Source organism: Nocardia sichangensis, from assembly GCF_047200615.1.
Classification (GTDB): Bacteria; Actinomycetota; Actinomycetes; order Mycobacteriales; family Mycobacteriaceae; genus Nocardia; species Nocardia sichangensis.
In genome coordinates this window covers 1-56,392 of record NZ_JBJZOK010000024.1, presented here as the reverse complement: position 1 = coordinate 56,392, position 56,392 = coordinate 1, and the positions used below count along the sequence as shown (strand labels likewise).

The following is a 56,392-nucleotide window of genomic DNA, read 5'->3' as shown; positions in this document are numbered from 1 at the left end:
ACCGGCGAGCCGTCATGCCGCCGAAGCGGATGGATCGTCGCGAGCGGCGATCGCGCTCGTCACAGACCGCCCCAGCCCGCTGCCAGTCCTGGGCGGAATCACGGCTTGTCGCCCACGACGGCGGCACGCCGGAGATTCACCGCCCTGCACCGAAACGCCCGGGTCCGGCGATCTCCCCTCGAGTGCGACCACGGAGTTGTCGGATGTCGGTGCTGCGGGCTTGCATGTAGCGCCGGCGTTGAGCCCCTGTCGGAGCCGACGCCATCCGGTGTCTCGTGCGTCATCCAGCGCCGACGACACCGGTAACGACCGAAGGCACAACACGCAGGCCCACAACAGTTCCGATGACCTTCGATCAGCTGGGTCCGGCCCGTCGTTCGCGGCGGACCGGGTCTCGCATCGCTAGGGTCGAAACCGTGACCACCGCCTCGCAGACTCCCGTGCACCTCGACACCGTCGCCGAGGCGACCGCACGCCTGCTCGACACCATCCGCGGCCTCGACGAGCACGCCGTCACCGAGCCCTCCCTCCTGCCCGGCTGGACCCGCGGCCACGTCCTCGCGCACCTCGCCCGCAACGCCGACAGCTTGGTGAACCTCCTGCTGTGGGCGCACACCGGCGTCGAAATCCCCCAATACGCCAGCCCTTTCCTGCGCGACGCCGACATCGAGGCGGGCGCACCCCGTCCACTCGCCGAACAGCTCGCCGACAACGAGGTCGCCGCGACCCGTTTTCTCGGCCTCGCACGCTCCCTCACCGACGACGCATGGCGAGCGCAGGTCCGCACCCGCCAGGGCCGCCCCATCCCCGCAACCGAAGTCCTGTGGATGCGCCTGCAAGAGGTCGAAATTCACCACGTAGACCTGAACGCGGACTACCACCCCGCCGACTGGCCCGCCTCCTTCGTAGCCCGCATCCTCCCCCAGGCCACCGCCGACCTCACCCGCCTCACCGCCGACACCCCCCTTGCCATCACCATCCAGGCCACCGACACCGACTTCACCGCCCCCATCGGCCCCTCCCCCACCGACACCATCTCCGGCCCAGCAGCCTCCCTCGCCGCCTGGCTCCTCGGCCGCACCCCCGGCACCGACCTCACCGGCGACCTCCCCACTCTCCCCGCCTGGAAGTAACCACGAGTGGCACACCACTGCGGCATCGGCCGAGAAGACCTCTCGAGGGTGTGCCACTCGTGAGCGTTAGTACGCGGTACGTTGGGCTGGTGGGTCTGGAGAAGCTCGCGGCACTCGAACGCGCGCTCCAGAAGTCGTGGTCCGCGGATACGAGCAGCGCTCAGGACTGGACTGCACGTAACGGCGCGAAAGGTCAGTGTGCCGTCACAGCATGTGTCGTCCAAGATTATCTCGGCGGCGATCTCGTGAATACGATCGCGACCCTGCCCAGTACTTCGACGGTGTCGCACTATTTCAACGTCGTGGATGGTGAGGCAATCGACCTCACATGCGAGCAGTTTCCCGAGGGAACGACGCTTACCGAGCCGAAAGCGAAGGCAGGTCGATACGCCTCCACTCGTGCGTACTGCCTCTCATACGAGAGCACCCGCCTACGATACGAAACACTGCGCCGCCGGGTTGCCGAACATATTGGTGAAATCGGATAGCTTCGGCGACCGATATCGCGGCCGACTGGCGGCAGTAGCACTATCGCGCCATCCTGCCCAGGCGAACCGCACAGGACTATGCGGGTTGGCGGACCTCGACGTCCGCAGCGCCGTTGGACGTGAACCAACTCAGCAAGTCCGGCCCATCCAGCAGGTGCGGAGTGTCAGTACCGATGTCGACGGGCCCGATCACCAAGCCGCTGACGCCGTCGACAGCGCAGCCCGCCATCCGCGCCCTCGAAAGTCTTGTTCGTCCGAATACACAATCCCGAAGATCGGCGTCACGTAGATCCGATCCAGAGAACGAGGCTCGTTGCAGTCGTGCGCCGCGGACGTCCGCGGCGAGAAAATCGGACTGACTGAAGTCCGCTCCCTGCAAGTCGGCGTCACACAGCTTTGCGTTGCGAGCGTGGCAGCCGCGACCCTGGACCTTCCGAAGATCGGCGCCGCTGAGGTCAGCTTCCGAGAGTTGAGCCCCGATAAGCCAAGCTGTATACAGATCGGCTCCAACAAGCAGCACACGCCTCAGTGTTGATTCGCTGAGCTCTGCTCCAAGCAGGTCCAGACCGGACAGGTCCGACCCTGCGAAATCGAGTCCGTGGCCGTTGAGAAGTGATGACGTCGTCTGCTCCGCCGATGGGCTGGCGGGGAGACCCTCCAGATAGTTTGCCAGCGCTCGGTGAGCCGCCGGGTCATCGGGCCAACGACGAACGCTGTCCAACGAACGACCGCGCACAGTGGTCATTGCTACCAGAGCACCTTTCCTTGCCATTGCGGATTATTCTCCACCAACTCCTTCAGATGAGCTCTACGAGCAGGCGTCATCCCGCTTTCATCGATCATGACACCCTCACCATCCGCCAGAGAATCCTCGATCATATCGATGAATTCCTGGTCAGTCTGCGGGTTGGGGATCGGCTTTCCCGCGACTTCCGCCGGTCGGTAGTCGGGAATGACATCCGGCGAGCTTTTCACATCCCAACGTGTATTTGTATCTTTGTCTATGAACTCTCCTTGGTCCTCCCCGTTCGGACCGAGCGGAGCTCGCTCGAGCGGTCCGACCTTTCCGGCGTTCTCGTTGGCCAGCCCGACCTCGGCCTCCCGCCTCGATTGTGGGCTCACCTTTCCATTTTTCGCCGGGTCCTGTGCCAATTCCTCCACACGCTTTTGGTACTCAGCGGTTCCGGGTGTATTACTCGAATTGGAAGGACCAGCGGGTTCGTCATCCTCGTCGATAATTTTGACGGTCATTGCCGCGATGCTTGCTAGCGCGGTGTTGATGCCATTCTGAGTAAGGTCAGGGATGGCGGTGAAGACGCCGGTAGCGGTCCCAGTTGCGACAACTGCGCCGAAGATGATCAGGACACGGCTGATGGAGACGGTGTTGCGAATGATTCCGGCAGTTGTGGTGACGATTTCCGCAGTGACAGCGGCGCCACCAGCGGCAGCGGGGGCGGCCGCGGTACCCGCGGACAGGACCGCGAGGACTCCGACGAGCGCCACCGTAATGACAATTGCGCCAGCGATTTCTTTGGCAGCGTCCGCAACGGCTGCTTCGACATCGTGACGCATCGTACTGAGGGCTTCGTGATGGTCCCTGACAGGTCCAGCCAGCGCCATGGCTGCCTGTGGCAGTAGTTCCGCCGCGCGCTGCAGGGTGCCCAGCTTCTCTTCGAGGTCTCGTATGTTGGGGTCCGTGCTGCCGATGAATTTCGCGTTGACACCCTTGATGCGGTCGGCTGCCGTGGTAATTGTCGTGTTGTCGGCGAAAGTTTTCCAGGCGTCTTTTGCGATACCGAGCTTGGCCACGTCTCCGTTTGGGATTTTTCCCACTTGTTCCAGGAGCCCGGTGATCGAGGTGTCGATTCCGGAGCCGTTGTCACCCTTGGCTGTGGTGGGCAGAGCCATGCCCGAGTCGTAGAATGGCTCGGATTCGGTGGGGCGCGCGGGTTCCGTGCCGCTGGCGGTGGATCGGTTCGACTGCCACCAGTTGTATCCACTGGCGGCCAGTACATCGCCGAAACGTTGCAGCGCATTGCACAGACTCGCGGCGAGCGTGACGATGTCACGGGCGTGCTGGTCGTAACTGGTGGTCCATGCCTGGGACTTCTCGTGATCACCGGCCATACCGCCACACTCGTTGACGAGCGCACGATGCAGTGGCCCCAGCGCTAACGAGATGTCACCAGCCAACTGTTGGCATTTCTTCGAGGCATCGAGGTACATGCCGGAGTCGATGACCCACGTGTCGCCCACGGCTCACCCGCCTTGCAGCATCTGCCTATTGATGTCGGCGGCAGTGCTGTACCTGGTATGTGCTTTCCGAGCGGCATCGCTCATTTCCCGTACACCGTCGGCAAACTCACGTGCTCCGGTCATCCATTGCCGATGAGCGTTGGAATATGCCTGAGCAGCAACACTTTCCCACCCAGTTCCGGCCAGGGTGGCGACCTTGTCATCGATGTCGTCGAGATGTTCGCTGATGAATCCAGCAAGACCGGACAACCGGGTCACGATCTGATCGAGGTCATCAAGGTTGACAGAGAACTCGCTCATGGCAAAGCCAGGCTCGAAGCGCTCAGCGCCGAGGCGTTGTTCTCATCGCGAACCCGATAGGTCTCGGCCGTGACGCCGAGCTTCTCCGCCATCTCGACAAGGGCAGTGATGATCTGACTACCACCATCGCGGACATCGGTCCAACCGTTGGCGAACTCCGCCGCCAAGCCCCCGGTCCAGCTGCCGTTGACGACCGCGTCCACATCTCGCGTGGCGGAGTCCAGTGCCGCGCGCAGTGCATCGGCCAGCTCGTAGACATGCCGCCCGACATCACGAACCTTCTCGGGCACCACTGAGATGTTCTGGCCGGAGGCCGGCGTCCCCCCATCGCTCACGCCGACGATGCTACGGATCCCGGCGGTCGAGCCGCAAGATATCGGCCTCGGCCACCTCCCACGACCGCCTACACCCGGCGGTCGTTCATCGTGCCCCGGCCACCGGTCCACCAACCGCTACCTGGTGTGCGCTCAAGAGGCTTGAACGCCCGACCTTTCTGATCCGTAGGCACAGGCTGCCACCGAGACTGCGCGGGGACCAGCCGGTGGACCGGGCAGAGTACCGCCCGATTCGTGCTCGGCTGCGGGAGGTAAGTCGGCTACGGCTGTCAGCGTCGGTGTGCGCTGTGGTCGATGGCCCTCGCGGTCGGTTTGCATCTGGGTGAAGCGCTCGGGCTGCGGTGGTCGGACGTCGACCTGCTGGCGGGACGGATCGGTCTGGAGAAGGCGCTGTACCGGGTCGGCGGCACGCTGGCGCTGCACGAGTTGAAGACTGAAGCGTCGGAAAACTCCCGTTCCTCGGCCCGACAAGCTGGTGCGGATACTTCGGCAGCATCGCTGGGATCAGCTTCAGAATCGCCGTGTTGCGGAGGCGAACAAGCTCGGCTTGGTCTTCACCTCGGCCCAGGGCACCCCGCTAAAGCCGCGGAACGTCAACCGCGCTTTCGCTCAGCTGGTAGAGAAGGCGGGTGCCCGGCCGATCCGATTGCACGATCTGCGGCACCCCTGCGCGACGTTGTTGTTCACGATGGGCGTGGAGACGACGGGCACCTACATGGATGTGATCGACGCGGTGCAGCGCACGCGGTGACGGGGATGGACGCGCTGTTCGAGTGACATTGTCGTCAAACGGTGTCGTCAGAGATGCGAGAAGGCCCCTCCGCTGCTACCGGAGGGGCCTTCTACCTGCGTGCGCCCGAAGGGATTCGAACCCCTAACCTTCTGATCCGTAGTCAGATGCTCTATCCGTTGAGCTACGGGCGCATGTGTTATTCAGTTGTACCCGGTTTCCCGGGTGTGGCGGAGGCGAGAGGATTTGAACCTCCGGTCCCCGTGAAGGGACAACTCATTAGCAGTGAGTCCCATTCGGCCGCTCTGGCACGCCTCCTGGAGCCTTCTCTTCGAGGGCACCGGTCCTTTCGAACCGCCGAGCAGAAAGGTTACAGGAGCTACCGACCAGATCACAAAACGGCTGGTCAGCGTAGGTTGCTGTCGAACCAATCGAAGATTCTGGTCTGCGAATCGACCGCGTCGCCGTCGTCCGCCTCGAAGGTGTCGGCCCGGTGGTGCAGGCCGGAGTAGGTGACCACCAGGCTGGCGACCGCGGCGCGGGCGGTCGCGTCGCGTAGCTCGTCCACCTGGGCGGGCGGGGTGGATGGGTCGTCGACGCCGAACAGGCCCAGCCACGGCGCCTGCAGGTTGGGCGCGGCGCGCACGAGGGCGTCGGCCTGCTCGGTGAGCGGCTCGGTGATGCCGTGCGCCGCGACGCTCACCGCGGCGCCGATCGGGCGATTGGTCGCGACCAGGAACGCGGCGGTGCCCGCGGAGTCGAACCCGAGCACGCCGATGGTGTCGGGGAACACCCCCCGCCGGGTGAGCCAGTCGAAGCAGGCGTCGAAGTCCGCGAACAGCTCGTCGCCGAAGACCCCGGCGCCGGGTTCACCGTCGCCCCGATGGAAGAGTTTGGGCGCGACCACCGTCCAGCCCTCGCCGGCCAGCGCGTTCATCAGGTCGCGTAACGCGCCGGAGAACTCGCGCGACTCGTGCAGCAGCACGATGCCGCCCCGGGCGTTTCCATCCGGCTCCACCACCGTGATGGGCACCTGCCCACCGCTGGCCGGCCGCTCGTCTTCCTGGTCGCTCGCCCGCAGCGGGGCCAAATCGTCGTAGGTGCCCGACATGAAACCAGCGTAGGGCGAGTTGCTGAACTTCGGTAGAAGTTGCACGTGAGGGGCTATATCCCAAAGAATTTCCGGTACGCCGATCGGGCTTTTCCGGCGCCGATTAGGGTTGGAGTGTGACAGCGCAGATCCGGCCGGACCTCGAATCGATCCCGGCGTACACCCCCGGCCGCAGCAATCCCGGCGCGGTCAAGCTGGCCAGCAACGAGACGACCGTCGGTCCGCTGCCCGCCGCCGCCAAAGCCATCGCCGAAGCGGCCGAGCTGGCCAACCGGTATCCGGACAATCAGGTGACCGAGTTGCGGACGGCGCTGGCCGAGTTCCTCGGGGTCGGCTTCGAGAATGTCGCGGTCGGCTGCGGCAGCGTGGCGCTGTGCCAGGAGCTGGTGCAGATCACCTGCTCGTCACCGTCGGACGAGGTGCTGTACGCGTGGCGCTCGTTCGAGGCGTATCCGATCGTGACCAAGGTGGGCAACGCCACCGCGGTGCAGGTGCCGCTCACGGCCGGTCAGGTGCACGATCTGGACGCGCTGGCCGCCGCCGTGACCGAGCGGACCAAGTTGATCTTCGTCTGCAACCCGAACAACCCGACCGGCACCGCGGTAGGCCGAACCGAGCTGGTCCGGTTCCTCGACGCCGTGCCGTCGCACGTGCTGGTGGTGCTCGATGAGGCGTACTACGAATACGTCCGGCTCGCCGACCGCCCCGACGGCGTCGAGATCGGCCGAACCAGACCCAATGTGGTTGTGCTGCGCACCTTCTCCAAGGCGTACGGCCTGGCCGGGTTGCGGGTGGGCTACGCGGTGGGCGATCCGGCCGTGATCACGGCGCTGCTGAAGGTGCACATCCCGTTCAGCGTGAGCAGGCTCGCGCAGGCGGCGGCGATCGCGTCGCTGGAGTCACGCCACGAATTGCTGGATCGCACGGACGTTCTGGTCGTCGAACGCGAGCGGGTGCGCGACGCGCTGGTGGCGGCGGGATACCCGGTGCCGCCGAGTGAGGCGAACTTCGTCTGGCTGCCGCTGGGCGCGCGCAGCGCCGAGTTCGGCGAGGCCAGCGCGGCGGCCGGGGTACTGGTGCGGCCGTACGGGACCGACGGGGTGCGCGTCACCATCGGCGACCCGCACGAGAACGACCTGTTCCTGAGCTTCGCCAGCGCCCCGGAGGTGCTCGCCCGGTTCCTTGGTTAGCGGACGCCTATCGCGGGCGCGATCGTGGGCCAGGAGAGGGCGAGCTCGTCCTCCCAGTACGGCCAGGAGTGCGTGCCGGTGGCCCGGAAGTGCGCGGTGACCGGGATGCCGAGCGACCGCAGCCGGTCGGTGAGCCGCCGGGTGCAGGCGTTGGTGGCGGCCTCCAGCGGGCCGCCGAACGTGATGGCGCTGGGCAGGTCGACATTCGGCGTCCCCGGCACGTCGTGCACACCGGGCAGGCCGCTGCCGACCGACAGGTAGATCGTCTTGCCCCGCAACGCGTCCGCGTGCAGGGTGACGTCGTGCGCCAGCCAGTCCGGGTCGTCCTGCTTGCCGAACATGTTGTCCGGCTCGCCCATGTAGGTGGCCACCACCGCCCGCGCCTGCGCCTGGCCGATGTCGGTGCCCATCGAGAAGCAGCCGCTGTGCGCCCCGATGGCTTTGTAGAGCGTCGGCTGCCGGAACGCGAGCATCATCGCGGCCTCCGCGCCCATCGAGACGCCCATCACCGCGTTGGTGCCGTTGCCGTCGAACTTCGCGTCGATCAGCGGCGGCAACTCCTTGGTCAGGAATGTCTCCCACTTGTTGGTGCCGAGCACCGGGTCCGGCTGCTGCCAGTCGGTGTAGAAGCTGGCCGGCCCGCCGACGGTGAGCACGACGTTGACGTCCTTGTCGGCGTAGAAACGGTCGGCGTGCCCGAGTTCGGTCCAGTTGTTGCTGTCGGGGCTCGCGCTGCGGCCGTCGAGCATGTACACGGTGGGACGCGGGCGCGACTGGTCGCGTGGCAGCAACACCTGCACTTCGACCACCCGGCTCATCGCGGGCGAGGCGACGTAGACCCGCAGCCACCGATCGTTGATCGGTTCGATGCGCTCGATTCGCGGCGTCGAGGGCTGTTTACTGGTCGGCTCGGCCGGGCCGGGACCGTCCGACGATCCGGTGTTGACCGGCGGCGGATTGCCGGGCGCCGCCGTGACCTGGGGTGCACCGAATGACACCACACCGGAAACGAGTGCGGCACTGATCAGAGCGCTGGAAAGCCAACGCCGCACCCCGCGACACAGCATGCCGACCATCCTGCCAGAGACTTCGATGGCCGCAGGAAGGCCGTCGACGTGTCGAAGACCACGCACCGTGCTCACCGGGCGGGCAGACCGTCCTGCCAGCGCCGCTCCACGCCGGCGAAACGCCACACCGCGACGGCGACCGCCCAGGTGAGCACGAACAGCCCGACGATGATGAACCCGAGATCACCGAGGTCGAGATTTCCGATCCAGGCGACGACGCCCGATCGGACCTCGAGCCGCTCGGCGAAGATCGAGACGATCTCCTGCCCACCGATCAACAGCGCCACGGCCACCGACAGTCCGGTGATCACCAAGTTGTAGTAGATCTTCCGCACCGGCTCGGCGAAGGCCCAGTCGTAGGCGAAGCTCATGAACGAACCGTCCAGCGAGTCGAACAGCGCCATGCCCGCCGAGAAGAGCACGGGCAGTACCAGGATGGAATACCAGGGCAGCCCGGTCGCCGCCGCGCCGCCCGCGATCACGAGCAGCCCGACCTCGGTGACGGTGTCGAAGCCGAGGCCGAACAGCACGCCCACCGGATACATGTGCCGCGGCCTGCGGACGAGGCCGAGCACCGGTCGCAGCAGCCGGTTGAGCAGGCCCCGGCTGTCCAACTGCCGTTCCAGCTGCGCCTCGTCGAATTCGCCGCGGCGCATCTGCCGGAACACGCGCCAGATGCCGACCAGCGACGCCAGATTGAGCAGACCGATCAGGATCAGGAATGTGCCGGAGACGCTGGTGCCCCACAAGCCCGTCCAGCGTTGCAGGGCCGAATCCTCGTCCGCCAAGGTGGACGCCAGCGCCCGCACACCGAAGGCGAGCACGGCCACGAGTACGAACACGACCGTGGAGTGGCCCAGCGCGAACCAGAAGCCGACTGTCCGGACCTTTTGCTTCCCGCTCTCCGCCACCAATTTTCGAGTGGTGTTGTCGATGGCGGCGATGTGGTCGGCATCGAACGCGTGCCGCATGCCGAGCGTGTACGCCGTCACCCCGAGACCGATGCCGAACACCGAACCGTCGATCACATAATGGTTCGGCGCGACGAACAGCAGCAGCGTCCCCCAGCCGAGGACGTGCAGAGCCACGACGGTGATGGTCATTCCGATGACACTGCGCACGAGCGAACCCCTCGACCCCCGAAATGCAGACACGTCAACGATACTCGACCGCACCGACACCGGTCCGCGTCTCGGGGCGATCCAGCAAATCCAGCAAATCGCGGCACACCATCAGCACACCCGCCGTACGCTGAGCGCCGAGCCTTTTCCGGGTATCGAACTAGGACGGGCATGATCGCGCATCCACACTATCGGCGCCGAGGTCACCGCACTGCGCTGCACCGCACCGTGCAGACCGGCCGCCCGGTTCACAGTCGCGACGGCCCCCGTGTCTCCTGAGTCGGCCTCGAATCAAAGCTAATCCGTGGCATCTGCCATGCGCGGGCCACCCCGAAGAAGCGGTCCCCGCTGCGCTTCCCGCGCGAATTCTCTGCTCGATTCGTCTGTTTCATCGCAGCACCTATGCCCGACCGGAGAAAACCGTGAATCCAGTGTCGCCCGTCTCCTCGATCGAGAACCAACCGGACACAAATCCTTTCCTGCCCGATCTGGAACGCCGGATGCGGGAGTGCGACGAGTTCTTCCGGCTGCCCGAATTGGCGCACCTGAGCGCGCAGCGCCGACGCTGCGCGCTGGAGCAGCTCGAACAGACCGGCTCCTACCTCCAGACCGCCGAGGAGATCCTGATCGGAGCCAAACTCGCCTGGCGCAATCACGCCCGCTGCGTCGGCCGCAAGCATTGGCGCTCGTTGAAATTGCTCGACGCCCGGCGGGTCCGCTCGGCGCGCGACCTGGCCGAGGTCTGCTGGCAGCACCTGCACATGGCCGCCAACAACGGCGCTATTCAGTCGATGATCACCGTCGGGCCGCCGCGGCAACCGGACGGGCGCGAGTTCCGCATCGTCAGCCCGCAGATCATCCGCTACGCGGGCTACCGCAACGGGGACGGGACGGTCACCGGCGACGCCGCCAACGTCGAGCTCACCGAATTCGCGATGAAGCTCGGGTGGCGCGGCGCCGGAACGCCTTTCGATATCCTTCCGCTGCTGATCAGTACCCCGGACGAGCCGGTTCGCTGGTTCGACATCCCGCCCGAACTCGCACGCGAGGTGGAACTAGAGCATCCCGAGTTCGAGTGGTTCGCCGGACTGGGCCTGCGCTGGCACGCGCTGCCCGCGGTGTCCGACATGAATCTCGAGATCGGCGGCATGACCTATCCGTTCGCACCGTTCAACGGCTGGTATCTGGGCGCGGAGATCGGTGCGCGCAATCTCAGCGACACCAACCGCTACAACATGCTCCCGCTCATCGCGGAGATGATGTGCCTGGACACCCGGGCAGAGCGCAACCTCTGGCGCGATCAGGCTCTGGTCGAACTCAACCGCGCGGTGCTGCACAGCTTCCGCAAGGCGGGCGTGTACATCGTCGACCATCACACCGTCGCCAAACAGTTCTGCGATCACGTCGAGCGCGAGGAAGCCGCGGGCCGAGCCTGCCCCACCGACTGGTCCTGGATCAACCCGCCGATCTCCTCCGGCCTGACCCCGACCTTCCACCGCTACTACGACCCACCCGACATGGACATCCGGCCGAATTTCGTCCGCAGAGACTTCCGCGTGGGCATGGGACTATAACCAGCGACGGTTCCAACGGGACAGTGCCGAGCCAACAACTGAAGGTCCAACCGTCAACGGCAACCCCGGCCATCAGCGGGTGCCCGGACCAGCAATGTGACCCAGCCAGCAGCGAAAGACCCGGCCCAACTCACAGCGGGGGTCCGGGGGCGAAGCCCGCCGGGAGGGGTGTGGGGGTTGCACCCCCACAAAGCATTGCGAAACGAGCCCGGCTCATGCTCTCCATGAGCATGAGCCAGCGACGAGTGGAGCGGAGACGGAGGGATTTGAACCCCCGGTCGCTCTCGCGACGCTCGCTTTCAAGGCGAGTGCATTCGGCCGCTCTGCCACGTCTCCAGGGACCTGATCGTAGCGGACGGCTCAGCCGGAGTGCTTGCCGATTTCCTCGTCGACGCGGCCGAAGACGTCGGCGATCACCTCGAGCTGGGCCGGAGCCAGCAGGTCGATGAAATGGCGGCGGACGGCTTCGACGTGGCCGGGCGCGGCGGTTTGCAGGCGGCGCAGGCCCTCGTCGGTGAGTTCGGCGAGCACGCCGCGGCCGTCCTCCAGGCAGGTGTTGCGGCGGACCATCTTCTGTGCCTCCAGCCGCCGGATCTGGTGGGTCAGCTTGCTGCGCGAGGACAGCACGCCGTCGGCCAGCTCGCTCATCCGCAACGAGCGGTCGGGCGCCTCGGAGAGCAGGACCAGGATCCGGTATTCGGCGACGGTCAGGTCGCTGTCACGTTGCAGCTGACGATTCAGTGCCGTCATCAGGCGCTGGTGGCCGTCCATGTACGCGCGCCAGGCGCGCTGCTGGGCCGGGGTGAGCCAGCGGGGCTCGGCCACGACGCGACCGCTCGGTTCGGGATGCACGGTGGTCATTCTATGCGCGACGAACTGCCGAAATGGGCAACTCTCGCAGGTCAGCGCACCGTGGACAGCAGTGCGCGGTTCACCGCGGCCGGGCTGGTGCATCCGGCGAGGCCGAGGGTGGTGTCGAAATCGGCGAGCAACGTGCGCAGCGCGTGCCGTACCCCCGCGGCGCCCGCGAGCCCGAGGCCATAGGCCCACGGCCGCCCGTACAGCACCGCCTTCGCACCCAGGGCCAGCGCCACGAGCACGTCGGAACCGGTGCGCAGGCCGGAGTCGAACAGGACGTCGGCGCGGTCGCCGATGGTGGCCACCACCGCGGGCAGCGCGTCCAGCGCCGCGATCGAGCCGTCCACTTGGCGGCCGCCGTGATTGCTCACCACCACCGCATCGGCGCCGGCATCCACTGCCTGACGCGCGTCGTCCGGGTGCAGGATGCCTTTCACCGCGATCGGGAGATCCGTCCATTCGCGCAGCAGCGCGAGGTCCGCGAGCCGCAGCGTGTGGTTGCCGAACAGGCCGACCCAGGTGAGGATGGCCGTCCGCATCGCCTCCTCGCTCTCCTCCGGCGCGGCGGGCAGCTTGGCCCGGAACACCGGGTCGGACAGGTAGTTGGCGATGCCCTTGCCGTGCAGGAACGGCAGGTGCGCCTGCTCCAGGTCGCGCGGCCGCCAGCCGAGGGTCGGAGTGTCCACGGTGACCACGATCGCCGAAGCTCCGGCCTGCTCGGCGCGCCGGACGAAAGAGCAGGCCAGTTCGTCATCCGCGGGCCAATACAGCTGATACCACCACGCACCGGCCGCCGCGCCGACGTCCTCGATGGTGGAGGAAGCGGCCGTGGACAGCACCGTGCCGAGGCCGAGTTCCTTGGTCACCTCCGCCACGATCACCTCGCCGCCCTCGTGCAGGAGTTCCAGGACGCCGACCGGCGCGGTGAGCACGGGCGCGGCCAGTTTCGTGCCGAGCACCTCGACGGACAGATCCCGTGCGCCGGGGCCGGTGGAGCCGCGCAGCATCCGCGGCAGGATGCGGTAGCGGTCGAAGGCGGATCGGTTGGCGGCGGCGGTGCGCTCCGCGGACGCGCTGCCCGCCACGTAGGCGAAGGCGGCCGGATCCAGCCGCTCCCGCGCCAGCGACTCCAGACCCGCTGCGGTCATGGGCAATTCGGGTCTCACGCCGCCCAGACCGCCGAGGTAGATCTCGTTCTGGAAATCGATGAAGCCGCCACTCATCACCGGAACGGTAGTCCGTGACGCCGGTCACCGCAGGCCGCTTGCCGGATCGGTCCGGAAAGGACGGCTCCGGGGGCCAGGGCGCGGCCGTCCGTCCGCGCGGAGCACTATGGCATGGTGCGCGCTATAGATCTGAACGGTTTCGGCGGTCCCGATGTCATGGTCTTGGCCGAAGTGCCGGAGCCGAAGCCGGGACACGGAGAAGTGCTGATCGAGGTGGCCGCCGCGGGTGTCAACCGGGCCGATCTGTTGCAGCGTCAGGGCTTCTACCCGCCCCCGCCGGGAGCCAGCCCGCTACTCGGCCTGGAATGCTCCGGCGTGATCGCCGGAATCGGCGACGGAGTGCGCGACTGGGCGGTCGGCGATCGAGTGTGCGCGCTGCTGTCCGGCGGCGGCTACGCCGAGCGGGTCGTGGTGGCCGCCACCCAGGTGCTTCCGGTGCCGGACGGCCTGGACCTGGGCGCGGCGGCCGGGCTGCCCGAGGTGGCGGCGACCGTGTGGTCGAACCTGGTGATGACCGCGGGCCTGCGGGCCAACCAGCTGGTGCTGATCCACGGCGGCGGCAGCGGGATCGGTACGCACGCCATCCAGGTCGCCAAGGCTCTCGGCGCGCGCGTCGCGGTGACCGCCGGATCGGCCGAGAAGCTGGCGCGCTGCGCGGAACTCGGGGCGGACGTGCTGATCAACTACAAAGAGGACGACTTCGTCGCGGTCGTGCGTGCCGAGCGCTCGGGCGCCGGCGGCTCCGGCGCGGACGTCATCCTCGACAACATGGGCGCGGCCTACCTGGGACGCAACGTCGACGCGCTGGCCGAGCACGGCCGCCTCGTGGTGATCGGCATGCAGGGCGGAGTGACCGCCGAACTGAACCTGGGCGCCCTGTTGCGCAAGTGGGGCGCCGTCCACGCCACCAACGTGCGCGCGAGGCCCGCGACCGGAGCGGGCGGCAAGGCCGAGATCGTGGCGGAGGTGCGCGGGCAGCTGTGGCCGTTGATCGCCGACGGCACGGTGGCGCCCGTCATCGCGGCCGAACTGCCGATCGAGGAGGCCGCCGAAGCGCACCGGCTGCTGGACTCCGGCGAGGTGGTCGGCAAGGTCGTGCTGCGGGTGGCGGAACTCTGAGCGGCGCTCACTCCAGCGCCAGCAGCGCCCTGCCGAGCTGATCGATCTCGAACTTGGTGGTGTAGGGCGCGAGCCCGATGGTCACCGCGCCGCCCTCGTCGTTGACGCCGAGCGCGTCCAGCAGCCTGCTGCCGCCGTGCACACCGCTCACCGTGCCGATCCGGTTGTCGGCGAGCTTCGCCGCGACCTTCTCCGCCTGCATGCCCGCGAGCGTGAAGCTGACCGTGGGAATGCGGGTGGACGCGCGGCCGATCACGGTGAGGCTCGGGATCGAGTCGAGCATGCTCATCAGGTGCTCGAACAGCTGGTCGTGGTAGTCCTGCAACGAGGTGATCGACATCTCCAGCCGCTCGCGCCGGGTGCCGTGGGCCCGCTCGTCCAGCCCGGCCAGGAAATCGATCGAAGTGGTCAGGCCCGCGAGCAGCGCGTATTGGTGCCCGCCGACCTCGAGCCGCTCGGCGCCCTTCGCATAGGGGTTGAGCGACATGGACGGGATCCGATCCAGGAACGCGGGGTCACGGAAGACCAGCGCGCCGATCTGCGGACCGCCCCACGCCGGTGCGCTCAACGCGACGACGTCGGCGTTCAGTTCCTCGATGTCGATGAGCGCGTAGGGCGCGGCGCCGAACGCGTCGGCCACCAGCAGGCCGCCCACCTCGTGCACCCGGTCCGCGGCAACCCGCACGGCGGGCGCCGAGCCGACGATGGGCGAGGCGGCGGTGAGGGCGACCAGCCGCGCAGTCGGTCCGATCAGCTCCTCGAACTGCCAGGACGGCATCTCGCAGGTCTCGATCTCCACCTCGGCCCAGCGCACGTGCGCGCCGTAGCGGTTGGCGATGCGCAGCCACGGCGCGACATTGGCCTCGTCGTCCAGCCTGGACAACACGATGCCGGTGCCGAGTCCGAGGCGGGAACTCAGCGATTCGGCCAGCCAGGCCAGCAGGACCGCACGGTCGGGACCGAGCACGACACCCGCCGGGTCACCGCCGACCAGGTCCGCGACGGCCTCGCGGGCCGCGTCCAGAATCGCCGCGCTGCGCACGGCCGCGGCGGTTCGGCCGATATGCGAGAAGGAAGAAGTTCGGAAACCCGTTGAAACGGCCCGGGATACCGCGTCCGGGATCAGCATGCCCGCTTGCGGGTCGAGATGGATCCAGCCGTCGCCCAGGGACGGTATCAGGCCCCGAACCCGCGCGACGTCGTAAGTCATGCTGGCCACTCTAAGGGCAGCAGGCGAGCCTGTGTAACCGCGTTCCCCTCCACATCGTGGCGAGAGCACAGCGACCTGGGACTCAGCATGGCGACCGACTTTCGACAAATCCGAATCACACGACCCGAACAGAATAGAACGCCGGCTCCCAGGGCGGTGCGTACCAGCGACACGCGCCGCGCCCTGCCCAGTGTGCCCCGTCCGCGGAACACCGGCTTAGCGCGTTCGGAGCGAACACGACATGATAGGGACCATGACGCACTCGGACGAGGCACCGGACCACATCGTCGTTGTCGGACCCGACGGCAGGCCGTTGGCCATCCCGGCGGCGGCCGGACCGGGGGCTCCCTTCACCGCGCAGGTCGTGACCGACGATAACAAGGACGAGTCGGGCGATCGGGACGACTCCGGCGAATCGCTCGCCGACATGGTCGAGCAGCCCGCGAAGGTCATGCGCATCGGCACCATGATCAAGCAGCTGCTCGAGGAGGTGCGCGCCGCCCCGCTGGACGAGGCCAGCCGCAATCGCCTGAAGGAGATCCACACGTCCTCCGTGCGGGAGCTGGAGCAGGGCCTCGCCCCGGAACTGCGGGAGGAACTCGAGCGGCTCACCTTGCCGTTCACCGACGACGCCGTCCCGACCGACGCCGAGCTGCGGATCGCGCAGGCCCAGCTGGTCGGCTGGCTGGAGGGCCTGTTCCACGGCATCCAGACCGCGCTGTTCGCCCAGCAGATGGCCGCGCGCGCCCAGCTCGAACAGATGCGCCAAGGCGCGCTACCGCCCGGCCTCAACGCCGCCGACCCGCGCGGCGGTCAAGCCGGTCACGTCACCGGCGGTTCCGGCCAGTACCTGTGAGACCGGCGACGCGCGTGTGCCACGCGGCGGCGGGAAGCGGCCGGGGTAGTCTCGTGCACCGTGCCCGCCGCTGCCGCTCGCTCCGACTCGGTCTCCGATCCGAGTGCGGTGCGTCCTGAAGAGAGCTCAGTTGGTTCCGATGACCAAGCACGTTCAGATGACAGCTCGCCGACCCCCTCGGCCGAGCACACGGAGCGTTCCGGCGACGACTCACCGGAGGACCCGGTGAGCGCGGCAACACCGGAGACGGAGACCCTGCACGCCGGAGCCACCGTGGCGAAGATCGTGCCGGACTCCCAGACGTTCCGGCGCGCGTTCCAGGACTTCGCGGTCGGCTTCGCGCAGCGGGAGCTGTGGCTGTCGCTCGGCTGGCAGGACATCAAGCAGCGTTACCGGCGCTCGGTGCTCGGTCCGTTCTGGATCACCATCGCCACCGGCTTGCAGGCCGTCGCGATGGGTGTGCTGTACGCGGCGCTGCTCGGCCAGCCGCTGCGGGAGTACCTGCCCTACGTGACGGTCGGCTTGATCATCTGGAACGTGATCAGCGCGAGCATCCTGGAGGGCTCGGAGGTCTTCATCGCCAATGAGGGCCTGATCAAGCAGCTTCCTTCGGCCTTGAGCGTGCACGTCTACCGGCTGGTGTGGCGGCAACTGCTCTTCTTCGCCCACAACATGGTCATCTACGTGGTGATGCTCGCCGCGTTCGGCGTGTGGCGCCATCTCGGGGTGGCCAGCCTCATGGCGATTCCGGCGATCGCGCTGATCTTCCTGAATTCGATGTGGGTGTCGATCGTGTTCGGCATCTTCAGCACGCGCTACCGCGACATCGCGCCGATTCTCGGCAGCACGACGCTGATGCTGTTCGTGCTGACCCCGGTCATGTGGACGACCAAGACGCTGCAATCGCAGATGAACAACGGCGACCGCGCGAAGCTGGCCGAACTCGTGCCGACGTTCCACTATCTCGAAATCGTCCGGGCGCCCCTGCTCGGCGAACCGCAAGAACTGCGGCACTGGCTGGTCGTCGGCGTGATCACCCTGCTGGGCTGGATCGTGGCGATCCTCGCGATGAAGCAGTTCCGTTCGCGCGTACCGTACTGGGTATAGGAGCGCCCCGATGAGTCGTGTGAGTATCGAGACCCAGGAAGCCTGGGTCGAATTCCCGATCTTCGACGCCAAATCGCGGTCGTTGAAAAAGGCGTTCCTCGGCAAAGCCGGCGGCGCGATCGGACGCAACAAATCCGACGTCGTCGTGGTCGAGGCCCTCCGGGACATCAACCTGTCGCTGAAAGAGGGCGACCGGGTGGGCTTGGTCGGGCACAACGGCGCGGGCAAATCGACGCTGCTGCGCCTGCTCTCGGGCATCTACGAACCGTCGCGGGGCAGTGCGCGCATCCGCGGGCGGGTGGCTCCGGTGTTCGACCTCGGCGTCGGCATGGACCCGGAGATCTCCGGCTACGAGAACATCATCATCCGCGGACTGTTCCTCGGACAGACCCGCAAGCAGATGCTGTCGAAGATCGATGAGATCGCCGATTTCACCGAGCTCGGCGAATACCTGTCCATGCCCCTGCGCACCTATTCCACCGGTATGCGGGTGCGCCTCGCGATGGGCGTGGTCACCTCGATCGATCCCGAGATCCTGCTGCTCGACGAGGGCATCGGCGCCGTCGACGCGGAATTCATGAAGAAGGCCCGCAAGCGGTTGCAGTCGTTGGTGGCGCGTTCGGGCATCCTGGTCTTCGCCAGCCATTCGAACGAATTCCTCGCGCAGTTGTGCGACACGGCGTTGTGGATCGACCACGGCCAGATCCGCTTGCGTGGCGGCATCGAAGAAGTGGTGCGAGCCTATGAGGGGCCGGAGGCGGGGAATCACGTCGCGACCGTGCTGCGCGAGATGGAAGCGGAGCGGGGCGAGAAATCAGATCGAGAATTGGAGCGGAATCAGGCATGAGCGGTCAGGCCCGGAGGCGGCAGCGAAGCGTGACCACGGAGGGCCCCGCACATGCCGGGAAGGCCACAGCATGAGTGAGCCGACCGGGCAGGACACCCCGATCGACGAAGGGGCGCAGGCCCGGATCGGCTCCGCACCGGAGGATGCCGTCGAGCTCGCCGATCCCGCCGCGGAATCCGCGGCGCCGGACCCGGATTCGCAGCCGCGCATCGTTGCCGTCGTCGTCACGCACAAGCGCCGCGAACTGCTCGCCGAGTCACTGAAGGTCGTCACCTCGCAGTCCCGGCCGGTGGACCACCTGATCGTGGTGGACAACGGCAACGAGACCGAAGTCGCCGATCTGGTGCGCGACCAGCCGGTGGAATCCACCTACCTGGGCTCGGCGCACAACCTCGGCGGCGCGGGCGGGTTCGCGCTCGGCATGCTGCACGCGTTGAGCATCGGCGCGGACTGGGTGTGGCTCGCCGACGACGACGGCAGGCCCGAAGGCCCCGACGTGCTGTCCACCCTGCTGGACTGCGCGAACCGGCACGGTCTGGTCGAGGTTTCGCCCGTGGTCTGCGATATCGACGAACCCGACCGCCTCGCCTTCCCGCTGCGCCGCGGCGTGGTCTGGCGCAGGCTGCGCTCGGAACTCGGCGACGACGACTTCCTGCCCGGCATCGCCTCGCTGTTCAACGGCGCGCTGATCTCCGCGCGGGCGGTCGACGTGATCGGTGTGCCGGACCTGCGCCTGTTCGTGCGCGGTGACGAGGTGGAGGTGCATCGCAGGCTGGTGCGCTCCGGGCTGCCCTTCGGCACCTGCCTGCAGACGGCATATCTGCATCCCAACGGTGCGGCGGAGTTCAAGCCGATTCTCGGCGGCCGGATGCACACGCAATATCCCGACGATCCGGTGAAGCGCTACTTCACCTACCGCAACCGCGGCTACTTGATGTCGCAGCCGGGTATGCGGAAACTGCTGCCCCAGGAGTGGGTTCGCTTCTCCTGGTTCTTCCTCGTCACCCGCCGCGACCCGGCCGGCCTGCGCGAATGGTTCCACCTACGCTCACTCGGCCGCCACGAGCAGTTCGGCAAGCCTGACTGAGCTCGGAAGGTCGCCCGCGCGGCGCCTCGGATCAGTCCGATGCGTGGCGCTTCCGACCCGAATCGGTAATTCGGTTGTGCGGAGCCGGAGTCGAGTGCAAGAGTGGGCAGAACTGCGAGAGAGGCAAGGAGGTGTGGACCGTGACGAGGAACGTTCGGGTTGTCGTGTTCAGGCGAGCTGACGTCGGTCATGCCGCCACACGAAACTCCACCTCATTCTCCGCTCGCTGAACCCTTCGTCGGGTTCGGCGCCCGACGAAGGACTCCTTCCATCATGGTCGTCCACGACCTTCTCGTCCCTTACGGCTGGACCGAAGCCGTTGCCGCGCAGTACGCCTCGATGATCGAGGAAGACTGTGTGCCCGCGCGAGTGATCCGCATGGACCGCAGCGAATGCGATGTGGCCACGCCCGACGGGCTCGCCCGCGCTCGTTGCCCGCGCCCGGATTCCGAGGTCAGTGGGCTGTGCACCGGCGACTGGGTGACCGTCGACGCCACCTCGGCGGTGCGCCGGTTGCTGCCGCGCCGATCGGCGATCATGCGATCGTCGGTCTCCGGCCGGTCCCAGGGCCAGGTGCTCGCCGCCAACGTCGACACCGTGCTGATCTGTGCCGCCGCCGACGGCGACGTGGATCTCGGCCGCATCGAACGCATGCTCGCGCTGGCCTGGGAGAGCAATGCCCAGCCGATCGTGCTGCTCACCAAGGCCGACGCGGCCGACGACCTCCCGCTCGCCCAGGTACGCGCCGTCGCGCCGGGCGCTGCCGTGCTCGAGGTGAGCGCGAACACCGGCCTCGGGCTCGACGTGCTCACGGCGCTGCTCGACGGCACCGTCGCGCTGCTCGGACCCTCCGGTGCTGGGAAGTCGACTCTCGCCAACGCGCTGCTCGGCGCGGAGGTCTTCGCCACCAACGCGGTTCGCGACACCGACAAGAAAGGCAGGCACACCACGGTGCACCGGGAGCTGCGCCCGCTGCCCGGCGGCGGCACCCTGATCGATACGCCGGGGCTGCGCGGCGTCGGGCTGTGGGACGCCGCCGAAGGCATCGAGAAGACCTTCAGCGACATCGAAACCCTTGCCGCCCAGTGTCGTTTCGGCGATTGCGCGCACCACGGCGAACCCGGGTGCGCGGTGCGGGAGGCGATCGACAACGGCGAACTCACCCAGCGCAGGCTCGACAGCTACGACAAGCTGGCCCGGGAGAACGAGTGGATGCGGGCGCGCACCGACAAACGGCTGCAAGCCGAACGCGAGCGAGCCTGGCGGGACATCAGCAAGCAGCACCGCAAGATGTTCCGGGAGCGGAACTCGCGACGCTGATCGAGCGGAGGCACGGTAGGGTGCCCTTCGCATCGTTCGCTATCTGGGAGGGATAGATGAGTCAGCCCGGCGGGTACCCGCCACCCGGTCAGCAGCCCGGCCAATGGCCCGGACAGCCGACATTCGGTCAGCAGCCGCCAGTCGGCCAGTACCCGCCTCAGCAGGCGCCCGCGCAGTACGCGCCGCCCGCGGGGCAGCATCCGAGCCAACCGCATCTCGCCCAACCTCAGGTGGGCCAGTCGCCATACGGGCAGCCCGCGCCCCAATTCGCCCAGCCCGCACCGCAGTACGGGCAGCCGCAGCCCTACGGCCAGCCGCAACAGTTCGGTCAGCCGCAACCGTACGGTCAACCGCAGCAGTTCGGCCCGCAGGGCTACGGCAGGCCCGCCGATCCGCCGGGCATCACCATCGATGCCTCGTACTCGCTCTGGACGTTCATGCTCGGGCTGACCAAGCCGAAGATCCTGGTCAACGGACAGCGGGTGCCCAATACCCGTTGGGGCGCGAACCACATCCCGGTCGGCCCGGGCCAGTACCACGTCCGGGTCACCACCCCGTGGTTGTTCGACATGGGTTCGGCCAACGTGACCGTGCCGATCGCCGAGGGACAGGCCGCGCGGTTCTACTACAAGCCGCCGGTTGTGATCTTCCTCAACGGCGCGATCGGACCGGTTCCGCAGAAAGCGCCGGGCCTGCTGTTCCTGTACATCGTCTGGGCCCTGGTCGGCCTGATGTTCTTACTGAACATCGTGCTCATCGCCGCCACGGCCTGAACCGGAAGAGGGCACCGGCACGCCGGTGCCCTCTCTTCGCACCACCTATGCAACTGGTTGCATAACGAGCGGGTTTACGCTTAGTCTGCAAGCGCGTACAGCCGCGGGCTGATGCCTGCGGCGGAAACGAAGGAGCAGGTCAGATGACGGAACCGGGATCCAAGCCGCTAGCGGGCCGGACGATGATCATGTCCGGCGGCAGTCGCGGCATCGGGCTGGAGATCGCCAAGCGGGCCGCGGCCGACGGCGCCAACATCACCCTGATCGCGAAGACCGATCAGCCGCATCCCAAGCTGCCGGGCACCATCCACACCGCCGCCGCGGAACTCGAGGCGGAGGGCGGGCAGGTACTGCCGTTCGTCGGCGACGTTCGCGTCGACGAGTCGGTGGCCGAGGCGGTGCGCCAGACGGTCGAGCGGTTCGGCGGCATCGACATCGTGGTGAACAACGCCTCCGCGATCGACTTGTCCCCCACGGACGCACTGCCGATGAAGAAATATGACTTGATGCAGGACATCAACTGCCGAGGCAGCTTCCTGCTGTCCAAGCTGAGCATCCCGCATCTGCGCGAATCGGCGAAGGCCGGGCGCAACCCGCACATCCTGACGCTGTCCCCGCCGCTGAACCTGGACCCCAAGTGGGCGGGCATGGCGCTGGGCTACACGATCGCCAAGTACGGCATGTCGCTGACCACGTTGGGGCTGGCCGAGGAACTCAAAGGCGACGGCATCGGCGTCAATTCACTGTGGCCGCGCACCACGATCGCCACCGCGGCGGTGAAGAACCTGCTCGGCGGCGAGGAGATGGTCTCCACCTCGCGCACCCCCGACATCTACGCCGACGCCGCCTACCTGGTGCTCACCTCACCCGGCAAGGAAACCAGCGGCAACTTCTTCATCGACGATGATGTCCTGGCCGCCCACGGCATCACCGACCTGGACAAGTATCGCGTCACCCCGGGCGACGGCGAACTCACCACCGACCTCTTCCTGTAGGCCTCTCCGCGTCTTCAGGCCGGATTCAGCTGCCGCGGCAGCAGCGTTCGCGGCTGCAATGGGGGACGGGCTGGTCAGCCCGTCCCCGATGTACCAACGAACTCAGCGGTCGCGCTGACCTTCGATCCCGTACAACCGCTCCCAATTCTCGCGGCTGGTCAATTCCGGCATGGCCGCGCGGTACTGCGCCTGGACCGTGGGCAGCTCACGGCGCAGGCGACGCAGCACACGCACCATCCGACGCAGCAGCCGCAGCGCGCGGGCCTTGTCGCGCCGACGCACCCGGACGCCGGACTGCGAGGCATCGGTGACCACCACGTGGTCGAACAGCGAGACATGCCACCAGTAGGCGTCTTCCCTGGTGACGCCGATGATGCCGTGCTGGGTGCGGCCCAGCCACTGATTGATCGCGCGCTTGATCAGCACCAGCTTCGCGCGGCTGGGTTCCCCACCGGCGCGGCGCAACTGGATGTCCGCGGAAGGGACCGGCGGCGTCGAGGCCGGATGCTTGATCGTCTCGGCGTAGTCGGCCCGGCTGCTCCGCGCGGCGGCCAGCGCCTCGATACCGCCGTCCCGCAATACCTTCGGGCCCTTCAAGAAGTCCTCGATGCCCTGCAGGGTGGTGTGCACCAAGCCGTACTGCATCGCGACCAGCTGCTCGGACATCTCCCGGAACAGCCGGCCCGAGATGTCCTTACCGTCCAGCTCGGTGTGCAGCGAGCCGACGATCAGCGAGTTGCGGGTGCTGAAGTAGCGCGCCCAGTCGTCGTAGTCCTTCCAGTAGAAGTCCGCGTGCCAGACCGCGGCGTTGGGGAGCGTGACGGTGACGAAACCGTGCTCGCGCGCCCGGATGCCGTACTCCACGTCGTCCCACTGGAAGAAGATCGGGATCGGCAGGCCGATCTTCGCGACCACCTCGGCCGGGATGAGGCAGGTCCACCAGGCGTTGTAGCCCGCGTCCACGCGGCGCTCCTGGTTCTTCTTCAACATGCTGGTGTTGCGCAGCGCCTTGGGCACCTTCTGGCCGTGCCGCAGCCGGTTCAGATGCACTTCCTCGGCGCCGACGTTGAGGTAGTCGGGGTTGAGCAGGAACAGCATCTGCGCGCCGACCAGGGTCGGTTCGACCGTCAGGTTGGCGAACGCGTTCAGGCGCAGCACCGTCTCCGGTTCGCACAGGATGTCGTCGTCCATCAGGATGACGTCGGCGTGCTCGTTGACCGCGGACACCTCATACAGCCCCCGGGTGAAGCCGCCCGCGCCGCCCAGGTTGGGCTGACGCAGGTAGCGCAGCTTCTCGCCGAGGACCGGTGCGACCTCCTGGTAACGCGGCCGGTTCTCGACCAGATCGGTGCCCTGGTCGACGACGTACACCGCGTCGATCGCGGCGAGCACGGTCGGGTCGGAGGACAGCGCCGCGACCGTCTCGGCGCAGTCCTCGGCACGGTTGAAGGTGCAGATCGCGATGGCGACCGGACGGACGCGTTCCGGCGCGACGGCGGTCCAGCTCAACTCCGCGATGCCGAGCGCGCCGCCGATGGCGTCGAACTCCAGCCACAGCGCGCCGCCGTCGACGTACTGGTCCAGCGGGGCGGTCAGGGTGACCGAACCGCTCGCGTCGACCCGCTGGGTGTCGATGATCCTGCGGTGACCGGCGATGTCGGAGGCCACCAGACGGATGTTCGCCTTGGCGGCGACGTCGAGCACCATGCTGACCCGCACATCGGTGACCGTGGTCCAGCGCTGCCAGTAGCTCGCGGCGAACCGGCCGAAATAGGTGTTGGTGTGCGCGGTCGCGCCCTTGTCCAAACGCAGGGTCTGGCGTTCTCGGTGCGCGCCACCTTTCACGACGGCGTACAGCTCGTCGCTCACCTTCGCCGACGGGCCGGCGAAGATACCGCGCTGGAGCACGAGCCGGTCCGGCGCCCGATGGTCGGCGCGCAGCGCGGCAGGCGCCTCAGCGGCCGTCGAGCGATCGTTTGTTTCGGTAACGGCCTCGATAGCCGACTGATCCATGAAATCCTCGAAATTCTCATTGTGCCGGACGGGACAGACACGCCCCTCGATGCCTTCACGGCGGGGGTGAGGATATCAACCGCCCTGTGCGGCTGCCCGCCGTACGGCCACGCCGACGTGTGCTCGAAGCATTGCTAAACGTTCGCCGATTCGTTGTCGGTGGCGCTGCCGGTACCCGCTCGCGCTCCGGTGAAGACGAACTTGTCATAGGCCCAGTACCGGAACACCACGGCCACGATCTGCCCGATCAACGTACCGGAGATGTTGTCCGACAGCGGGCTGGACAGGTCGAGCACGTAGCGGGAGAAGCCGAGACAGCCCAGTTGCAGGCCGATCGCGACGACGTTGAACACCGCGTACAACAGGTATTCGCGACCGGGATTGTCGGTCCGCTTGTGCGCGAAGGTCCACCACTTGTTGCCGAAATAGGTCACCACCGTGGCCACCGCGATCGCGATGATCTTTGCCGGCAGTGGGTAGTGATAGAGCACGCCCTCGCCACCCCAGAAGACCAGGAGGTTGTACGTGCCCGCGTCCACCAGGAACCCGATCGCGCCGACCACCAGGAAAGCCCCGCCTCGGCGCAGCGCGGTGAGCACCTTGCGAACGATCGCTTCGGTCTCCTGCGTCACTGGCTCGTCCGCGGGCGCGGTGGACTCACTGGATGGCACGGCCCGACGGTACCGCAGGAGCGCCGAAGCGCCCGCGCGGGGAAATTCCGCCTCCGCACACGGTGAGGTCGGCCACGCGCAAACTGTGAGTTCCCTGTACCCTCCCCGTGTTCCCACATTCACCACCGATCGCGAGGATTGACCCGGGTGGACTCCACCGAGCTCCGTATTGCCGCCGTGGTTCCGTGTCACAACGAAGAGGCCTCGATCGCCAAGGTCGTGGCCGATCTGCAGGCCGCCGTGCCGGGAATCGTCGTCTACGTCTACGACAATCTGAGCACGGACGAAACCGCCGAGCGCGCACGCGAGGCCGGAGCGATCGTGCGCCACGAGCACACCAAGGGCAAGGGCAACGTGGTGCGCCGCGCCTTCGCCGACATCGAGGCGGACGTGTACTTGATGGTCGACGGCGACGACACCTATGAGGCGTCCGCCGCGCCGCTGATGATCAAGACGTTGCTCGACGGCCCCTACGACCATGTGCTCGGCGTGCGCAAGCAGGACGAGGGCGCCTCGGCCTACCGCGCGGGCCACGAGACCGGTAACAAGGTGCTCAACGGCGTGGTCGGGAAGGTGTTCGGCGAGAACGTCGAGGACATGCTCTCCGGTTTCCGAGTGTTCTCCCGCCGGTTCGTGAAGAGCTTTCCGGCGGTGTCTCGTGAGTTCGAGATCGAGACCGAGCTCACGGTGCATTCCCTGCACCTGCGGGTGCCGCGGACGGCGGTGCCGGTCGGCTTCCGTGATCGTCCGGCGGGCAGCGAGAGCAAGCTGCGCACCTATCACGACGGATTCAAGATCCTCGCCCTGATCATCGGGCTGGCCCGGCACGAGCGGCCGGTCGCGTTCTACGGCCTGTTCGGCACGCTGAGCTGGCTGGTCTCGATCGTCCTGACCATTCCGATCGTCGTCGAGTTCTACAACACCCACACGGTGCCGCGGTTCCCGACGCTGTTCCTCGCCTTCACGCTGCTGCTGCTCGGCAGCCTCGCCTGGACCGCGGGACTGATCCTCGACGGCATCCGGCGCTCCCGCCACGAGGCCGCGCGCCTGGTCTACCTGCGCTACACCGCGGTGGGCGCGGAGGACCCGCGCAGCGCGAGCAACGGCGGAGCCGGGCGTTGACGACCTCGGCGGATCGGGCCGCGACGCCGGAGGAGAATCTGGGCGAGCGTTCGGACACCGCGCCGCTACCCGCCACCGACACCGCCCCGCTACCGGCTGTGGACGCCGAGGCGGCGACCACCGGCACGGACCGGTCGGCGAAAGGTCTCGCGGAGCGAGTGGTGACGCGCCTGGGCGCGGCGACGATCGCATTCACCCTGCTGGCGACGATCTTCGGTGCGCTGTTCACCGTTCTCACCCCGCCGTTCTGGGGTCATGACGAGATCACCCAGTTCGGTCGCGCCTACCAGGTCGCGCACGGCGGGTTCCTGCCGCAGCGGATCCACGACGATCGCGGCATCGCCTACGGCGGCGACGTCCCGTCCAGCATCACCGAGCTGATGGGCTACGCGCTGCGGGACTACTCCACCAACCCGGACGAGCCGGATCCCATGGTGGCCGACCCGGCCCGCTACGACCAACTGACCGGCGCCGCGGTCTCGGACGCCACCGAACCGGTGTGGTTCACCAATACCGCGGCTTACTCGCCGATCCCCTACATTCCGGCCGCTATCGGCATCCGCCTCGGCGAACTCTTCGGGCTGAACGTGGGTGGCCTGCTCCTGCTCACCCGGTTCGCCGGACTGGTGGCCTATCTCGCTGTGGTCGGGTTCGGCCTGTACGCCTTGCGCGCGCACCGGGTGCAGTGGCTGGCGTTCACCGTCGCCGTGCTGCCGATCGCGGTGTTCCAGGCGGGCACGGTGACCGCCGACACCATGACCAACGCGCTGGCCATCTTGGTCTCCGCGCTGCTGGTGAAGGCCATGTTCCTCGGCATGCGACTGGGCCGAGTGGAGATCGGCGCGCTGCTGGCCGCGACGATCCTGCTACCGGTGAGCAAGCCCACCTATGTGTTGCTCGCGCTGCTGGTCGCCCTGGTGCCCGCCGACCGATTCGGATTCAGCGGGTGGCGGCGCGGGATTCCGTGGGTGTTCGCCGCGGCGGGCGCGCTCGCGTTCGCGGTGTGGATGAAGATCGCGGCGCCGACCGGCGACGGCATGGGCCTGATGCGGCCGCCGCACCAGTGGCACTCGGTGCGTCCCGGCGACCAGCTCAGCGGCATCCTGCGCGATCCACCGGAGTTCGTGCACGTGTTCGGCGAGAGCATCGCCCTGCGCGACCAGCGCTGGTTCAGCCAGTTCTTCGGTGAACTCGGCTTCGCCTACGTCGACGTGCCCGCCATCGCCATGCTGGCCTGCCTGCTCGCGTTCGCGGTGAGCATCGGCATCGCGGAACGGATGACCGTCCCGGCCTTCCGCCGCACCCTGATCGTCGCGCTCACCATGGCCGCGAGCGTCGCGATGATCTACGTGACGCTGTACATGTCGTTCACGCCGGTCGGCTACTACATCATCGACGGCGTGCAGGGCCGCTATTTCGTGCCGCTGGCGATCGTGACGCTCGCGGTGCTGCTGCGCTGGATGCCGCTGCGGCTCACGGACTCCGCGGGGAAGACCCCGACGGTGGGCCCGGCCGTCACCGTGCTGGTGGCGACGAGCGTGGCGCTGATCGCGGCGGCGGCGAAGTACTACACCATCGTCTGGGGCTGAGCGGCGCGGCGTCTCGGATATCTCCCGGGGCGCGTTTCAGTCGCCCGCCGCGCTGAGAGTCCGCTCGCCCGCTGCGAGGTAGGCGTGCTCGGTGGCGGCCTTGTACGGGCGCCACCAGTTCTCGTTGTCCCGGTACCACTGAATCGTCGCGGCCAGTCCGGCGCGGAAGTCCGCGTAACGGGGGCGCCAATCGAGTTCGGAACGCAGCAACGTCGCGTCGATCGCGTAGCGCTGGTCGTGGCCGGGCCGGTCGGTCACGTGGTCGAAATCGTCGGGGTCGCGGCCGAACTCCGCGAGGATCATCTGCACCACGGACTTGTTGTCGAGTTCGCCGTCGGCGCCGATCAGGTAGGTCTGCCCGATCCGGCCCCGGCGCAGGATCTCCCACACGGCGCGATTGTGGTCGTCGACATGGATCCAGTCGCGTACCTGGTGTCCCGCCCCGTAGAGCCGGGGACGGAGCCCATCGATCAGATTGGTGATCTGGCGCGGGATGAATTTCTCCACGTGCTGGTAGGGCCCGTAATTGTTACTGCAGTTGGAGATCGTGGCGCGTACGCCGAACGAGCGGGTCCACGCGCGCACCAGCAGATCGCTCGAGGCCTTGGTGGCCGAGTACGGGCTGGACGGGTTGTAGGGGGTGGTCTCGGTGAAGGCCGGATCGTCCGGGGCGAGGTCGCCGTAGACCTCGTCGGTCGACACGTGGTGGTAGCGCACGTCGTGCCTGCGCACGGCCTGCAGGAGGGAATAGGTGCCGACGATATTGGTCTGCACGAACGGCCACGGCTCGGCGAGGGAGTTGTCGTTGTGCGACTCCGCGGCGAAGTGCACCACCGCGTCCACGCCGCTGACCAGTTCGTCGACCAGGTCGAGATCGGCGATGTCGCCGCGCACGAACTCGATGCGATCGGCCACCGGGTCGAGCGAGGCTCGGTTCCCGGCATAGGTCAGGGCGTCGAGGACGGTGACGGCCGTATCCGGGTGGGCGGACACGGTCTGCTGGACGAAGTTCGCGCCGATGAATCCGGCGCCACCGGTGACGAGCAATCGCACCCCATGACTGTACGTGGGGGCCCGCCGCACCGGCGACGGACTCGAAACCCCGTGCGGCCAAACCGAACTCCCAGGTTTTCGATCTGTGACATTCGTCTCATTGACTTCCCATCGATTGGAACCCTCAGATTGATATTGCACGGAAAAGCCCGGTCAGCGCCCCTATTTCCGCGACCCCACCAAGCCATGGGTCTCGATGGTGAACAAAATTTGAATAAACAGTCACAAGGGGTTCACCACGCGTTAGCTGGTCTAGATTTTGCTCGTCTAGTCCCCTCCGAACGCTTCAATCGAGGTTCCAAACAAAATGCTGATGAGGAAATTCGCCGCGACGTCGGCACTGCTGATCGCCGCCCTCGGCGTCACCGCCGGCACCGTGAACGCGGCTCCGGCCGCCGAGGCCGATGACGCGGTGAACTTCACCGCTCACGCGACCGACACCCAGTCCATCATCACGGCCGATGCCGGTTCCATGGTCGTCGAGGATGGCGTTTTCAAGGTCAAGGCTGCCAACGGCAACGTGCTGACCGGCATGCCGATGACCTTCCGGGTGGATGACTTCGAGTTCCCGATCGCTGCCGAGATCGCGGACCACACCGCCACCCTGACCCCCCAGTTCGACATGGCGCACGCGACCTACAAGCCCGTCGCCCTGCCGTTCGAGGACAAGGCGCCCTGGAAGTCCGAGTACGACCGTGAGCAGGCCGCCTTCAACCGCATGAAGGACACCATCTCGACCGGCGCGACCATCGGCACCCTGGTCGGCGGCATCGGCGGCGGCGCCGTCGGCTGCGTGCTCGGCGGCATCGCCGGCGCGACCGTCGCCTCGGCGGCCATCGTCGGCCTGTTCGGCGCGTTCATCCCGGCCGCGGCCATCGGCTGCCTCGGCGGCATCATCGCCGTCGGCGCGCTGGGCACCCTCGCGGGCCAGCTGCTGATCACCGCCCCGGTCGCCATCGGTGCTGCGATCCAGTACTTCACCACCATCAACCAGCCGTTCGTCGCCCCGAAGTAATCCGCGACCGTACGGACAACTGAAAACGAATCGAAGCCCCCTCCGCGCTGTCCACGCGGATGGGGCTTCATTCATCGCCGCCGCGAACGAAAGTTAACTAATCCTGAACAAAAAGTGAAGCGCCAAGATTGCGACGTCGTGACCTCGGCTATCAAGGACAGATAACTTCGATTCGGAAATAATTTCGCCCGGAGCAGCGCACCACCCCCGCACAGACGCGAGCCCCGTCCCGTCTGATGCGGGGCGGGGCTCGCCTGGGCAGGGCCCGACCGGTTACGCCGTCCGAGCCCGCTGGTCCCCTTCGATCCTGGCCCGCACGAACCGCGCGACCCGCGCCAGCGCCGCCCTGCTCTCCGGCAGATTCGGCGCGATGCTCATGAAGGCGTGGACCTGGCCGCGCCACAACTCCAAGGCGTTCGGCACGCCCGCCGCGGTGAGCCGCTGCGCCATCAGTTCGGAATCGAAGCGCAGCACCTCGTCCTCGGCCGCGACCAGCAGCACGGGCGGAAGCGCGGACAGCACCGCGTTGACCGGCGACAGGCTCGGATCCAGCGTCCCGTCGACCTCCGCGCCGATGCGCACCACCGCTTCCAGCGCCGACAGCGGGATATACGGATCGCGCGCGACGTTCACGTAGTCCCGCTTCGCCGCGTAGTCCAGGTCGAGCAGCGCGCTCAAGCCGACCAACCCGGCCGGTGCGGGCAGCCCCGACTCCAGTGCCAGCAGGGCGGTCGCGAAGGTGAGGTATCCACCCGCCGAATCACCCGCGAAGATGATCCGCCCTGGATCCGCGCCATGGCGCAGCAGCCAGCGATAGGCCGCGAGGCAGTCCCCCACCGAATCGCTGATCCGCGTCCGGGGCAACTGGCGGTACTCGACGTTGATCACGGGCAGGCCGGTGCGGCGGGCCAGGCTCGCCGCGACCGGGCGATGACTACGGGTACTGCAGATCGCGAAGCCACCGCCGTGCATGTACAGCACCGCGCCGTGGCGCAACGCACGCGACGCACCGGCCGGGCGGATGATCTCCAGGCGGATGCCGTGCAGCGACACCTGCTCTCGATCGATCCCCTGCGGTCGAGGACGCAGCCGCGCCAGCCCGTCGACGGTGGCCGCGCCGACCGGGATGGTCGTCCTCGTCACCGGGAAGGTTCGCAGCACCGGGCGGACCACGCCCATGCAAGTGGCCAGCAGCAGACGCGATTGCGCGCTGGGGCCGTTCGGATTCATCACCGCACCGGGCTCGCCGTCTCTGGTCGACATCGCGCACCTACCTCACAACTGGCGCGCCGAATCACGACCGGACCGTGCCCAGGCGAGCTGTCGGCGCTGACATCTCACACAGTGTCTTTTCAGAACACCATGCGCATCGTGACCTACGCAACAGAATCGCTCGAAGCCCGCCGCCGCGGAACGCCCGTAACCGAATCGAGGACTACTCGGAACCTCACCGAATCCCGGAGCCGCGAAACTGGCAGACTCCAAGGCATGCGCGGAATCATTCTGGCGGGCGGCACCGGCTCCCGGTTGCACCCGATCACGCGCGGGGTGAGCAAGCAGCTGGTCCCGGTCTACGACAAACCCATGGTCTACTACCCCCTTTCCACGCTGATGCTCGCGGGGATCAGGGACATCTTGGTGATCACCACGCCCGAGGACGCGGCGGCGTTCCGGCGGCTGCTGGGCGACGGCACGCAGTTCGGGCTGTCCCTGAGCTACGTGGTCCAGCCGGAGCCGGACGGCCTGGCCAGGGCCTTCGTCCTCGGCGCCGACCACATCGGCGGCGATTGCGCCGCACTGGTGCTCGGCGACAACATCTTTCACGGCCCCGGCCTCGGCACCAGCCTCAATCGCTTCCACGGAATCGACGGCGGCGCGGTGTTCGCCTACTGGGTGTCCGACCCGACCGCCTACGGCGTGGTGGAGTTCACCGAGGGACGCGCGGTGTCCATCGAGGAGAAGCCCAAGACGCCGCGGTCGAACTACGCCATTCCAGGGCTGTACTTCTACGACAACGACGTGGTGGAGATCGCCCGGTCGCTGCGCCCGTCCGCCCGTGGCGAGTACGAGATCACCGACATCAATCGCGCCTACCTGGAACAGGATCGTCTGAGCGTGGACGTGCTCGCCCGCGGTACCGCCTGGCTGGACACGGGTACCTTCGATTCCCTGCTCGACGCCGCCAATTACGTACGCACCATCGAGGAACGGCAGGGCCTCAAGATCGGCGTCCCCGAGGAGGTGGCCTGGCGGATGGGCTTCATCGATGACGAGCGGTTGTGCGCGCTGGCCGAGCCGCTGGTCCGCTCCGGCTACGGCCGCTACCTGCTCGATCTGCTCGAACGCGGACGGGACTGGTGAGCATGGAGTTCCGGGAACTCGCGGTGCCGGGCGCGTGGGTGATCACGCCGCGCCAGCACGGCGACAGTCGCGGCATGTTCCTCGAGGGGTTCAAGGCCTCCGAGTTCGAGAAGGTGACCGGGCGGCCGTTCGACCTGCGACAGGTCAACTGCTCGGTGTCGGCCGCGGGGGTGCTGCGCGGGATCCACTACACCGAGGACCCGCCCGGACAGGCCAAGTACGTGACCTGCGTGCGCGGCGCCTTCCTCGACGTGGTCGTCGACCTGCGCCCCGGCTCGCCGACCTATGGCCGCTGGGACAGCGTGCTGCTCGACGACGTCGACCGGCGCTCGGTGTTCCTGTCCGAAGGGCTCGGCCACGCGATCCTCTCGCTGGAGGACGGCTCGACGGTCACGTATCTGTGCTCCCTGGAGTATCAGCCGGAGTTCGACCACGATATCGACGCGTTCGATCCCACGCTCGGCATCGAGTGGCCGCGGGTGGGGCGCGACGGCCGGGAACTCACTTTCGTCCGCTCCGCGAAAGACACCGCGGCCCCGCCGTTCTCATGAGCGGCATGAGGATATCGCCCGCGCCGAGCCGAGCGTGGTGAGACGCGCAGCAGACGCGGTCCGCGCCGAGCCGAGCGGCGCGAAGGCAGTCCGGAAGTCCGGGCTCAGCGAGGCCGCATAGCGCCGAGCGCCGCCACCCGATACGGGTGACAGCGCTCGGCGGCACGGCAGTCAGGCGACGAGTTCCAGTTCCTTCACCTCGTCCGCCGCCTGCTCCCGGCCGCGGAATCGCGGCACGAAGGCCAGCAGGGCGACCAGCGCGCCGACGATGGACACGCCCGCGGCGAACTCCAGACCGGGACGGTAGGTGTCGAGCATCCCGGCGGCCGAGATGTCGGCGTGTGCGCCGGAGGCGATGATCGCCGTGGTCACCGCGAGCACGATGGCCGCGCCGACCTGCATGGACGTCTGCAGCACGCCTGCGGCGAGACCCTGCTCCTCGTCATCGATGCCGTTGGTGGCCTGGATGTTGATGGCGGGGAAGCCGACCCACCCGATGCCGATGAGCAGCACCGCGGGCAGCAGCATGGTCAGGTAGGAGGGTGCGGTGTCCAACCGCAGGAACAGCAGGTAACCGACGGCCATCACGGTCATGGTCACCGCGATCACCGGCCCGGTGCCGAAACGATCGACGAGTCGGTCGGAGAAGAAGGCCGACAGCACGACCAGCAGACCGACCGGCAGCAGCGCCATGGCCAGCTTCAGCGGAGACCAACCGAGTGTGTCCTGCATGTACAGGGTCACGATGAACTGCCAGCTGAAGTAGGAGCCCGCCACCGCCACGATCGCGAGACTGGCCCGGACCAGCGAGGACTTGCGCAGGATCCCGAGGCGCACCAGCGGGTAGCGCACCCGCTTCTCCACCGCGACGAATCCGGCGAACAGCGCGGCGACCGCGACGAACGAACCGATGGTGCGCGCGGACGCCCACCCGGCTTCCGGCGCGGCGACCACGGTGTAGACCAGCAGCAGCATGGCGGCGGTGGACAGCAGCGCCCCGAACAGGTCGTGTCCGCCTTCCTCGGCCGGCTTGTCCTTGGGCACCAGCACGTAGGCCGCGGCCAGCGCGGCGAGCGCGATCGGCACCGGGAGCAGGAACGTCCAGCGCCAGCCGACGCCCGTCATCAGACCGCCGAACAGCAGGCCCATGGAGTAGCCGCCCGCGCCGAACACCGTGTAGATGGACAGCGCCTTGTTGCGGGCGGGGCCCTCGGCGAAGTTGGTGGTGATGATCGAAAGGCCGGTCGGTGCGGTGAACGCGGCGGCGAGGCCCTTGACGAAGCGGGTGAGGATCAGCAGCGGACCGGAGCTGACCAGACCGCCTGCCAGCGAGGCGACCGCGAAGACAGCGAGCGCGATCAGGAAGACCTTGCGCCGCCCGAGCAGGTCGGCGGTGCGGCCGCCGAGCAGCAGCAGACCGCCGTACCCGAGGACGTAACCGCTGACCAGCCATTGCAGGGTCGAGGTGGACAGATCGAGTTCCGTGCCGATGGACGGCAGCGCGACGCCGATCATCGAGACGTCGAGACCGTCGAGGAACAACACGATGCACAGCGTGATCAGCATGCCCCAGAGCCGGGCTGACCATCTGGTCGGATCGGTCGCCTGAGCGGCCGAGAGCGTTGCTGGTGAAGTCATGCGGGGAACATTACATGCGCACGCATTAAATGCCAACACATTTAATGCGGTTGCATGGACATGCCGTGCCCACTAAGATGGGGCCATGTCGAAGCCGACCACCGTGAGCACAGCCCGGCGCGCTCCCGCGCCGGCCGGGCTGGTTGGAGAGTGGCGCGAGCTGCTCGACCGGCACGCGGCGGTGAGTTGTGCGCTCGAGAAAGCGCTCCAGAACGGTCATAACATCGGTCTCAGCGAATTCGAGACGCTGGACCGGCTGATCGACGCGAACTGTGGCGACTACCGGATGAGCGACCTCGCCAACGACATCTACCTCAGCCAGAGCGCGCTGTCGCGGGCCGTGGCACGGCTGGAGCGCGACGGCCTCGTTCAGCGCACCATGTGTGCGGAAGACCGCCGCGCCGTGTTCGTCTGCCTCACCGAGAAGGGCCGCGAGGTCTACGACCGGGCCCTGCCCACCCACCGGGCGGTATTGAGCGACACCTGGGAATTGCCGGGGCCGCCGAAGTGCTGATCAGCGCGGCCTGAAGCGTTTTACTCAGAGCGCTTTCCGTGCGTCCTCGATGCGCTCACGCGCGTCGATCGTCGCCGCCTCGATGCTCGCGAACGCCGCTCGGAAGCGCGCGATCTCGTGCTCCTTGTCCACGTAGACGGGTCCGGTGAACGTCTCCAGGTAGACCACCGGCGGTTCCGGCCGCTCGCCGGAACCCGCCTCGGCGAACTCCAACAGCACGAAACGACCCGACGCCATGCCGTCGTGATAGCCGCAATCCGCGGGCACCAGCCGGATCCGGACGTTCGGCAGCTGCGCCATGCGGAGCAGATGGTCGAGTTGCTCGGCGGTCACCGCCGGGCCGCCGATGCGCCGTCGCAGCACCGCCTCATCGATCAGCGCGTCCAGCCGCAGCGGCGCGTCGGCCCGGGTGACCAGGGTCTGCCGGGCCTGGCGCAAGCGCACCCGGCGGTCGATCTCGTGCGCGGCCAACTCCGGGTGCGCCGCCGTGCACAGCGCGCGAGTGTAGCCCTCGGTTTGCAGCAGGCCGGGTAGGAGTTCGTTCTCGTAGGTGGACAGCCTGGTGGCCGCCTCTTCCAGCCCGATATAGACGTCGAAGCCCTCCGCGATCACGTCGCCGTAGGTGGTCCACCAGCCCTTGGCCTTCGTGTCGCGCGCCAACGCGCGCAGCGGTTCGAGCAGGTCGGGCGGCGCGCCGTAGACCTTGCACATCGCCTCGACATCGAGTCCGCGCAGCGAGGTCTGCCCGGTCTCGATCCGCCAGATCTTCGCCTCCGACCACTCCAACTGCTGCGCGGCCACCCGCGTGGTCATCCCGGCCCGGTTGCGCAGATCACGCAAATGCCTGCCGAGCTGCCGCCGCGGCATGGTCGATCCGGTCGTTCCCTGCGGTAAAGCCATGCTTCCCCCCTGTTCGCCCTGCACCGCGCGCACCGTGAACCATCCTCGGTCTGCGACGCGGCACGCCCTCGGACACCCGAGGTGGATGCCGGGTATCCGAACAGCATTGTTCACAGTGAAGCTCGCAGCGGTCACGGCGCGTGTCCCAGCCAGGCCGGTGGCCCCTGCGAGTCAAACTACTTCCGCACGACGCGATTTCGTCCCTACCTGCGCGGGTTTCGCTTGCGGAAGCGCCAGAATTGCACCGCCCGAACGTCTTCGGACAGCTGGTTGACCGGCTCGGCCACGTCCGACAACGCCTGGAACAGGTCGTCGGCCAACTCGCTGATGTGCTCCACCCTGGTCGCCAGACGCGAGGCGTTCACCAGGAACTCGAGCATCAGGCGCACGGCGGCGGCGATGGTCAGGCCGAGCGGCACGCCCAGCACCGCGGCGAGCACGCCGAGCACCGCGGACACCCGCCACGCCGATACCGTCAACGTGATGGGCACGGCGAAGGCGAACACCAGTCCCAGGATGTAGGCCAGCGGCAAGAGAGTGCCGGTAGCCGGGCGGTGGAACTGCACGTCGAGCAGGGCGCGCGCGGCCGCGGCGCTCCACTGCGCGAACGCGCGCGGGCTGCGGAACGGCTCGGCGGGCTGCTCTTCGTCGGGAGCGGACCTGGAGAACCGCTCGGCCGCCGACTCTTTCCACGTGATCCAGCGCGATTCGGCCTCGTACTCGTCGGCGTCCGCGGGCGCGCCGGGTCCGTTGGCTTCGTCACTCATGCCGGGTCCTCCTTCGAGCCTGACGCTCATGCCGAGAATCCTCCCTGTCCGGGGCGGGGGGATCCAGCCGGAAACACACGCCCCCGGTATGTTTTCGCACCCGCAACACCCATCACGCCCACCCCACAGCGATCTCACAGCTCCGGCGCAGCGAGTGGCCAGGTCCACGGCCGAAAGTAGCTGCGTGGCAAGCATGGCGAGCCACCTCGGGATGCCCGGCGATACCCGGACGAACCTTCCGGAAATGAGACGTAGGCGACACTCTGGAAATTCTTTCGGAGAACCCGTAACGCCCACGGCGTCCCCCGCCGATACGACCCATGAATGCAGGACCCAGAGATCTACCGGGGAATGGAGAAGACAGTGCGCACCACGTTTCCGACTTCCGTCACGGCGGCCGAGCTGACCGCCGCTGCGCAGGACTACAACCAGCGCGGGTGGACGGTCGCCGAAACGGCCAACGGTCTGAGCCTGATCACCGACGACGACCTGTCCGGCATCGAGGTCACCGGCGAGCTGGCCGGCGAGGTCCGCCGCTTCCTGCGGGCGAACAACCTGTCGGGTGCGGTTATCGAGATCCCGGGCACGGAGCGTCGCGAGATTCACCTGGTCACGGGCGTCCGCAAGGCGGCGATGGCGCTCGAGGCGCTGCGCGAGGCCGGAGCGACCGTGTACACCGACGGCGCGGGCATCCCGCTGCCGCCCACCCACCTCTCGGCCGGTTCGGCTTGCTGGGGCGTCGCGCCCGGCGAGGCCCGCTGGGTTCCGCCGGTCGTCGCGATCGCCGCGGCCGTGCGCGCCGCCACCACGTCGCGCCGCGCCAAGCTGACCATCGCCTGCTGAGCAACGCACCCCTGAGCGAGTTCACCTGCTGATCGCGGGCCGGGCCCGCGCTACCCGGCCTGTTTGCGACCGGTATCCGTCCCGGCGCTCCGGATCCCCACCCCGGAGCGCTGCCGGGTACCGGTCGTTCGGCGTCGCCGATATCAAGCGTTCTCTTTTCAGTTCCACTGTCGAACGCGAAGATGGGGTATGGCCCCGATCACGCAATCGCGCAATCTGCTGCGGACCTGCCCGCTCTGTGAGGCGGTCTGCGGCCTGGAAATCACCCTGGATCCCGACGACCACGTGACCTCGGTCCGCGGCGACCGCAGTGATCCCTTCAGCAAAGGCTTCATCTGCCCGAAGGGAGCCAGCTTCGGTCATCTCGACGAGGACCAGGACCGGGTGACCGACCCGCTGATTCGTGACCGCGCTACCGGTGCCTGGCGCACCGTGACCTGGGACGAAGCCTTCGATTACATCGCCGAGCGGTTCCCCGCCGTCGTGGCCGAGCACGGAACCCAGTCGGCAGCGGCCTACTTGGGCAATCCCAACGCGCACACCGTGGCGGGCACGCTGTACGTACCGGCGTTGCTACGCGCGCTGGGCACCAAGAACATCTACTCCGCCAGCACCGCCGATCAAATGCCCAAGCAGGTGGCCAGTGGGCTGATGTTCGGCGATCCGCTCACCGTGCCGGTGCCCGACCTCGACCGCACCGATTACCTGCTGATGCTGGGGGCCAATCCGCTGGAATCGAACGGTTCGCTGTGCACCGCACCGGATTTCCCGGGCAGGCTGAAGGCGCTGCGTGGCAGAGGCGGCCGCTTCGTGGTGGTCGATCCGCGGGTCACCCGCACCGCGAAACTCGCCGACGAGCACCTGTTCATCCGGCCGGGCAGCGATGCGTACCTGCTGTTCGGCATCGTGCACACGCTCTTCGCCGAGCAATTGACCGATCTGCGCGTCGAGGTGACCGGCCTGGACGAATTGCGCACCGCCGCCGCCACGTTCGACCCGGAGACGGTCGCGGCCCGCACCGGCGTACCGGCGTCCACGGTCGTGCGGCTCGCCCGTGAGCTCGCGGCGGCGCCGACCGCCGCGGTGTACGCCCGTATCGGCACGTGCACCGCCGAATTCGGCACCATCACGCAGTGGCTCGTCGACGCGATCAACGCGCTCACCGGCAACCTCGACTCCCCCGGCGGCGCGATGTTCGCCACCGCCGCGGCCGGCGGCATCCCTCGCACCAAGCCGTTCCGCGCCGGGCGCTGGACCAGTCGAGTCCGGGGGCTGCCCGAGGCGATGGGCGAGCTGCCCGTCGCGACGCTCGCCGACGAGATCACCACGCCGGGCGAAGGGCAGATCCGTGCCCTGGTGACGGTCGCGGGCAATCCGGTGCTGTCCGCGCCGAGCGGCGCGCGCCTGGACGAGGCGTTCGCCCAGCTCGAGTTCATGGTGAGCGTGGACCGGTACGTGAACGAGACCACCAGGCACGCGGATGTGATCTTGCCTCCCCCGCGTCCGACGCAATCCCCGCACTACGACTTCGCGCTGCTGCAATTCGCCGTGCGCAACTACACGCGCTACTCGCGCCCGCTGGTGCCGCTGGGTGACCGGCCTTCCGAACCCGCCGTCCTGGCTCGCCTCGCCGCCGCGCTGACCGGCAGGCCGCACGACGGCTCCGACGGGATCGATCCGCTCACCGCCGTGGACGAACTCGTCATCGCGGGGATGCTGCACAAGGCCGGTTTCCCCGAACGGCGCGGCGACCTGATCGGCGAGAACAGCACCGAGCAGCGCATCGACCTGATGCTGCGCCTCGGGCCGTACGGCGAATGGAACGGCGGCACACTCAATCTGCGAGTGCTCTTGGACAACCCGCACGGTATCGACCTGGGTCCGTTGCAGCCGCGCCTGCCGGGCGCGCTGCGTACGGCGAGCGGGCGGGTGGACCTGGCCCCGCAGCCGCTGCTGGACGACGTGGCACGGATGCGGGCGCGCCTGGCCGACGCCGCGCCGGAGATCGTGCTGATCGGACGGCGGCAGCTGCGGTCGAACAACAGCTGGATGCACAACATCTCGACGCTGGTGAGCGGATCGAATCGGTGCACGTTGCATATCAATCCGGCCGATGTGGAGCGACTGGGGCTGGGTGACGAGGCGGTGGTGAAATCGGCCGCCGGAACGCTGACGGTCCCGCTGGAGCCGACCGAGGCCATCATGCCCGGGGTGGTCAGCCTGCCGCACGGGTGGGGCCACGCCGACAGCGCGCAGACCGTGGCCCGCACGCACGCGGGCGTCAATGCCAATGTGCTCACCGATGATTCGGTGGTCGACACACCCTCTGGCAACGCCGTGTTCAACGGCGTTCCGGTGACACTGACTCCGGCCTGACATCTCTCCAACCGATCCCGCAAATCCCGACCGGCCGGATATTATTCCGGCCGGTCGGCTTTTAGCTAACCGTCGGAAATACTTGCGCCGCAGCCGAATCAGGGGCATTCTCGACGGGGATTTCGACGTTTTGCCGCGTGGATCTCATCTAAAATGGACGCGATCTCGAGACGACCGCGGTTCAACGTCGAGCCTGGTGTAACCCGCATTCCGGCGACCGGAGGGGGCTGCGATGCCCGGTGGACACAGTGGCAGCGACGGAGAGCGTGAGCTGCAAGAACGGTACGGAACAGCAGATCGAGCACAGCGCTTCTACGATGATCAGGTGCTCGACCGGCTCAATCCGACGATGATAGATTTCATCGGCCGGATGGATATGGCGTTCATCGCCACAGCCGACAAACACGGCGAATGCGACTCGAGTTTCCGCGCCGGACTGCCCGGTTTCCTCCATGTGATAGACGACCGCACGATCGCCTATCCGGAATACCGCGGCAACGGCGTCATGGCGAGTCTCGGCAATATCTCGGAGAATCCGCACGTCGGGATTCTGCTCATCGATTTCGTGCGCGACCTCATCGGACTGCACATCAACGGCTCGGCCCGCATCGTCTCCGACCCGGCACTTCGCACCACCGTGCCCGACCTGCCCGTCAACCACAAAGGCCGCGCCGCGGAGCAGTGGGTGGTGGTCGATGTGCGAGAGGCATACATCCACTGCCGCAAGCACATCCCGCACCTGATCCCCGCCCCGCGCGAACAACGCGAGTGGGGCACCGACAACATTCGCGCCAAAGGCGGCGACTACTTCGGGGCGAAGGCGGAGAAACGCGAGCTGGCCGACACGACGATCAGCGGCTCCTGAAGGGCGTGGCGCGGCGGATCACCGGCTGCGGCGAGGTGTGCCGGGCGCCGCCAGCGGTGGACCAGGCCCGTCAACCCCGCTGATGGTGCGCGAGCAGGCGGGTGAGCAGGCGGGTGAGATCATTTCTGTCCTCGGCCGATAGCGGTCCGAGCAGGTCGTCTTGCACCTTCTCGAGCGCTTGATCCATGCGCCGCAGTTGCCCCTTGCCCGCCTCGGTGAGGGTCACGATATTGCGCCTTCGGTCGTCCGGGTCCGGCGTCCGCTCGACGAAACCCTGGCCGGCCAGTTCGTTGATCGCCGCCACCACGTCGCTGCGGTCCATGTTGCACCGGCGCCCGAGCTCGGCCTGGCTCGCCGCCCCGAACTCGTCCAGCGCGGCCAGAATGCGGTAGTGGTACCCACGCGCACCCACCTCGCCGAAGCTGTCGGACGCCAACCGGTGGGCGTGCACGGCCAACTGGGTGACCAGCCAACTCGGCTTCGCGGCCAGGCGCGCGGGTGTCTCCTCCACAACAGCCACCATACATCGTTGGCACTGCCAATCAATCAGGCTGCCCGCGAGCGGCGCGTCATCGAGACCTCCCTCGGGCAATGCCGCAGCCGCGTGCCTGGACGACAGCAGGGTCTAATTGCTTGGTGCGCAACATACTTCGTAACGTCGGGGTGATTGCTGCCGATCAGTCGGTTGTGCGGCCTTACGAGCCGCCATCCAGAACCACGGAAAGAGGCCACCTGATGAAGAAGCTTGTCGTCGTCACCGCCGTGATCGCAGGACTCGTCGTTCCGGTGGGCTCGGCCGCCGCGGAACCTGTCGCCGCACCTGTCTCCACACCCGTCGCCACGATCTCGGCCGTGACCCCGGTGGGTTCCTGGTCGGAGGATCTGTTCTGCGCCGTCATCAAATTCCTGAAGGGCGGCTGGGCAGGCCGTCCCACCGACTGCTCGTTCTGACCGGCTGAGCGCGATTCCTCGACTCGAACCTCTCTCGACTGATCAATTCGGGGCGAGGCTTGGGCCACCGCTCCGCGGATCCGAGAAGCGCCCGGACGCCGTCAACGAGGTCGTACGTCCTGCGGGGTTACCCCGAATCGTGCCTTGAACGCGGAGCCGAAGGCGCTGAGGGAGCGGAAGCCGCTGGCGTACGCGATTTCGGCGACGGTGCGGTCGGAGGGAGATTCGCGCAGGCGGCGGTGGGCGCGGTCGAGCCGCGCGCCGCGGATGAGCTCGCTCGGTGTCGTGCCGGTGTGATGCAAGGCCAGTTGGACCTGGCGCAGTGACCAACCGAGGCTTCGTGCGATCTCGATCGGAGTCAGATCGGGATCGTCGGCGTGCCGGAGCACGTGGTCACGAACCGCGGTGTCCACCGTGGCCAACACGGTCGGCATCGCGGCGCGGCGGCGCAGGCAGAGGCGGAGCAGATCGATGATCGTGTCGCAGGCGGCGGCGAACTCGGGACCGTCGACAGTCGCACGCTGCTCTCCGAGTTCGCTGATCAGGCCTGAGACGACCGCGCCCAAGCCCTCGCGCAGGTCGATCAGCGCAGGTCCCGCGCCGACTTCGAGCGGCAGAGCGCCCGCAGGGACGTTCATCACCCACCCGCGCGCAGCGAGGGGCTGGCCGAAGTCGACGGGACGCGTCTTGGTGACGACCGCGCCGTACCCCGGCAACACCTGGGCGGTGGCGTCGTCCTGTCGGAGCCGCACTTCTCCGTCGGTCGCGATCATCACCCTCAGACCCTCATCGCCGTCACGCCGGATATCCGCACGGGATCTGGAATAGACGATGCTGTCCGACCAGAAGTCGATCAGCTGATAGCCCGCGTATCGCTGCACGGCCATCGCTCCTCGGAACGACGACGGACTGGCGAAACGGCACTGCAAGGTGCCCTGATTACGACCGACGTGCTCGGCCCAGAGGTCGGCCGACTCCCGGGGCAGGACCGCGCCGGTATCGACCCGCCCCACGAAATACGGCTCGGCGACCGACACCAGCAACCTCCCAGACCGACGTGCGCGTTTCCGTCAGACCCGTGCACGGATCAGGTCGAGCGCGCAGCGGTCCACGCTTAACGTGAGTCTCGATCGTACAGATCACAGACCAGGACACCGGCGTTTCACCGTGTGCGGGAACATGCGACGCAGATCGGCCGCCCGCTCACTGCAAGGAATGAGCACAGTCATGGACCGCAGGCATATTCATCTACCGACTCGGCTGGGGCTGCTGCATGTCGTCCTGACCGGCAGCGGCGATCCGATCGTGATGTGGCCGAGCCTTCTCATGGACGCTGCCCTCTGGGACGCCCAAGTGAACCATTTGGCCCGGGATTTCCTGACCATCGCGGTCGACCCGCCCGGGCACGGGCGGTCCAGCCGCCTCGAACGACCCTTCACCTTCGACGAGTGCGCGGCGTGCGTCGCCGACATCCTCGATCGGCTGGAACTACCGAAGACCCATTTCCTCGGGAACTCCTGGGGCGCCATGATCGGCGGCACCTTCGCCGCCGGTTTCCCTGACCGCGTCGAATCCGCGATCCTGATGAACGGCACGGCGTCATCGGCCCCGCTCGCTCAGCGGGCGCAGTACCGGATGCTGCTGATGGCGGTCCGGATACTCGGCGGGATTCGCCCGCCGCTCACCGGATCGGTGGTCCGGGCATTTCTCGGTCCGACGACCGAACGCACGCGCCCGCAGGTCGTCCGACAGGTTCTCGACGTCGCCCGCCGCAATGATCCGGCGTCGCTCGTGCACGCCGTCCGATCCGTGGTGACCGACCGCCCGGACCAGCGGCGCCTCTTCTCCTCGATCACCTGCCCCACGCTGGTCATCGGAGGTCGCGAGGACCGCACCTTCCCCGTGCCCGAGCTCGAGGTCATGGCCGACGCCATCCCCCGCTCGCGGCTCGTGGTCCTCGACGGAGCCGCACACCTCGCGGCCGCGGAGGTCCCCGACGAAGTGAATCGTCTGGTCGGCGCCTTCCTGGCCGACCACGCCGCGACGAGCGGATAACTCAGCGGAGCTTGAAGATCACCAAGCGTTGGACGATGAAGTTGATGACGGTCGCGGTGCCCTGGGCGACGACGAAGGCAAGCGGCTGGCGCCACCACTCGTCGGCCAGCGAGAAGTACAGCAGGTTGTTGATGCCGACCTGCACCGCGAAGGTCACCGCGTAGAGAACGACCACCGCGAGGAAGCGGATGCGGCTGGGCGGAGCCTGGAAGGTCCAGCGGCGGTTGATCAGGTAAGCCGTTGTGGTGCCCGCCACGAAGCTGATCGACTTGGCGACGCCGACCGGGAGACCGACCAGGTTCAGCAGCAGGCTGTAGAGCCCGTAGTCGACGACGGCCGAGAACCCGCCGGTGAGGGTGAACCGGATGATCTGCGTCTTGAGGTCGACCTCGGTGCCGCCGGGCTCGTCGACCAGGGGCAACTCGGCCGGAAGCGGCAGTTGGGGTTCGGCTTGCACGCCGACGAGCGTAGCGCCGGACCGGGTTGGGCACTCATTACGGTTCTAAACCGACGCGTTCGTCACTACCCATGGGTAGAGCGACCGCGTCCCCATCTGCCGTCATACCTGTAGCCTCTATGCCGATGTCCACGAAAGCTCCGACCGCCACCAAGACAACCGGGAACGACAAAGGCGCCGGCGTCGCGAACGACGGCCCGGCCGCGGGCACCGCGTTCACTCTTCCGACGCGCACCCGCACGTTGACCGGGTGGGGTCGCACCGCACCCACCTCCTCCGAAGTGCTCTCGACCAGCGATCCCGAACTGATCGCCAAGGCAGTCGCCATGGTCGCCGAGGACAACGACGGCAAGCCCGCCCACCTGCGGCGCGGCGTGATCGCGCGCGGCCTCGGCCGCTCCTACGGCGACCACGCGCAGAACGCGGGCGGTCTGGTCGTCGACATGACCGCGCTGAACAACATCCACCGGATCGACCGCGACACCCGCATCGTGGACGTGGACGGCGGCGTCAGCCTGGACCAGCTCATGAAGGCCGCGCTGCCGTTCGGCCTCTGGGTCCCGGTGCTCCCCGGCACCCGCCAGGTGACCATCGGCGGCGCGATCGCCTCCGACATCCACGGCAAGAACCACCACAGCGAGGGCAGCTTCGGCAATCACGTGCGCTCGATCGATCTGCTCACCGCCGACGGGCAGGTGCAGCACATCACGCCGAAGCGCAACGCCAAGCTGTTCTGGGCGACCGTCGGCGGCAACGGGCTCACCGGCATCATCCTGCGCGCCACCATCGAGATGGTGCCGACGGAGACGGCCTACTTCCTCAACGACGGCGTGAAGACCACGACCCTCGACGAGACCATCGCCGCGCACAGCGACGGCAGCGAGGCCGACTACACCTACTCGAGCGCCTGGTTCGACGTGATCAGCCCGCTGCCCAAGCTGGGCCGGGCCACCATCACCCGGGGCAGGCTGGCGAAGCTCGACGAGCTGCCCAAGCGGCTGCGCAGCAAGCCGCTGAAGTTCGACGCGCCGCAGCTGATGACCGTCCCGGACATCTTCCCGAACTGGACGATGAACAAGCTGACGCTGATGTCCATCGGCGAGGCCTACTACCGGATGGGCGGCAACTACACCGGCAAGGTGCAGAACCTGACGCAGTTCTACCACCCGCTGGACATGATCGCGGAGTGGAACCGCGGCTACGGCTCCAACGGCTTCCTCCAGTACCAGTTCGTGGTGCCGACCGAGGCGGTCGAGGAGTTCAAGCGGATCATCGTCGACATCCAGGCCTCCGGGCACTACTCGGCGCTGAACGTGTTCAAGCTGTTCGGCCCGGGCAACCAGGCCCCGCTGAGCTTCCCGATGCCGGGCTGGAACATCTGCGTCGACTTCCCGATCAAGCCCGGTCTCAACGAGCTGGTCGGCGAGCTGGACCGGCGCGTGCTGGAGTTCGGCGGGCGGCTGTACACCGCGAAGGATTCGCGGACCACCGCCGAGACCTTCCACAAGATGTATCCCCGGATCGACGAGTGGATCAAGGTCCGCCGTAGCGTCGACCCCACAGGCGTTTTCATGTCCGATATGGCGAGAAGGCTGGAGCTGCAGTGATCAATGCCGTTGGTAACCCGCAGTCGATTCTGCTGCTGGGTGGCACGTCGGAGATCGGCTTGGCAATCTGCGCGGAGTACCTGAAGAAGGGGCCCGCGCGCATCACCCTTGCGGCGCTGCCCGGTGATCCGCTGCGCGAGGGCGCGGTCGCCCAGATGAAGGCCGCGGGCGCGAGCCAGGTCGAGGTCATCGACTTCGACGCGCTCGACACCGATGGGCACGCCAAGGTGATCGACGCCGCCTGGGACGCGGGCGACGTGGACGTCGCGATCGTCGCCTTCGCCCTCGACGGCGATCCCGAAGAGCTGTGGCAGAACCAGGCCAAGGCCGTGCGAGTCGCCCAGATCAACTACACCGCCGCGGTCTCCGTCGGCGTGCTGGTCGGCGAGAAGATGAAGGCGCAGGGCTTCGGCCGGATCATCGCGATGTCCTCCGTCGCCGGCGAACGGGTGCGCCGCTCGAACTTCGTCTACGGATCGACCAAGGCCGGTCTGGACGGCTTCTACCTCGGGCTCGGCGAAGCGCTGCGGCCGCACGGCCCGCGTGTACTGGTGATCCGGCCCGGCATGGTGCGGACCCAGTTCTCCGCGCACGTCAAAGAGGCTCCGCTCACCGTCGACAAGGAAGACGTCGCGGCGCTGGCGGTCGCGGCATCGCAGCGGGGGAAGGAACTGGTCTGGGCGCCGGGAACCTTCCGCTACGTGATGATGGTGCTGCGGCACATCCCGCGCTCGATCTTCCGCAGACTGCCGATCTGATCGGCGACCGAACTCGGACATGGTGCCCGCGTGATCAGTGATCGCGCGGGCACCTATCGTCTGACGGAGTGACCCTATGAACCCGGAGGCGCCATGCGAGTAATCCAGTGCGACGAGCGCGGAGCGGTCCGTTGAGCACGGTGACCGCGGCGGACGAAGCGCCGCCGCGTCCCGTTGATCCGGCCCCCGCGCCGGGGCGCGGGTCACTCGTGGCACGTCAGATCGCGGCCGGCGTCGGCGAGGCCGCGCTCGCGGCGGTGCTCGCCGCCGTGGTGGCCGTCGTCGGGCTCGTCGCGTTCTCGCTGGTGCAGTGGCCCGCGTTCAACTCCTCCAACGTGACGCGGGCGCTGACCACGGTCGGGCAGGTCGGCGCTGCGGTCGTGCTCGCGGTCGCGATCGCGCTGCTGCGGCTGCGCAAGTGGCCCTGGATAGCGAAACTGCTGTCCTGGGTGGGTCTTTCGACGTTCGTCACGTTCACGCTCGGCATGCCGCTGGCGGCGACGAAGCTGTATCTGTTCGGCGTCTCGGTGGATCAGGAGTTCCGCACCGAGTTCCTCACCCGGCTCACCGATTCCGCCGCGCTGCGCGACATGACGTACGCGGATCTACCGTCGTTCTACCCCGCGGGCTGGTTCTGGATCGGCGGGCGGGTGGCGAATCTGCTCGGGATGGACGGCTGGGAAGTATTCAAGCCGTACGCGATCACGTTCCTCGCCGTGGCCGCGGTGGTCGCGCTGGTGTTGTGGTCGAAGCTGATCCGCGCGGACTGGGCGGTGGGCGTCGCGGCGGCGAGCACGGCGGTCACCCTGGCCTACGCCGCCCCCGAGGCCTACAGCGCCGTCATCGTGCTGCTGCTGCCGCCCGCGCTGGTGCTCGCCTGGGGGGCGCTGTATCGCCCGCTGGAGGGCGTGACGGAGGAGCATCGCACGGCCGGTGGCTGGGGCGCGGTCGTCGGCACGGGGCTGTTCCTCGGCTGGGCGGCCACGTTCTACACCCTCTACTTCCTCGTGGCGGCCTTCGCGGTGGCCCTGATGGGTCTGGTGGCGGCCTTCCTCGCGGTGCGTGCGCGGCGCGCCGACCGTCCGCGCCGCGCACGCGCGGCGACCGGGCCGACCCGTCCCGCGTGGCGCGCGGCGGCGCCGCCGCTGGTGCGGCTCGTGGTGATCGCGGTGATCGCCGGGCTGTTCGCGCTCGTCGTGTGGGCGCCGTACCTGGCGAAGGCGCTGCGCAGCGCGACGGCGAGCTCCGGGACCGCCCAGCACTATCTGCCCGAAGCGGGAGCGGAACTGCCGTTGCCGATGTTCCAGTTCTCCCTGCTCGGGGCGTTGTGCCTGATCGGCATCATCTGGCTGGTGCTGCGCGGCGCGTCGTCGCGACGGGCGCAGGCGCTGGGCATCGGGGTGGCGGCGATCTACCTGTGGGCGCTGCTGTCCATGGCCGCGACCGCGGCGGGCACCACGTTGCTGTCGTTCCGTCTGGAGCCGGTGCTGTTGGTGCTGCTGTCGGTCGCGGGCGCGTTCGGGTTCGTGGAGGGCGCGCGGGCGATCTACCAGGCGTTGAACGAGCCCGCCCGGTTCCGGCTGGTGGCGATCGTCGTCGCGACGATCGGCGCGTTGGCGTTCGCCCAAGACATCCCGCACGTGCTGACTCCGGAGATCACGACTGCCTACACAGACACCGACGGAGACGGAAAGCGAGCCGACAAACGGCCTGTGTCGGCCGTGTCTTTCTATGACGAAGTGGATGCGGCGCTCACCGCGCAGACCGGGCGGCCACGCTCGGACACGGTGGTACTCACCGCCGACACCAGCTTCCTGTCCTTCTATCCCTACTTCGGCTTCCAGGCGCTCACCTCCCACTACGCCAACCCGCTCGCCGACTTCGCGGGCCGGGCGGCGACCATCGAGAGCTGGAGCAAGCTGAAGACGCCGCAGGAATTGATCGACGCGCTCGCGGCGAGCCCGTGGCGCGCACCGGACGCGTTCCTGTTCCGGCGCAGCGGCGACACCTACACACTGCGGCTGGCCAAGGACGTCTACCCGAACGACCCGAACGTGGCGCGCTATTCGGTGAGCTTCCCCAAGGAACTGTTCGCCGACCCGCGTTTCACCACCACCGACATCGGACCGTTCACGCTGGTCACCGTCCACCGCTGAAATCGCGGCGGTTGAACTCGCGCGCAGTGGATACCCCTCTCGTTTGTCGGTCCACGCACAGCGTGGTTGCAACGGAGGGCGCTGGCGAGGAGTGATGCGCAGGTGACACAGGCACAAGACGCCGAGACCGACCTACCGGCGGAATCGGCGACGGTCGCGATCGCGACGAAAGAGGCGACGGCGACCGGAGTGCTCACCACTCCCGCGCGTACCCGGCGGCTGCCCCGACTTCCGCTCGCCGATCTGCTCGTATGCGCCGGTTACCTGGCGCTGGCCGCGACGGTGCTGTCGGGCCAGTGGCGCGATACCGACAACGGATACCTGATCAAGAGCGGTCAGGACCAGACGATGTGGGAGTGGTTCTTCGCCGTCACCGCGCACTCGGTGGCCGCCCTGCACAACCCGCTCGGTACCGATCTGCAGAATTTCCCGGCCGGGGTGAACATGATGGCCAACACGGCCATGTTCGGTGTCGGCGTGCCGCTGACACCGGTCACCTTGCTTTTCGGGCCGACCGTCACGTTCGTACTCGTGCTCACCCTCGGTCTGGCCGGAACAGCGTTCGCGTGGTATCGCCTGTTCGTCCGCGAGCTCGTCCGGTCCCGGGTCGCGGCGGTGATCGGCGGACTGTTCTGCGGATTCGCGCCCGGAATGATCTCGCACGCCAACGCCCACCCGAATTTCGTCGTGCTGCTGTTGCTTCCGATCATCGCGGGTCTGCTGATCCGGATTGCGCGGCGAGCGGCCGCGGCGGAACGGGAACGGCCGGGCGGGCGGGTACGGGATGCCGCCGTTCTCGGACTTCTGGTCGCGACGCAGATCGCGCTCGGCGAGGAACCGCTGTTGATCTTCGCCCTCGCGTTCGGCCTGTTCGGGATCGTGTATTACGCGCATGCTCCGCGCACCGCGCTGCGCGTGACGCGAGTGGTCGCCCCGACTTTCGCGCTGGCCGCGGTGATCACGTTGGCACTCGCCGAGATTCCGCTGTGGTGGCAATTCTTCGGCCCGCAGAGCTATCGATCGATCGACCACGGCCCGATGGGCAACGACCTCGAAGCGCTGGTGCAGTTCCCGTCCGAATCGCTGGGCGGCGTGTTCGCGCCCGGCGCGAACGTGGCGATCAATCCGACCGAGCAGAACGCGTACTTCGGCTGGCCGCTGCTGCTGTTGGTCGTGTTCACGGTGGGAATGCTGTGGCGCGACCGCGTGGTGCGGGCCGCGGGCGTGGTGATCGCGGTCTTCGGCCTGCTGTCGCTGGGCGCGGTCGCCACGATCGGTAAACAGCCGACGGGCATCGATCTGCCGTGGCGCTGGGCCGAACATGTTCCGCTGTTGAACACCGTGCTGGAGAGCAGGATGAGCATGGCCGCGATCCCGGCCATCGCGGTGGTGCTCGCGCTGGCCAGCGACCGCGCGGTGGGGACATGGACGCAATCGGCGGTGGACTGGAAGCCGCTGGCCTGGTTCGCGGCGCTCACCGGTGCGCTGCTGCCGCTGATCCCGACCATCCTGCCGGTGGTCGAGCGACCGCCGACACCGGACTTCTTCGCCGACGGCGCCGTCCGCCGTTACGTCGGCGACGGATCGGTGGTCCTGGTGCCGCCGCCCCGGCCACCCGACGCACGGGCGCTACGTTGGCAGGCCGACGCGGGTTTCACCTTCCCGCTGGCGGGCGGCTACTTCGTCGGCCCTACCGGTACCAGCAAGAAAGGCATCTACGGTCCCGAGGCCCGTCCGACCACCGCTCTGCTGGTACAGGCCCAGGACACTGGAGTCGTACCGCCGATCGACGCGGGCGTGCGTACCCGTGCGCTGGACGATCTGCGGTTCTGGCAAGCCGACGTCTTGGTGCTGCCCGCGACGAAGAACGGCGAAGTGTTGCGGGAGACCGTGACCCAGCTGCTCGGATTCACGCCGACGCGGGTCGAGGACGTCTGGCTGTGGGACGTTCATTCGCTGCGCGCGTCGGGGGCAGTCGGCATCACACCGGGCGGTAGCTAGCATCAACCACCGTGCGACCGGACCGATCTTCTCCAGCGTTCACCCGTATCCGCTTGATCGCCCTCCTCTCCGGGCTTCTCGGATTCCTGCTGGCCTTGCTGACCCCGCTGCTGCCGGTGCGGCAGGATCGGGCGAGCCTGGACTGGCCCGAGTCCGGCGCCAGGAGCGTGGCGGCGCCGCTGGTGTCCTACGAGCCGCTGCGGTTCAGTGCGACGCTGCCCTGCTCGATGACCGGAGAGCTCGGATCGGGCGGCACGCTGCTGTCCACCGCCCCCGTGGCCTCCGGGCGTGCGGCTACCAAGGGCCTGGTGGTCTCGGTCGCCGACGGCGTCCTCTCGGTGGTGCAACGCGACATCCCGCTGTTGTCCGCGCCGCTGGCCGAGGTCGGGTCCTGCGCGACGATCCGCATCGAGTCGACCGCCGCCGCGACGACGGCTGAACTCACCGGCCTCACCCGGCAGGACGGCACGCCGTTCCAGTCCACGGTCGGCCGGGACATCCGGCCGCAGCTGGTGGGCGTGTTCACCGATCTGAAGGCCGATCGGCTCGCCGGAGCGCAGGTGCACGCGGACATCGACTCGCGTTTCTCCTCCACGCCGACGCCGTTGAAGCTGGCCGCAATGATCGCCGCCGCCGTGTTCACGCTGATCGCACTCGTCGCACTGCATCTGCTGGACACCGCCGACGGGCGCCGACCGCGCCGGTTCCTGCCCGCGCACTGGTGGCGGGTCACCCCCGCGGATGGCGTCGTGCTGGGCACGCTGGCGCTGTGGCACGTCATCGGGGCGAACACGTCCGACGACGGCTACATCTTGAACATGGCGCGCGTCTCCGGGCACGCGGGCTACATGGCGAACTACTACCGGTGGTTCGCGGTCCCCGAGGCCCCGTTCGGGTGGTCGTACGAGGTGCTGGCGTGGATGTCGCGGATCTCCGACGCCAGTCTCTGGATGCGACTGCCCACGCTGCTGGCGGGCGTGATCTGCTGGCTGGTGATCAGCCGCGAGGTGCTGCCCCGCCTCGGCGCGCGGGTGCGCCGCAACAAAGTGGCGCTGTGGACGGCGGGCCTGGTCTTCCTCGCGTTCTGGCTGCCCTACGACAACGGCCTGCGCCCCGAACCGCTGATCGCGGCGGGCGCGCTGCTCACTTGGTGCTCGATCGAGCGCGCCATCGCGACCGGACGGCTGCTGCCCGCCGCGGTGGCCGTCCTGATCGCCGCGTTCTCCCTCGCGGCGGGCCCCACCGGCCTGATCTGCATCGCGGCGCTGATCGCCGGTTCACGGCCGGTGCTGCTGATCATCATCAAGCGCGCTCGCGGCGCCGTCCCGGCCCGGACCGGGCCCGACGCCGACGCGGCCGCCGCCGGTTCCGCCGAAGCCGCGGCCGCGGTGAACGCCCCCGCGAAGGTGCGCGAGCCGTCCCGGGCGGGCGCGGTGTTCCGGTTCGCCGCGCTGGTCGCCCCCGGCCTCGCCGCGGGCACGCTGGTGCTGGTGGTGATCTTCGCCGACCAGACCTTGGCGACGGTGCTGGAAGCCACCCGGGTGCGCACGATCGTCGGCCCGAACGTCGCGTGGTTCGACGAGCGCACCCGCTGGGACTCGTTGCTCATGCTCTCGCCGGACGGTTCGCTGGCGCGGCGGTTCGGCGTGCTGGTGATGCTGCTGTGCCTGCTCGTGTGCGTGCTGCAAGTTCTGCGCAAGGGCCGGATTCCGGGCACCTCGCGCGGCCCCTCGGTGCGCATTCTCGGCATCGTGTTCGCATCGCTGTTCCTGATGATGTTCACCCCCACCAAGTGGACGCACCACTTCGGCGTGTACGCCGGACTGGCCGGATCGCTGGCCGCGCTCGCGGCGGTCGCGGTGGGCACCACCGGTATTCGCTCGCCGCGCAATCGCGCGTTGTTCGCCGCCGCCGTGCTCTTCCTGCTCGCCGTGACGTTCACCGGCTCGAACGGGTGGTGGTACGTGTCCAGCTACGGTGTCCCGTGGTGGGACAAGGCGCCGTTGATCGCGGGCAAGGGGCTGTCCACGTTGTTCCTCGGGCTGAGTGTCCTCGCGCTGCTGGTCGCGATATGGCAGCACTATCGCGAGCCGTACCGGCGTGAGCGGCCCGGAGCGCCACGGCGATTCGACCGGTGGGCCTCCGCGCCGCTGACCGTGGCCGCCGCGCTGCTGGTGATCTTCGAGGTCGCCTCGCTCGCCAAGGCCGCTGCCACGCAGTACCCCGCGTACTCGATCACCAAGTCGAACGTGCAATCGGTCGGCGGGGATTCGTGCGCGCTGGCGAACGAAGTGCTTGTCGAGACCGACACCGCCGATTCGCTGCTGCAGCCCTTCACCGGATCGCCTGCGGACGGCTTGGCCGCGCAGAACAAAGGATTCACTCCGAACGGGGTCGCGCGTGACCTCACCGCGGACGCGGAGGAGACGGTCACCGGCGGCGCGAACTCCGTGGACAAGGATTCGGAGAACAAGACAACCAATACCACCGGCGCGGGCACCGGCGGCGGCACCACCGAGCAGGCGGGCATCAACGGCAGCACCGTCGCGCTGCCGTTCGGTCTCGACCCGGCGAGAACCCCGGTGCTGGGCAGCTACCAGGAGGGCGAGCAACAGCAGGCGAAGCTGACCACCCAGTGGTACCGGCTCGACCTGACCGACAGCATGCGCAACGACCCCGCCTACCAGGTGCTCGCGATCACGGCGGCGGGCCGGATCCGCTCGGTGGACGCCGACGGTGTGCTCACCTACGGACAGGAACTGCACCTGGAGTACGGCGTCCGTGGCGCGGACGGCGAGGTGCGCACGCTCGGCTCGATCGATCCGCTGGACATCGGCCCCGCGCCGTCCTGGCGCAACCTGCGGGTGCCGCTGGACCGGCTGCCGGCGGAAGTGAACGCGGTGCGGCTGGTCGCGATCGACAACGACATCACGCCCAAGCAGTGGCTGGCCGTCACCCCGCCCCGGCTGCCCAAGCTGGCCACGCTGAATTCCGTGGTCGGATCGCAGGCTCCCGTGCTACTCGACTGGCACGTCGGCCTCGCCTTCCCGTGCCAGCGGCCGTTCGACCACAAGGACGGCGTGGGCGAGATTCCGCAGTGGCGCATTCTGCCCGACCGGGTCGGCTCCGACGCCTCGAACGCCTGGCAAGACGACATCGGCGGCGGCCCTCTCGGCTGGACCGGCCTGCTGCTGAAATCCCAAACCGTCCCCGCATACCTCGACCGCGACTGGGCTCGCGACTGGGGCTCCCTCGAACGCTTCACCCCCTACGACCCCACCGCCATTCCTGCCCCCATCACCACCACAACCCGAACCCGCACCGGCCTCTCCACCGACGACCCCATCCGCATCCGCTGACTCCGCGAGTGGCACACGGTGGAGCGGGCTTCTCGCGATTCGCCGCAGCCGTGTGCCACTCGTGGAGGGTGTCAGGGGGTGAGGACGAGGCGGCCGCGGAGGCCGCCGAGGGATAGGCGGGATTGGGCTTCTCGGACGGCGGTGAGGGGGTGGGTCGCCGCTACGCGGAGGGTTAGTTTGCCCGCGTCTACTTGGGTTACGAGGTGGTCGAGTCGGGTGCGGTCGGCGCGGACCAGGACTGTGTGGACCTTGGTGCCGCGCAACGGGATCGGGGTGTCGGGAACGCTGATCGACGCGAATCGCCCGCCGCCGCGCACCGCGGCGAGCGTCGCCGGGCCGAGGGCGGCCGCGTCCAGGGCGGCGTCGACGCCGCCGGGGACGATGGCGCGGACGGCATCCGGCAAGGATGCCTGGCGCGGAACGAAATCGGTGGCGCCCAAGGCGCGCACCGCGTCCTCGTCGGCGGGTGCGGCCGCGGCGATCACCCGGATACCCCGCGCCGCCGCGAGTTCGACCGTGAAGCCGCCGACAGCCCCCGCCGCGCCGGTGACCAGGAGCGTGTCGGTGGACGCGAGATCCAGCGCGTCGAGCGCCTGGAGCGCGGTGAGACCGTTGAGCGGGAGGGTCGCCGCTTGCACCGGCGACACGGAAACCGGAGCGGGCGCGACATTCCCGACCTCCAGCACCACATAGTCGGCCTGCGCACCGAGCGAGACGTCGAGCCGGTCGCTGATGCCGATCACCGCTTGCCCCACCGTGAACTCCGTGACGCCCGCGCCGAGCGCGTCGACCGTGCCCGCGACATCCCAGCCGACGCCCCACTGATCGCGCTGCGCGGCGAACGGCGTGCCGCCCACGCCCGCCCGCACCATCAGATCCACGGGGTTCACTGCCGCCGCCGCGACCGCGATGCGAACCGTACCCGGGCCGGGCTGCGGAGTCGGCACTTCCACGATCTCCACCAGCGCTTCCGGTCCCGGCCGGCGGACTACCACTGCACGCATGATGTTCCTTCCTGTCTGCTGCCGACCAATCTAGGAACGGTTACTATCCAATGGGTAGTAGTTACCCGAAAGTGCGTTAGAGGCAGCGAGGTGCTCCCGATGGCGACGAAGACCGCGGCGCAGCGCCGTGAGCTGGCAAAACAGCGGTACGACGCGTACATCGCCGAGTGCCCGACCCGGCAACTCCTGGACCGGATCAGCGACAAATGGGTGAGCCTCGTGTTGGCCGCCCTCGCCGACGGGCCGTTGCGCTACGGCGAACTGAACCGGATCATCGCGGGCGTGAGTCCCAAGATGCTCACGCAAACGCTGCGCGGACTGGAACGCGACGGCCTGGTGGAGCGACGGATCACCGCGGAAGTCCCGGTCCGCGTCGACTACGAACTCACCCCGCTCGGCCACAGTCTTCAGCCGGTCATGAGCGCGGTCAAAGCATGGGCGGAGACACGCATGGACGACGTGATCGCCGCGCGGGCGCGCTACGACCGCACCGTCCAATAAACCGGTTGTCCGGTCTGAAAAATATGCTCCCACCTGTGGCTATGCATCGCAGGACGAATCGGGCCGCTGGCCTTAATCTGAATCCATGACAACGGCATTCGATGAAATGGATCTGCGCGATCTTGTCGGACTGCTCAACGAAGAGGAACAACGGGAGCTGCGGCCTGCGGTGCTGCGCGTGCTCGGCCGCCTCCCTTCGCAAGAGGTGCTCCGGCGCGAGCTCGGCCTTCGGCTGAAGGTCTGAGCGCCCGGTAACGCACCGGCGACATACGGCAGGGCCGCCGCGCAGGATTCACCTGCGCGGCGGGCCCGGGGTGGTGGGGGCAAGGGGGTGTGTGCAGGGGGGGTGTGGAGCCCGGGGGGCCGGGGCCCGCCACCCAGGGGGGGGGGGGGGGGGGGGGTGGTTTGTTTATTGTGGTTTGGGGGTTTGGTGGGGGGCGGGGGGTGGGGGGGGGGCGCTTGGGGGGGGGGCGCGGGGGGGGGGCCGGGGTGGGGGGGGGGGGGGTGGTGGTGGCGACGGCGGTGTGGGGGGGGTCGGGGCCGGGGGAGCCGGCCGATCCGC

The 56,392-nt window shown here is 67.9% G+C and carries 52 protein-coding genes and 3 tRNA genes; 31 read left to right on the top strand and 24 right to left on the bottom strand.

All coding sequences use genetic code 11. The features are described 5' to 3' along the window. Positions 1–416 precede the first annotated feature (416 nt). Positions 417–1,133, top strand: a complete 717-nt coding sequence (locus ACL03I_RS28245; RefSeq protein ID WP_412807371.1) for a maleylpyruvate isomerase family mycothiol-dependent enzyme — start codon at positions 417–419, stop codon at positions 1,131–1,133. 89 nt (positions 1,134–1,222) lie between these two features. Beyond that, entirely contained in the window at positions 1,223–1,621 is a 399-nt protein-coding gene (locus ACL03I_RS28240; RefSeq protein WP_412807370.1) for a YunG family protein, read from the top strand. Positions 1,622–1,697: 76 nt separating this feature from the next. On the opposite strand, the gene ACL03I_RS28235 is transcribed toward ACL03I_RS28240, so the two are convergent. Genes ACL03I_RS28235 through ACL03I_RS28220 form a run of 4 tightly spaced genes read right to left on the bottom strand, consistent with a single transcriptional unit; the run spans position 1,698 to position 4,512 of the window. Further along, on the bottom strand, positions 1,698–2,366 hold the full coding sequence (locus tag ACL03I_RS28235; RefSeq protein ID WP_412807369.1) for a pentapeptide repeat-containing protein: 669 nt from the start codon (positions 2,364–2,366) through the stop codon (positions 1,698–1,700). Positions 2,367–2,368: 2 nt separating this feature from the next. After that, entirely contained in the window at positions 2,369–3,877 is a 1,509-nt protein-coding gene (locus tag ACL03I_RS28230) for a hypothetical protein (RefSeq protein ID WP_412807368.1), read from the bottom strand. Between the two features lie 3 nt (positions 3,878–3,880). Next, complete coding sequence (locus tag ACL03I_RS28225; protein WP_412807367.1) at positions 3,881–4,177, bottom strand: WXG100 family type VII secretion target; 297 nt, start codon at positions 4,175–4,177, stop codon at positions 3,881–3,883. Further along, a complete protein-coding gene (locus ACL03I_RS28220) occupies positions 4,174–4,512 on the bottom strand; it encodes a type VII secretion target (RefSeq protein ID WP_412807366.1) in 339 nt (112 codons plus the stop codon). The genes ACL03I_RS28225 and ACL03I_RS28220 overlap by 4 nt, the downstream gene beginning before the upstream one ends. A 475-nt stretch (positions 4,513–4,987) precedes the next feature. Between ACL03I_RS28220 and ACL03I_RS28215 the strand changes: the two genes are divergently transcribed. Continuing rightward, positions 4,988–5,263, top strand: a complete 276-nt coding sequence (locus ACL03I_RS28215) for a tyrosine-type recombinase/integrase (RefSeq protein ID WP_412807365.1) — start codon at positions 4,988–4,990, stop codon at positions 5,261–5,263. A 100-nt stretch (positions 5,264–5,363) separates the two neighbouring features. Here ACL03I_RS28215 and ACL03I_RS28210 read toward each other — a convergent pair. The 3 genes from ACL03I_RS28210 to ACL03I_RS28200 form a co-directional block, all read right to left on the bottom strand. After that, positions 5,364–5,436 (bottom strand) — tRNA-Arg (locus ACL03I_RS28210). Positions 5,437–5,470: 34 nt separating this feature from the next. Further along, positions 5,471–5,560, bottom strand: a tRNA-Ser gene (locus ACL03I_RS28205). 88 nt (positions 5,561–5,648) lie between these two features. Next, complete coding sequence (locus tag ACL03I_RS28200; RefSeq protein ID WP_355073048.1) at positions 5,649–6,353, bottom strand: dienelactone hydrolase family protein; 705 nt, start codon at positions 6,351–6,353, stop codon at positions 5,649–5,651. A 116-nt stretch (positions 6,354–6,469) separates the two neighbouring features. On the opposite strand from ACL03I_RS28200, the gene hisC reads away from it, so the two are divergent. Next, complete coding sequence (gene hisC / locus ACL03I_RS28195; RefSeq protein WP_355073049.1) at positions 6,470–7,543, top strand: histidinol-phosphate transaminase; 1,074 nt, start codon at positions 6,470–6,472, stop codon at positions 7,541–7,543. Here the strand turns inward: hisC and ACL03I_RS28190 are convergent. Together ACL03I_RS28190 and nicT are read right to left on the bottom strand one after the other, a co-directional pair. After that, the gene (locus tag ACL03I_RS28190; RefSeq protein ID WP_379249927.1) at positions 7,540–8,610 is read right to left on the bottom strand and encodes an alpha/beta hydrolase; all 1,071 of its coding nucleotides are present in this window, start codon (positions 8,608–8,610) and stop codon (positions 7,540–7,542) included. The two genes, hisC and ACL03I_RS28190, sit on opposite strands and share 4 nt — an antisense overlap. A 71-nt stretch (positions 8,611–8,681) precedes the next feature. Further along, complete coding sequence (nicT, locus tag ACL03I_RS28185; RefSeq protein ID WP_459561390.1) at positions 8,682–9,764, bottom strand: Nickel transporter NicT; 1,083 nt, start codon at positions 9,762–9,764, stop codon at positions 8,682–8,684. Positions 9,765–10,231: 467 nt separating this feature from the next. Here nicT and ACL03I_RS28180 point away from each other — a divergent pair, with 467 nt between their 5' ends. Next, on the top strand, positions 10,232–11,305 hold the full coding sequence (locus tag ACL03I_RS28180) for a nitric oxide synthase oxygenase (RefSeq protein ID WP_412807403.1): 1,074 nt from the start codon (positions 10,232–10,234) through the stop codon (positions 11,303–11,305). Between the two features lie 251 nt (positions 11,306–11,556). On the opposite strand, the gene ACL03I_RS28175 is transcribed toward ACL03I_RS28180, so the two are convergent. From ACL03I_RS28175 to ACL03I_RS28165, 3 genes are all read right to left on the bottom strand, one after another. Further along, positions 11,557–11,641 (bottom strand) — tRNA-Ser (locus tag ACL03I_RS28175). A gap of 24 nt (positions 11,642–11,665) precedes the next feature. After that, positions 11,666–12,166, bottom strand: a complete 501-nt coding sequence (locus ACL03I_RS28170; RefSeq protein ID WP_412807363.1) for a MarR family winged helix-turn-helix transcriptional regulator — start codon at positions 12,164–12,166, stop codon at positions 11,666–11,668. A 41-nt stretch (positions 12,167–12,207) separates the two neighbouring features. After that, positions 12,208–13,386 (bottom strand): alpha-hydroxy-acid oxidizing protein, encoded by a 1,179-nt coding sequence (locus tag ACL03I_RS28165; protein ID WP_412807362.1) that lies wholly within the window; start codon positions 13,384–13,386, stop codon positions 12,208–12,210. 114 nt (positions 13,387–13,500) lie between these two features. Here ACL03I_RS28165 and ACL03I_RS28160 point away from each other — a divergent pair, with 114 nt between their 5' ends. Beyond that, positions 13,501–14,508: an NAD(P)H-quinone oxidoreductase gene (locus ACL03I_RS28160; protein WP_412807361.1), complete on the top strand. Its 1,008-nt coding sequence runs from the start codon at positions 13,501–13,503 to the stop codon at positions 14,506–14,508. A 7-nt stretch (positions 14,509–14,515) separates the two neighbouring features. Here the strand turns inward: ACL03I_RS28160 and ACL03I_RS28155 are convergent, their stop codons facing one another. Next, positions 14,516–15,718: a cysteine desulfurase-like protein gene (locus tag ACL03I_RS28155; protein WP_355073057.1), complete on the bottom strand. Its 1,203-nt coding sequence runs from the start codon at positions 15,716–15,718 to the stop codon at positions 14,516–14,518. A 253-nt stretch (positions 15,719–15,971) separates the two neighbouring features. On the opposite strand from ACL03I_RS28155, the gene ACL03I_RS28150 reads away from it, so the two are divergent. The 7 genes from ACL03I_RS28150 (at position 15,972) to ACL03I_RS28120 (ending at position 22,703) form a co-directional block, all read left to right on the top strand. Next, entirely contained in the window at positions 15,972–16,574 is a 603-nt protein-coding gene (locus ACL03I_RS28150; RefSeq protein WP_355073058.1) for a bacterial proteasome activator family protein, read from the top strand. A 225-nt stretch (positions 16,575–16,799) separates the two neighbouring features. After that, a complete protein-coding gene (wzm, locus tag ACL03I_RS28145) occupies positions 16,800–17,681 on the top strand; it encodes a galactan export ABC transporter permease subunit Wzm/RfbD (protein ID WP_379249917.1) in 882 nt (293 codons plus the stop codon). 10 nt (positions 17,682–17,691) lie between these two features. Then, positions 17,692–18,528 carry a galactan export ABC transporter ATP-binding subunit Wzt/RfbE gene (gene wzt / locus ACL03I_RS28140; RefSeq protein ID WP_355073060.1) on the top strand — a complete coding sequence of 279 codons (837 nt, stop codon included), beginning with the start codon at positions 17,692–17,694 and terminating at the stop codon, positions 18,526–18,528. 70 nt (positions 18,529–18,598) lie between these two features. Continuing rightward, positions 18,599–19,615 (top strand): galactofuranosyltransferase GlfT1, encoded by a 1,017-nt coding sequence (gene glfT1, locus ACL03I_RS28135; RefSeq protein WP_355073062.1) that lies wholly within the window; start codon positions 18,599–18,601, stop codon positions 19,613–19,615. 273 nt (positions 19,616–19,888) lie between these two features. Then, positions 19,889–20,935: a ribosome small subunit-dependent GTPase A gene (gene rsgA / locus ACL03I_RS28130; protein WP_412807360.1), complete on the top strand. Its 1,047-nt coding sequence runs from the start codon at positions 19,889–19,891 to the stop codon at positions 20,933–20,935. Positions 20,936–20,991: 56 nt separating this feature from the next. Next, entirely contained in the window at positions 20,992–21,708 is a 717-nt protein-coding gene (locus ACL03I_RS28125) for a hypothetical protein (RefSeq protein WP_355073066.1), read from the top strand. A gap of 143 nt (positions 21,709–21,851) precedes the next feature. Beyond that, a complete protein-coding gene (locus ACL03I_RS28120; protein WP_355073068.1) occupies positions 21,852–22,703 on the top strand; it encodes an SDR family oxidoreductase in 852 nt (283 codons plus the stop codon). A gap of 102 nt (positions 22,704–22,805) precedes the next feature. Here ACL03I_RS28120 and ACL03I_RS28115 read toward each other — a convergent pair whose 3' ends face one another. Beyond that, entirely contained in the window at positions 22,806–24,716 is a 1,911-nt protein-coding gene (locus ACL03I_RS28115; RefSeq protein ID WP_364432963.1) for a glycosyltransferase, read from the bottom strand. Between the two features lie 134 nt (positions 24,717–24,850). Beyond that, positions 24,851–25,387: a GtrA family protein gene (locus tag ACL03I_RS28110; RefSeq protein ID WP_355073072.1), complete on the bottom strand. Its 537-nt coding sequence runs from the start codon at positions 25,385–25,387 to the stop codon at positions 24,851–24,853. 147 nt (positions 25,388–25,534) lie between these two features. Here ACL03I_RS28110 and ACL03I_RS28105 point away from each other — a divergent pair, with 147 nt between their 5' ends. Both ACL03I_RS28105 and ACL03I_RS28100 read left to right on the top strand, forming a co-directional pair. After that, positions 25,535–26,509, top strand: a complete 975-nt coding sequence (locus ACL03I_RS28105) for a glycosyltransferase (RefSeq protein ID WP_412807359.1) — start codon at positions 25,535–25,537, stop codon at positions 26,507–26,509. Next, entirely contained in the window at positions 26,506–28,098 is a 1,593-nt protein-coding gene (locus ACL03I_RS28100; protein ID WP_356963358.1) for a DUF2142 domain-containing protein, read from the top strand. Before ACL03I_RS28105 ends, ACL03I_RS28100 begins: the two co-directional genes overlap by 4 nt. Before the next feature lie 36 nt (positions 28,099–28,134). Here ACL03I_RS28100 and rfbB read toward each other — a convergent pair whose 3' ends face one another. Then, positions 28,135–29,151 carry a dTDP-glucose 4,6-dehydratase gene (gene rfbB / locus ACL03I_RS28095; RefSeq protein ID WP_412807358.1) on the bottom strand — a complete coding sequence of 339 codons (1,017 nt, stop codon included), beginning with the start codon at positions 29,149–29,151 and terminating at the stop codon, positions 28,135–28,137. Positions 29,152–29,458: 307 nt separating this feature from the next. Here rfbB and ACL03I_RS28090 point away from each other — a divergent pair, with 307 nt between their 5' ends. Next, entirely contained in the window at positions 29,459–30,166 is a 708-nt protein-coding gene (locus ACL03I_RS28090; RefSeq protein WP_412807357.1) for a hypothetical protein, read from the top strand. Between the two features lie 273 nt (positions 30,167–30,439). On the opposite strand, the gene ACL03I_RS28085 is transcribed toward ACL03I_RS28090, so the two are convergent. After that, complete coding sequence (locus tag ACL03I_RS28085; protein ID WP_355073082.1) at positions 30,440–31,429, bottom strand: alpha/beta hydrolase; 990 nt, start codon at positions 31,427–31,429, stop codon at positions 30,440–30,442. A 225-nt stretch (positions 31,430–31,654) separates the two neighbouring features. On the opposite strand from ACL03I_RS28085, the gene rfbA reads away from it, so the two are divergent. Both rfbA and ACL03I_RS28075 read left to right on the top strand, forming a co-directional pair. Continuing rightward, entirely contained in the window at positions 31,655–32,527 is an 873-nt protein-coding gene (gene rfbA / locus ACL03I_RS28080) for a glucose-1-phosphate thymidylyltransferase RfbA (RefSeq protein ID WP_355073084.1), read from the top strand. Positions 32,528–32,529: 2 nt separating this feature from the next. After that, the gene (locus ACL03I_RS28075) at positions 32,530–33,078 is read left to right on the top strand and encodes a dTDP-4-dehydrorhamnose 3,5-epimerase family protein (RefSeq protein ID WP_355073734.1); all 549 of its coding nucleotides are present in this window, start codon (positions 32,530–32,532) and stop codon (positions 33,076–33,078) included. 171 nt (positions 33,079–33,249) lie between these two features. Here ACL03I_RS28075 and ACL03I_RS28070 read toward each other — a convergent pair whose 3' ends face one another. Continuing rightward, positions 33,250–34,716, bottom strand: a complete 1,467-nt coding sequence (locus tag ACL03I_RS28070; RefSeq protein ID WP_355073086.1) for an MFS transporter — start codon at positions 34,714–34,716, stop codon at positions 33,250–33,252. An 85-nt stretch (positions 34,717–34,801) separates the two neighbouring features. Between ACL03I_RS28070 and ACL03I_RS28065 the strand changes: the two genes are divergently transcribed. Beyond that, positions 34,802–35,230, top strand: coding sequence for a MarR family winged helix-turn-helix transcriptional regulator (locus tag ACL03I_RS28065; protein WP_356963355.1), 429 nt, complete (start codon positions 34,802–34,804; stop codon positions 35,228–35,230). A 24-nt stretch (positions 35,231–35,254) separates the two neighbouring features. Here ACL03I_RS28065 and ACL03I_RS28060 read toward each other — a convergent pair whose 3' ends face one another. Both ACL03I_RS28060 and ACL03I_RS28055 read right to left on the bottom strand, forming a co-directional pair. Then, positions 35,255–36,130, bottom strand: coding sequence for a helix-turn-helix domain-containing protein (locus ACL03I_RS28060; RefSeq protein ID WP_412807356.1), 876 nt, complete (start codon positions 36,128–36,130; stop codon positions 35,255–35,257). 203 nt (positions 36,131–36,333) lie between these two features. Continuing rightward, the gene (locus ACL03I_RS28055; protein WP_355073092.1) at positions 36,334–36,897 is read right to left on the bottom strand and encodes a DUF4282 domain-containing protein; all 564 of its coding nucleotides are present in this window, start codon (positions 36,895–36,897) and stop codon (positions 36,334–36,336) included. A gap of 324 nt (positions 36,898–37,221) precedes the next feature. Between ACL03I_RS28055 and ACL03I_RS28050 the strand changes: the two genes are divergently transcribed. The 3 genes from ACL03I_RS28050 to ACL03I_RS28040 all read left to right on the top strand — a co-directional run bounded on the left by ACL03I_RS28050 (position 37,222) and on the right by ACL03I_RS28040 (position 40,981). Beyond that, entirely contained in the window at positions 37,222–37,740 is a 519-nt protein-coding gene (locus ACL03I_RS28050; RefSeq protein ID WP_355073094.1) for a hypothetical protein, read from the top strand. A 189-nt stretch (positions 37,741–37,929) separates the two neighbouring features. Further along, positions 37,930–40,116 (top strand): molybdopterin-dependent oxidoreductase, encoded by a 2,187-nt coding sequence (locus ACL03I_RS28045; RefSeq protein ID WP_412807355.1) that lies wholly within the window; start codon positions 37,930–37,932, stop codon positions 40,114–40,116. A gap of 232 nt (positions 40,117–40,348) precedes the next feature. After that, the gene (locus ACL03I_RS28040; RefSeq protein ID WP_412807354.1) at positions 40,349–40,981 is read left to right on the top strand and encodes a pyridoxamine 5'-phosphate oxidase family protein; all 633 of its coding nucleotides are present in this window, start codon (positions 40,349–40,351) and stop codon (positions 40,979–40,981) included. Between the two features lie 70 nt (positions 40,982–41,051). Here ACL03I_RS28040 and ACL03I_RS28035 read toward each other — a convergent pair whose 3' ends face one another. Next, positions 41,052–41,492, bottom strand: a complete 441-nt coding sequence (locus ACL03I_RS28035) for a MarR family winged helix-turn-helix transcriptional regulator (RefSeq protein WP_355073100.1) — start codon at positions 41,490–41,492, stop codon at positions 41,052–41,054. Positions 41,493–41,716: 224 nt separating this feature from the next. Here ACL03I_RS28035 and ACL03I_RS28030 point away from each other — a divergent pair, with 224 nt between their 5' ends. Continuing rightward, positions 41,717–41,932, top strand: a complete 216-nt coding sequence (locus ACL03I_RS28030; RefSeq protein WP_355073102.1) for a hypothetical protein — start codon at positions 41,717–41,719, stop codon at positions 41,930–41,932. Positions 41,933–42,033: 101 nt separating this feature from the next. Here ACL03I_RS28030 and ACL03I_RS28025 read toward each other — a convergent pair whose 3' ends face one another. Next, positions 42,034–42,969: an AraC family transcriptional regulator gene (locus ACL03I_RS28025; RefSeq protein ID WP_412807353.1), complete on the bottom strand. Its 936-nt coding sequence runs from the start codon at positions 42,967–42,969 to the stop codon at positions 42,034–42,036. A 178-nt stretch (positions 42,970–43,147) separates the two neighbouring features. On the opposite strand from ACL03I_RS28025, the gene ACL03I_RS28020 reads away from it, so the two are divergent. Then, entirely contained in the window at positions 43,148–43,987 is an 840-nt protein-coding gene (locus tag ACL03I_RS28020; RefSeq protein ID WP_412807352.1) for an alpha/beta fold hydrolase, read from the top strand. A 1-nt stretch (position 43,988) separates the two neighbouring features. On the opposite strand, the gene ACL03I_RS28015 is transcribed toward ACL03I_RS28020, so the two are convergent. Beyond that, positions 43,989–44,444, bottom strand: a complete 456-nt coding sequence (locus tag ACL03I_RS28015; protein ID WP_355073107.1) for a GtrA family protein — start codon at positions 44,442–44,444, stop codon at positions 43,989–43,991. A gap of 119 nt (positions 44,445–44,563) precedes the next feature. Between ACL03I_RS28015 and ACL03I_RS28010 the strand changes: the two genes are divergently transcribed. The 5 genes from ACL03I_RS28010 (at position 44,564) to ACL03I_RS27990 (ending at position 54,325) form a co-directional block, all read left to right on the top strand. After that, positions 44,564–46,051: an FAD-binding oxidoreductase gene (locus ACL03I_RS28010; RefSeq protein WP_355073109.1), complete on the top strand. Its 1,488-nt coding sequence runs from the start codon at positions 44,564–44,566 to the stop codon at positions 46,049–46,051. Further along, positions 46,048–46,809 carry a decaprenylphospho-beta-D-erythro-pentofuranosid-2-ulose 2-reductase gene (locus tag ACL03I_RS28005; protein ID WP_355073111.1) on the top strand — a complete coding sequence of 254 codons (762 nt, stop codon included), beginning with the start codon at positions 46,048–46,050 and terminating at the stop codon, positions 46,807–46,809. The genes ACL03I_RS28010 and ACL03I_RS28005 overlap by 4 nt, the downstream gene beginning before the upstream one ends. 140 nt (positions 46,810–46,949) lie before the next feature. Continuing rightward, a complete protein-coding gene (locus ACL03I_RS28000; RefSeq protein ID WP_412807402.1) occupies positions 46,950–48,965 on the top strand; it encodes a galactan 5-O-arabinofuranosyltransferase in 2,016 nt (671 codons plus the stop codon). Positions 48,966–49,067: 102 nt separating this feature from the next. Next, positions 49,068–50,966: a glycosyl transferase gene (locus ACL03I_RS27995; protein ID WP_412807351.1), complete on the top strand. Its 1,899-nt coding sequence runs from the start codon at positions 49,068–49,070 to the stop codon at positions 50,964–50,966. Between the two features lie 11 nt (positions 50,967–50,977). Next, positions 50,978–54,325, top strand: coding sequence for an arabinosyltransferase domain-containing protein (locus ACL03I_RS27990; protein WP_412807350.1), 3,348 nt, complete (start codon positions 50,978–50,980; stop codon positions 54,323–54,325). Between the two features lie 71 nt (positions 54,326–54,396). On the opposite strand, the gene ACL03I_RS27985 is transcribed toward ACL03I_RS27990, so the two are convergent. Continuing rightward, entirely contained in the window at positions 54,397–55,329 is a 933-nt protein-coding gene (locus tag ACL03I_RS27985; protein ID WP_412807349.1) for an NADP-dependent oxidoreductase, read from the bottom strand. A gap of 99 nt (positions 55,330–55,428) precedes the next feature. On the opposite strand from ACL03I_RS27985, the gene ACL03I_RS27980 reads away from it, so the two are divergent. After that, positions 55,429–55,830, top strand: a complete 402-nt coding sequence (locus ACL03I_RS27980; protein WP_355073117.1) for a winged helix-turn-helix transcriptional regulator — start codon at positions 55,429–55,431, stop codon at positions 55,828–55,830. A gap of 85 nt (positions 55,831–55,915) precedes the next feature. Next, positions 55,916–56,074: a hypothetical protein gene (locus ACL03I_RS27975; RefSeq protein WP_169332658.1), complete on the top strand. Its 159-nt coding sequence runs from the start codon at positions 55,916–55,918 to the stop codon at positions 56,072–56,074. Positions 56,075–56,392 lie beyond the last annotated feature (318 nt).

Bases quoted from the DNA above. Each gene is read 5' to 3' on its own strand.
- ACL03I_RS28235 (WP_412807369.1), bottom strand. From the start codon at position 2,366: ATGACCACTGTGCGCGGTCGTTCGTTGGACAGCGTTCGTCGTTGGCCC.
- ACL03I_RS28225 (WP_412807367.1), bottom strand. From the start codon at position 4,177: ATGAGCGAGTTCTCTGTCAACCTTGATGACCTCGATCAGATCGTGACC.
- ACL03I_RS28200 (WP_355073048.1), bottom strand. From the start codon at position 6,353: ATGTCGGGCACCTACGACGATTTGGCCCCGCTGCGGGCGAGCGACCAG.
- ACL03I_RS28190 (WP_379249927.1), bottom strand. From the start codon at position 8,610: ATGCTGTGTCGCGGGGTGCGGCGTTGGCTTTCCAGCGCTCTGATCAGT.
- ACL03I_RS28180 (WP_412807403.1), top strand. From the start codon at position 10,232: ATGCGGGAGTGCGACGAGTTCTTCCGGCTGCCCGAATTGGCGCACCTG.
- ACL03I_RS28170 (WP_412807363.1), bottom strand. From the start codon at position 12,166: ATGACCACCGTGCATCCCGAACCGAGCGGTCGCGTCGTGGCCGAGCCC.
- ACL03I_RS28165 (WP_412807362.1), bottom strand. From the start codon at position 13,386: ATGAGTGGCGGCTTCATCGATTTCCAGAACGAGATCTACCTCGGCGGT.
- ACL03I_RS28160 (WP_412807361.1), top strand. From the start codon at position 13,501: ATGGTGCGCGCTATAGATCTGAACGGTTTCGGCGGTCCCGATGTCATG.
- ACL03I_RS28155 (WP_355073057.1), bottom strand. From the start codon at position 15,718: ATGACTTACGACGTCGCGCGGGTTCGGGGCCTGATACCGTCCCTGGGC.
- ACL03I_RS28150 (WP_355073058.1), top strand. From the start codon at position 15,972: ATGACGCACTCGGACGAGGCACCGGACCACATCGTCGTTGTCGGACCC.
- wzt (WP_355073060.1), top strand. From the start codon at position 17,692: ATGAGTCGTGTGAGTATCGAGACCCAGGAAGCCTGGGTCGAATTCCCG.
- glfT1 (WP_355073062.1), top strand. From the start codon at position 18,599: ATGAGTGAGCCGACCGGGCAGGACACCCCGATCGACGAAGGGGCGCAG.
- rsgA (WP_412807360.1), top strand. From the start codon at position 19,889: ATGGTCGTCCACGACCTTCTCGTCCCTTACGGCTGGACCGAAGCCGTT.
- ACL03I_RS28125 (WP_355073066.1), top strand. From the start codon at position 20,992: ATGAGTCAGCCCGGCGGGTACCCGCCACCCGGTCAGCAGCCCGGCCAA.
- ACL03I_RS28120 (WP_355073068.1), top strand. From the start codon at position 21,852: ATGACGGAACCGGGATCCAAGCCGCTAGCGGGCCGGACGATGATCATG.
- ACL03I_RS28115 (WP_364432963.1), bottom strand. From the start codon at position 24,716: ATGGATCAGTCGGCTATCGAGGCCGTTACCGAAACAAACGATCGCTCG.
- ACL03I_RS28090 (WP_412807357.1), top strand. From the start codon at position 29,459: ATGCTGATGAGGAAATTCGCCGCGACGTCGGCACTGCTGATCGCCGCC.
- ACL03I_RS28085 (WP_355073082.1), bottom strand. From the start codon at position 31,429: ATGTCGACCAGAGACGGCGAGCCCGGTGCGGTGATGAATCCGAACGGC.
- rfbA (WP_355073084.1), top strand. From the start codon at position 31,655: ATGCGCGGAATCATTCTGGCGGGCGGCACCGGCTCCCGGTTGCACCCG.
- ACL03I_RS28075 (WP_355073734.1), top strand. From the start codon at position 32,530: ATGGAGTTCCGGGAACTCGCGGTGCCGGGCGCGTGGGTGATCACGCCG.
- ACL03I_RS28070 (WP_355073086.1), bottom strand. From the start codon at position 34,716: ATGACTTCACCAGCAACGCTCTCGGCCGCTCAGGCGACCGATCCGACC.
- ACL03I_RS28065 (WP_356963355.1), top strand. From the start codon at position 34,802: ATGTCGAAGCCGACCACCGTGAGCACAGCCCGGCGCGCTCCCGCGCCG.
- ACL03I_RS28060 (WP_412807356.1), bottom strand. From the start codon at position 36,130: ATGGCTTTACCGCAGGGAACGACCGGATCGACCATGCCGCGGCGGCAG.
- ACL03I_RS28055 (WP_355073092.1), bottom strand. From the start codon at position 36,897: ATGAGTGACGAAGCCAACGGACCCGGCGCGCCCGCGGACGCCGACGAG.
- ACL03I_RS28050 (WP_355073094.1), top strand. From the start codon at position 37,222: ATGCAGGACCCAGAGATCTACCGGGGAATGGAGAAGACAGTGCGCACC.
- ACL03I_RS28045 (WP_412807355.1), top strand. From the start codon at position 37,930: ATGGCCCCGATCACGCAATCGCGCAATCTGCTGCGGACCTGCCCGCTC.
- ACL03I_RS28040 (WP_412807354.1), top strand. From the start codon at position 40,349: ATGCCCGGTGGACACAGTGGCAGCGACGGAGAGCGTGAGCTGCAAGAA.
- ACL03I_RS28030 (WP_355073102.1), top strand. From the start codon at position 41,717: ATGAAGAAGCTTGTCGTCGTCACCGCCGTGATCGCAGGACTCGTCGTT.
- ACL03I_RS28020 (WP_412807352.1), top strand. From the start codon at position 43,148: ATGAGCACAGTCATGGACCGCAGGCATATTCATCTACCGACTCGGCTG.
- ACL03I_RS28010 (WP_355073109.1), top strand. From the start codon at position 44,564: ATGCCGATGTCCACGAAAGCTCCGACCGCCACCAAGACAACCGGGAAC.
- ACL03I_RS27985 (WP_412807349.1), bottom strand. From the start codon at position 55,329: ATGCGTGCAGTGGTAGTCCGCCGGCCGGGACCGGAAGCGCTGGTGGAG.
- ACL03I_RS27980 (WP_355073117.1), top strand. From the start codon at position 55,429: ATGGCGACGAAGACCGCGGCGCAGCGCCGTGAGCTGGCAAAACAGCGG.
- ACL03I_RS27975 (WP_169332658.1), top strand. From the start codon at position 55,916: ATGACAACGGCATTCGATGAAATGGATCTGCGCGATCTTGTCGGACTG.